This is a genomic window from Dictyoglomus sp. DH (genome assembly GCF_055181375.1).
The window spans coordinates 1498874-1556249 of the sequence record NZ_CM143706.1 but is presented as its reverse complement, the minus strand read 5'-3'; the positions used below and the strand labels follow the sequence as shown (position 1 = coordinate 1556249).

The 57376-nt window shown below is 31.6% G+C and carries 61 protein-coding genes and 1 pseudogene (2 of these 62 cut by a window edge); 44 read left to right on the top strand and 18 right to left on the bottom strand.

Going from position 1 to position 57376, the window contains the following annotated elements:
* The 9 genes in view from ilvA to argS are tightly spaced (at most 26 nt apart) and all read right to left on the bottom strand, a layout consistent with a single transcriptional unit that may run on beyond the window.
* Window positions 1-1015, bottom strand: partial view of a threonine ammonia-lyase gene (gene ilvA, locus ACY3JJ_RS07815; RefSeq protein ID WP_463091494.1) — the 5' portion only. The gene continues 212 nt to the left of window position 1, outside the view; 1015 of the gene's 1227 nt are visible here — the first part of the coding sequence; its start codon is at window positions 1013-1015; the stop codon falls past the left edge of the window.
* 14 nt (window positions 1016-1029) lie between these two features.
* Window positions 1030-1890 (bottom strand): 4-(cytidine 5'-diphospho)-2-C-methyl-D-erythritol kinase, encoded by an 861-nt coding sequence (gene ispE, locus ACY3JJ_RS07810; protein WP_463091493.1) that lies wholly within the window; start codon window positions 1888-1890, stop codon window positions 1030-1032.
* Window positions 1880-2713 carry a 16S rRNA (adenine(1518)-N(6)/adenine(1519)-N(6))-dimethyltransferase RsmA gene (gene rsmA / locus ACY3JJ_RS07805; RefSeq protein WP_463091492.1) on the bottom strand — a complete coding sequence of 278 codons (834 nt, stop codon included), beginning with the start codon at window positions 2711-2713 and terminating at the stop codon, window positions 1880-1882. The genes ispE and rsmA overlap by 11 nt, the downstream gene beginning before the upstream one ends.
* The gene (locus ACY3JJ_RS07800; RefSeq protein ID WP_463091491.1) at window positions 2713-3561 is read right to left on the bottom strand and encodes a 3D domain-containing protein; all 849 of its coding nucleotides are present in this window, start codon (window positions 3559-3561) and stop codon (window positions 2713-2715) included. Before ACY3JJ_RS07800 ends, rsmA begins: the two co-directional genes overlap by 1 nt.
* Complete coding sequence (gene tyrS, locus ACY3JJ_RS07795; protein ID WP_463091490.1) at window positions 3558-4772, bottom strand: tyrosine--tRNA ligase; 1215 nt, start codon at window positions 4770-4772, stop codon at window positions 3558-3560. Before tyrS ends, ACY3JJ_RS07800 begins: the two co-directional genes overlap by 4 nt.
* A 12-nt stretch (window positions 4773-4784) precedes the next feature.
* Complete coding sequence (locus ACY3JJ_RS07790) at window positions 4785-5252, bottom strand: QueT transporter family protein (protein ID WP_463091489.1); 468 nt, start codon at window positions 5250-5252, stop codon at window positions 4785-4787.
* Between the two features lie 16 nt (window positions 5253-5268).
* A complete protein-coding gene (locus ACY3JJ_RS07785; RefSeq protein WP_463083624.1) occupies window positions 5269-5820 on the bottom strand; it encodes an HD domain-containing protein in 552 nt (183 codons plus the stop codon).
* A gap of 26 nt (window positions 5821-5846) precedes the next feature.
* Window positions 5847-6485 (bottom strand): MBL fold metallo-hydrolase, encoded by a 639-nt coding sequence (locus ACY3JJ_RS07780; protein ID WP_463091488.1) that lies wholly within the window; start codon window positions 6483-6485, stop codon window positions 5847-5849.
* Window positions 6486-6497: 12 nt separating this feature from the next.
* On the bottom strand, window positions 6498-8150 hold the full coding sequence (argS, locus tag ACY3JJ_RS07775) for an arginine--tRNA ligase (protein ID WP_463083552.1): 1653 nt from the start codon (window positions 8148-8150) through the stop codon (window positions 6498-6500).
* 132 nt (window positions 8151-8282) lie between these two features.
* Here argS and uvrC point away from each other — a divergent pair, with 132 nt between their 5' ends.
* The 31 genes and pseudogenes from uvrC (at window position 8283) to ACY3JJ_RS07620 (ending at window position 36004) form a co-directional block, all read left to right on the top strand.
* Window positions 8283-10061, top strand: a complete 1779-nt coding sequence (gene uvrC, locus ACY3JJ_RS07770; protein ID WP_463091487.1) for an excinuclease ABC subunit UvrC — start codon at window positions 8283-8285, stop codon at window positions 10059-10061.
* A 100-nt stretch (window positions 10062-10161) separates the two neighbouring features.
* Entirely contained in the window at window positions 10162-11049 is an 888-nt protein-coding gene (pdxS, locus tag ACY3JJ_RS07765) for a pyridoxal 5'-phosphate synthase lyase subunit PdxS (RefSeq protein WP_463091486.1), read from the top strand.
* Between the two features lies 1 nt (window position 11050).
* Window positions 11051-11635: a pyridoxal 5'-phosphate synthase glutaminase subunit PdxT gene (pdxT, locus tag ACY3JJ_RS07760; RefSeq protein ID WP_463091485.1), complete on the top strand. Its 585-nt coding sequence runs from the start codon at window positions 11051-11053 to the stop codon at window positions 11633-11635.
* Window positions 11625-12059, top strand: a complete 435-nt coding sequence (locus ACY3JJ_RS07755) for a UvrB/UvrC motif-containing protein (protein ID WP_463091484.1) — start codon at window positions 11625-11627, stop codon at window positions 12057-12059. The genes pdxT and ACY3JJ_RS07755 overlap by 11 nt, the downstream gene beginning before the upstream one ends.
* A complete protein-coding gene (locus ACY3JJ_RS07750; protein WP_463091483.1) occupies window positions 12056-13111 on the top strand; it encodes an ATP--guanido phosphotransferase in 1056 nt (351 codons plus the stop codon). Before ACY3JJ_RS07755 ends, ACY3JJ_RS07750 begins: the two co-directional genes overlap by 4 nt.
* 31 nt (window positions 13112-13142) lie before the next feature.
* Window positions 13143-15608 carry an ATP-dependent Clp protease ATP-binding subunit gene (locus ACY3JJ_RS07745; RefSeq protein ID WP_463091482.1) on the top strand — a complete coding sequence of 822 codons (2466 nt, stop codon included), beginning with the start codon at window positions 13143-13145 and terminating at the stop codon, window positions 15606-15608.
* 8 nt (window positions 15609-15616) lie between these two features.
* Window positions 15617-16966: a DNA repair protein RadA gene (gene radA, locus ACY3JJ_RS07740; protein WP_463083559.1), complete on the top strand. Its 1350-nt coding sequence runs from the start codon at window positions 15617-15619 to the stop codon at window positions 16964-16966.
* A 1-nt stretch (window position 16967) separates the two neighbouring features.
* Window positions 16968-18026, top strand: a complete 1059-nt coding sequence (gene disA / locus ACY3JJ_RS07735; RefSeq protein ID WP_463091481.1) for a DNA integrity scanning diadenylate cyclase DisA — start codon at window positions 16968-16970, stop codon at window positions 18024-18026.
* Window positions 18027-18288: 262 nt separating this feature from the next.
* Window positions 18289-18894: pseudogene (locus tag ACY3JJ_RS07730) on the top strand (TRAM domain-containing protein); the annotation flags it as partial.
* The gene (gene ispD / locus ACY3JJ_RS07725) at window positions 18882-19574 is read left to right on the top strand and encodes a 2-C-methyl-D-erythritol 4-phosphate cytidylyltransferase (protein WP_463091480.1); all 693 of its coding nucleotides are present in this window, start codon (window positions 18882-18884) and stop codon (window positions 19572-19574) included. The pseudogene ACY3JJ_RS07730 and the gene ispD, both read left to right, overlap by 13 nt.
* Window positions 19535-20029 carry a 2-C-methyl-D-erythritol 2,4-cyclodiphosphate synthase gene (gene ispF / locus ACY3JJ_RS07720; protein WP_463091479.1) on the top strand — a complete coding sequence of 165 codons (495 nt, stop codon included), beginning with the start codon at window positions 19535-19537 and terminating at the stop codon, window positions 20027-20029. The genes ispD and ispF overlap by 40 nt, the downstream gene beginning before the upstream one ends.
* A gap of 17 nt (window positions 20030-20046) precedes the next feature.
* On the top strand, window positions 20047-20766 hold the full coding sequence (gene rlmB, locus ACY3JJ_RS07715) for a 23S rRNA (guanosine(2251)-2'-O)-methyltransferase RlmB (protein WP_463091478.1): 720 nt from the start codon (window positions 20047-20049) through the stop codon (window positions 20764-20766).
* On the top strand, window positions 20763-21653 hold the full coding sequence (xerD, locus tag ACY3JJ_RS07710; protein ID WP_463091477.1) for a site-specific tyrosine recombinase XerD: 891 nt from the start codon (window positions 20763-20765) through the stop codon (window positions 21651-21653). The genes rlmB and xerD overlap by 4 nt, the downstream gene beginning before the upstream one ends.
* Entirely contained in the window at window positions 21650-22834 is a 1185-nt protein-coding gene (locus tag ACY3JJ_RS07705) for a phosphopentomutase (protein ID WP_463091476.1), read from the top strand. The genes xerD and ACY3JJ_RS07705 overlap by 4 nt, the downstream gene beginning before the upstream one ends.
* Complete coding sequence (locus ACY3JJ_RS07700) at window positions 22831-24135, top strand: pyrimidine-nucleoside phosphorylase (protein WP_463091475.1); 1305 nt, start codon at window positions 22831-22833, stop codon at window positions 24133-24135. Before ACY3JJ_RS07705 ends, ACY3JJ_RS07700 begins: the two co-directional genes overlap by 4 nt.
* A 9-nt stretch (window positions 24136-24144) precedes the next feature.
* Window positions 24145-24756 (top strand): site-2 protease family protein, encoded by a 612-nt coding sequence (locus tag ACY3JJ_RS07695; protein ID WP_463091474.1) that lies wholly within the window; start codon window positions 24145-24147, stop codon window positions 24754-24756.
* Window positions 24757-24798: 42 nt separating this feature from the next.
* On the top strand, window positions 24799-25791 hold the full coding sequence (gene trpS / locus ACY3JJ_RS07690; protein ID WP_463091473.1) for a tryptophan--tRNA ligase: 993 nt from the start codon (window positions 24799-24801) through the stop codon (window positions 25789-25791).
* A complete protein-coding gene (locus ACY3JJ_RS07685; protein WP_463083569.1) occupies window positions 25785-26459 on the top strand; it encodes a segregation/condensation protein A in 675 nt (224 codons plus the stop codon). Before trpS ends, ACY3JJ_RS07685 begins: the two co-directional genes overlap by 7 nt.
* A complete protein-coding gene (scpB, locus tag ACY3JJ_RS07680) occupies window positions 26434-26943 on the top strand; it encodes an SMC-Scp complex subunit ScpB (RefSeq protein ID WP_463083570.1) in 510 nt (169 codons plus the stop codon). Before ACY3JJ_RS07685 ends, scpB begins: the two co-directional genes overlap by 26 nt.
* Before the next feature lie 2 nt (window positions 26944-26945).
* Window positions 26946-27665 (top strand): pseudouridine synthase, encoded by a 720-nt coding sequence (locus tag ACY3JJ_RS07675; RefSeq protein WP_463091472.1) that lies wholly within the window; start codon window positions 26946-26948, stop codon window positions 27663-27665.
* Window positions 27641-28384 carry a helix-turn-helix domain-containing protein gene (locus tag ACY3JJ_RS07670; RefSeq protein ID WP_463091471.1) on the top strand — a complete coding sequence of 248 codons (744 nt, stop codon included), beginning with the start codon at window positions 27641-27643 and terminating at the stop codon, window positions 28382-28384. The genes ACY3JJ_RS07675 and ACY3JJ_RS07670 overlap by 25 nt, the downstream gene beginning before the upstream one ends.
* The gene (gene rimO, locus ACY3JJ_RS07665; protein WP_463091470.1) at window positions 28381-29700 is read left to right on the top strand and encodes a 30S ribosomal protein S12 methylthiotransferase RimO; all 1320 of its coding nucleotides are present in this window, start codon (window positions 28381-28383) and stop codon (window positions 29698-29700) included. The genes ACY3JJ_RS07670 and rimO overlap by 4 nt, the downstream gene beginning before the upstream one ends.
* On the top strand, window positions 29697-30194 hold the full coding sequence (gene pgsA, locus ACY3JJ_RS07660; RefSeq protein ID WP_463091469.1) for a CDP-diacylglycerol--glycerol-3-phosphate 3-phosphatidyltransferase: 498 nt from the start codon (window positions 29697-29699) through the stop codon (window positions 30192-30194). Before rimO ends, pgsA begins: the two co-directional genes overlap by 4 nt.
* Entirely contained in the window at window positions 30175-30756 is a 582-nt protein-coding gene (thpR, locus tag ACY3JJ_RS07655) for an RNA 2',3'-cyclic phosphodiesterase (protein ID WP_463083575.1), read from the top strand. Before pgsA ends, thpR begins: the two co-directional genes overlap by 20 nt.
* A 163-nt stretch (window positions 30757-30919) precedes the next feature.
* Entirely contained in the window at window positions 30920-31348 is a 429-nt protein-coding gene (gene speD / locus ACY3JJ_RS07650; protein WP_463083576.1) for an adenosylmethionine decarboxylase, read from the top strand.
* 35 nt (window positions 31349-31383) lie between these two features.
* Window positions 31384-32298 (top strand): polyamine aminopropyltransferase, encoded by a 915-nt coding sequence (gene speE, locus ACY3JJ_RS07645; protein ID WP_463091468.1) that lies wholly within the window; start codon window positions 31384-31386, stop codon window positions 32296-32298.
* A gap of 144 nt (window positions 32299-32442) precedes the next feature.
* Window positions 32443-32571: a hypothetical protein gene (locus ACY3JJ_RS07640; protein ID WP_463091467.1), complete on the top strand. Its 129-nt coding sequence runs from the start codon at window positions 32443-32445 to the stop codon at window positions 32569-32571.
* Window positions 32568-33098: a shikimate kinase gene (locus ACY3JJ_RS07635; protein ID WP_463091466.1), complete on the top strand. Its 531-nt coding sequence runs from the start codon at window positions 32568-32570 to the stop codon at window positions 33096-33098. The genes ACY3JJ_RS07640 and ACY3JJ_RS07635 overlap by 4 nt, the downstream gene beginning before the upstream one ends.
* Window positions 33085-33528, top strand: a complete 444-nt coding sequence (aroQ, locus tag ACY3JJ_RS07630) for a type II 3-dehydroquinate dehydratase (RefSeq protein WP_463091465.1) — start codon at window positions 33085-33087, stop codon at window positions 33526-33528. Before ACY3JJ_RS07635 ends, aroQ begins: the two co-directional genes overlap by 14 nt.
* Window positions 33529-33746: 218 nt before the next feature.
* Entirely contained in the window at window positions 33747-34985 is a 1239-nt protein-coding gene (locus ACY3JJ_RS07625) for a glycosyltransferase family 4 protein (RefSeq protein WP_463091464.1), read from the top strand.
* Complete coding sequence (locus ACY3JJ_RS07620; RefSeq protein ID WP_463091463.1) at window positions 34943-36004, top strand: glycosyltransferase; 1062 nt, start codon at window positions 34943-34945, stop codon at window positions 36002-36004. The genes ACY3JJ_RS07625 and ACY3JJ_RS07620 overlap by 43 nt, the downstream gene beginning before the upstream one ends.
* On the opposite strand, the gene ACY3JJ_RS07615 is transcribed toward ACY3JJ_RS07620, so the two are convergent.
* The 3 genes from ACY3JJ_RS07615 to rsmI are packed head-to-tail and all read right to left on the bottom strand — an operon-like array spanning window position 36001 to window position 38980.
* On the bottom strand, window positions 36001-37086 hold the full coding sequence (locus ACY3JJ_RS07615) for a type IV pilus twitching motility protein PilT (protein WP_463084442.1): 1086 nt from the start codon (window positions 37084-37086) through the stop codon (window positions 36001-36003). The genes ACY3JJ_RS07620 and ACY3JJ_RS07615 overlap by 4 nt on opposite strands.
* On the bottom strand, window positions 37083-38090 hold the full coding sequence (gene plsX, locus ACY3JJ_RS07610; protein ID WP_463091462.1) for a phosphate acyltransferase PlsX: 1008 nt from the start codon (window positions 38088-38090) through the stop codon (window positions 37083-37085). The genes ACY3JJ_RS07615 and plsX overlap by 4 nt, the downstream gene beginning before the upstream one ends.
* Before the next feature lie 26 nt (window positions 38091-38116).
* Window positions 38117-38980, bottom strand: a complete 864-nt coding sequence (gene rsmI, locus ACY3JJ_RS07605; RefSeq protein ID WP_463091461.1) for a 16S rRNA (cytidine(1402)-2'-O)-methyltransferase — start codon at window positions 38978-38980, stop codon at window positions 38117-38119.
* A gap of 70 nt (window positions 38981-39050) precedes the next feature.
* On the opposite strand from rsmI, the gene ACY3JJ_RS07600 reads away from it, so the two are divergent.
* From ACY3JJ_RS07600 to ACY3JJ_RS07540, 13 genes are read left to right on the top strand one after another with little or no spacing between them, the layout of a single operon-like run.
* Window positions 39051-39908, top strand: a complete 858-nt coding sequence (locus tag ACY3JJ_RS07600; protein WP_463091460.1) for a YicC family protein — start codon at window positions 39051-39053, stop codon at window positions 39906-39908.
* 18 nt (window positions 39909-39926) lie between these two features.
* Window positions 39927-40187, top strand: a complete 261-nt coding sequence (locus ACY3JJ_RS07595; RefSeq protein WP_463083587.1) for a DUF370 domain-containing protein — start codon at window positions 39927-39929, stop codon at window positions 40185-40187.
* Window positions 40184-40813, top strand: coding sequence for a guanylate kinase (gmk, locus tag ACY3JJ_RS07590; RefSeq protein WP_463091459.1), 630 nt, complete (start codon window positions 40184-40186; stop codon window positions 40811-40813). Before ACY3JJ_RS07595 ends, gmk begins: the two co-directional genes overlap by 4 nt.
* Window positions 40800-41003 carry a DNA-directed RNA polymerase subunit omega gene (gene rpoZ, locus ACY3JJ_RS07585; protein ID WP_463084437.1) on the top strand — a complete coding sequence of 68 codons (204 nt, stop codon included), beginning with the start codon at window positions 40800-40802 and terminating at the stop codon, window positions 41001-41003. Before gmk ends, rpoZ begins: the two co-directional genes overlap by 14 nt.
* Window positions 41004-41012: 9 nt before the next feature.
* Window positions 41013-43127, top strand: coding sequence for a replication restart helicase PriA (priA, locus tag ACY3JJ_RS07580; protein ID WP_463091458.1), 2115 nt, complete (start codon window positions 41013-41015; stop codon window positions 43125-43127).
* Between the two features lie 12 nt (window positions 43128-43139).
* Complete coding sequence (gene def / locus ACY3JJ_RS07575) at window positions 43140-43598, top strand: peptide deformylase (protein ID WP_463091457.1); 459 nt, start codon at window positions 43140-43142, stop codon at window positions 43596-43598.
* Entirely contained in the window at window positions 43595-44536 is a 942-nt protein-coding gene (fmt, locus tag ACY3JJ_RS07570) for a methionyl-tRNA formyltransferase (RefSeq protein ID WP_463091456.1), read from the top strand. The genes def and fmt overlap by 4 nt, the downstream gene beginning before the upstream one ends.
* A gap of 29 nt (window positions 44537-44565) precedes the next feature.
* Complete coding sequence (locus tag ACY3JJ_RS07565; RefSeq protein ID WP_463091455.1) at window positions 44566-45255, top strand: zinc metallopeptidase; 690 nt, start codon at window positions 44566-44568, stop codon at window positions 45253-45255.
* The gene (gene rsmB / locus ACY3JJ_RS07560) at window positions 45255-46550 is read left to right on the top strand and encodes a 16S rRNA (cytosine(967)-C(5))-methyltransferase RsmB (RefSeq protein WP_463091454.1); all 1296 of its coding nucleotides are present in this window, start codon (window positions 45255-45257) and stop codon (window positions 46548-46550) included. The genes ACY3JJ_RS07565 and rsmB overlap by 1 nt, the downstream gene beginning before the upstream one ends.
* Entirely contained in the window at window positions 46540-47607 is a 1068-nt protein-coding gene (rlmN, locus tag ACY3JJ_RS07555; RefSeq protein ID WP_463091453.1) for a dual-specificity RNA methyltransferase RlmN, read from the top strand. The genes rsmB and rlmN overlap by 11 nt, the downstream gene beginning before the upstream one ends.
* Window positions 47588-48133: a PASTA domain-containing protein gene (locus ACY3JJ_RS07550; protein WP_463091452.1), complete on the top strand. Its 546-nt coding sequence runs from the start codon at window positions 47588-47590 to the stop codon at window positions 48131-48133. Before rlmN ends, ACY3JJ_RS07550 begins: the two co-directional genes overlap by 20 nt.
* 1 nt (window position 48134) lies before the next feature.
* The gene (gene rpe, locus ACY3JJ_RS07545) at window positions 48135-48797 is read left to right on the top strand and encodes a ribulose-phosphate 3-epimerase (RefSeq protein ID WP_463091451.1); all 663 of its coding nucleotides are present in this window, start codon (window positions 48135-48137) and stop codon (window positions 48795-48797) included.
* 3 nt (window positions 48798-48800) lie between these two features.
* The gene (locus tag ACY3JJ_RS07540; RefSeq protein WP_463091450.1) at window positions 48801-49391 is read left to right on the top strand and encodes a hypothetical protein; all 591 of its coding nucleotides are present in this window, start codon (window positions 48801-48803) and stop codon (window positions 49389-49391) included.
* On the opposite strand, the gene ACY3JJ_RS07535 is transcribed toward ACY3JJ_RS07540, so the two are convergent.
* The 6 genes from ACY3JJ_RS07535 to ACY3JJ_RS07510 form a co-directional block, all read right to left on the bottom strand.
* Window positions 49366-50151: an ABC transporter ATP-binding protein gene (locus tag ACY3JJ_RS07535; protein ID WP_463083599.1), complete on the bottom strand. Its 786-nt coding sequence runs from the start codon at window positions 50149-50151 to the stop codon at window positions 49366-49368. The two genes, ACY3JJ_RS07540 and ACY3JJ_RS07535, sit on opposite strands and share 26 nt — an antisense overlap.
* Window positions 50148-51083 (bottom strand): FecCD family ABC transporter permease, encoded by a 936-nt coding sequence (locus tag ACY3JJ_RS07530; protein ID WP_463091449.1) that lies wholly within the window; start codon window positions 51081-51083, stop codon window positions 50148-50150. Before ACY3JJ_RS07530 ends, ACY3JJ_RS07535 begins: the two co-directional genes overlap by 4 nt.
* Window positions 51073-51966, bottom strand: a complete 894-nt coding sequence (locus ACY3JJ_RS07525) for an ABC transporter substrate-binding protein (RefSeq protein ID WP_463091448.1) — start codon at window positions 51964-51966, stop codon at window positions 51073-51075. Before ACY3JJ_RS07525 ends, ACY3JJ_RS07530 begins: the two co-directional genes overlap by 11 nt.
* Before the next feature lie 16 nt (window positions 51967-51982).
* Complete coding sequence (gene ileS / locus ACY3JJ_RS07520) at window positions 51983-54907, bottom strand: isoleucine--tRNA ligase (RefSeq protein WP_463091447.1); 2925 nt, start codon at window positions 54905-54907, stop codon at window positions 51983-51985.
* Window positions 54908-55033: 126 nt separating this feature from the next.
* Window positions 55034-57025 carry a sodium-translocating pyrophosphatase gene (locus ACY3JJ_RS07515; RefSeq protein WP_463091446.1) on the bottom strand — a complete coding sequence of 664 codons (1992 nt, stop codon included), beginning with the start codon at window positions 57023-57025 and terminating at the stop codon, window positions 55034-55036.
* Window positions 57026-57097: 72 nt separating this feature from the next.
* Window positions 57098-57376, bottom strand: partial view of a sugar phosphate nucleotidyltransferase gene (locus tag ACY3JJ_RS07510; RefSeq protein WP_463091445.1) — the end only. 2205 nt of this gene lie beyond the right edge of the window; only the last 279 of its 2484 coding nucleotides appear in the window; the start codon falls outside the window, past its right edge; it ends in the stop codon at window positions 57098-57100.

Sequence of the window (57376 nt, the reverse complement as noted above, 5' to 3'; positions counted from 1 at the left end):
TTGAAAGATGTCCTGGTAAATCAGGCAATTTTACTATCATATGTACCAGTCTTCCAGTTTCGATAAGTCCGTATTCGATTATTTTTGAGAGGAGGGTTACATCAATGTTTCCTCCACTTAATATGAGTACTATTTTCTTTTCAGGAATAAAATTCCCATATTCTAATAAAACAGCAAGAGTGGTTGCTCCAGCTCCTTCAACCAGTGTTTTTGCTCTTTCCAGAAAGAGTAATATAGCTTGAGCAATTTTTTCTTCATCAACGACAAAGACATCATCTAAATATTTTTCCAATATAGAATAAGTAACTTCACCAGTTTTTTTGACTGCTATCCCTTCTGCTATGGTTTGAGAAGGTTTATTTTCTATTTTTGTATTTTTAAATTTCTCATAAAAATAAGGAAAAGCTATAGATTGTACTCCATAAACTTTTATTTTTGGATTTTTTTCTTTTATAGCTATGCAAATGCCTGCAGAAAGGCCACCTCCTCCAACAGGTACTATTACTGCGTCTATATCTTCAAGATCTTCTAAAATTTCTAAACCAATAGTTCCTTGTCCTGCTATTATTTTTTCATCATCAAAGGCTGGAATAAATTCCAATTTTTCAGCTTCTGCAATACTTTTGGCATAGGAATAAGACTCGTCATATATTTTCCCATGAAGAATAACATAAGCCCCATAACTTTTCGTGGTTATAATCTTAATTAGTGGTGTATTTTCAGGCATTACGATAATAGTTTTAATGTTAAAAAGTTTTCCAGCATATGCCACTCCCTGGGCATGATTTCCAGCGGAAGCGGTAACTATACCGTTTATTTTTTTGTCTTTTAATTGGGATATGTAGTTCATAGCTCCTCTTATTTTAAAGGAACCTGTTTTTTGAAGATTTTCAAACTTTAAATAGATATCTTTACCTGTAAGATCACTGAAACTTTGGGAGTAGGTTAGGGGGGTTTTGTGGATATAGGGCAAAATCCTCATCCTTGAGGTCTCAACATCTTTTAATCCTATCATTTAAAACACTCCTTTTATCTTAAGATTTTGATTCCTTGTTCTGCTGAATCTACCAATTTTATTTTATACCCTTTTTCTATATATTTGTTTAGTCTTTCCAAGATTTTTTTTACCTCTTCTTTATCTTTTAACATTACAAAAATGGTTGAACCTGATCCTGTCATGGAAACATATTCAGTGACTTTCTCTATTTCTTTCTTAATCATAGCAAGTTCTGGATACATATTAAAGGTTATTTTTTCTAAAAAATTATATGGTTTAATGTAGATTCCATTGGTATATTCTGAAACCTTTTGTTCAAAATCTATATGATTTCCTAATAGATATTTAGAGATTTTTGAGTATACCTCTTTAGTGCTTATTCCAAAAGGTGGAAAGATTAAAAGGAATTTTAATCTTTGATGTTTAATTTTATTAATTATTTCACCTCTTCCCTCAGCAACAGAGGATCCCCCATAAAAGAAGAAAGGTATATCTGATCCCAAAAATTTTCCTATATTGGCCATTTCTTCTAAGGAAAGATTTGCTTTGGTAAGTATATTTAATCCGTATATTATACCTGCTGCATTAGAACTTCCACCTCCAAGCCCTGCTTCTTTTGGTATTCTTTTATGAAGAAAGATTTTGCATCCGATTTTTATTCCTGTCTCTTTTATAAAGGCTTTATAACCCTTATATATTAAATTTTCTCTTGGGGGTATATGGAGATTAGTTTCTAAAATAAAATAGGGATATGGAATTAAATTGATACTCATAAAATCACTCAGATTTATGTTATGTAGGAGTATTTTAACATTATGATATCCGTCAGTCCTTTTATCAATTACATCAAGAATAAGGGTAAGCTTGGCAAAAGTTAACAGTTTAATCTTCATAGTTTTTCACCATATTAGCAAGTTCGATAAACATTTCTGGTGGTATCTCTTCTGCTCTTGCTTTTAAATCTATGTTTAAATCTTTAAATAAAGCTTTCCATTCAATCTGAGGTAAATACCTTTGTAGATTTTTAATAAGATATTTTCTTCTTTGGGTAAAGCCTATCCTTAATATGTTATAAAAAAGATCCTTATCTAAAATATTATAAGGTGTAGGAGAATATATGAGTTTTATGACTACTGATTCGATTTCTGGTGGTGGAAAAAATGAATCAGGGGAGACTTTTGTTATCAATTCATATTTGTAGTTTAAACTTAAAAGGATAGATAAAGGACTATATTTTTTAGAGCCTGCTTTCGAAGTTATTCTTTCAAACATTTCTTTTTGAAGCATGAGTACCATTATCTGGGCATAAGGTCCTTTTTTCAAGTATTCTCCTAAAAAAGATCCTGAGATATAATAGGGGAGATTTCCGGTTAGTTTATAGGGTTGCGTTATAATCTTTTTAAGATCTACTTTTAACACATCCTCAAAGATAAGTTTGATGTTATAATCTTTTAAAAGTTCCTCTAATATGGGTTTAAATCTTTTATCTACTTCAATTCCAATAACTTCTTTTGCTCTTTTTGCAAGTTCTAAAGTAAGAGTACCTACTCCGCATCCTATCTCTAAAATAGTGTCTTCCTTTGTTATACCTAATTGATCTACTATTTTTTTTAAAACATAAGGGTTTATTAAAAAATTTTGACCAAGGCTTTTTTTTAAAAATATATTATGTTTCTTTAATAGTGATAATAATGTGCTTTTATCGGTTAATTCCATTAAGATATTCTTTTTAAAAGATATATTTTGATTTTTCTTCTTCCAAAATTGGTAACCTCTCTTACTGTTGGATAACAAAGGTCCACTTTCCAACCTTTTATTAAGCCTCCTGTATCACCTGCGATGGCAAAACCGTAATTAGGAATATAAAAAGTACTTCGTAAGGGAATATATCTTGGGTCTACTGCTATTATTCCTTTTATGGCCTTCCATCCAAGAGCTGTTATATTATTTCCATCTCCACCTGTCCAAGGCTCATAAGCTGTAGCAGTTACAGTAATTGGTTTTATTACCTCATATTCTGCTGATTTTAGATTTAAATATTTGAGTACTGGAGAGATTATATTTATTACTTTAGGGGTCATTTTTTGGATTTCTTTTGAAGATAGTTTTTTTTCTTCTGCAAGTTTTCCATTAATATATTTTCTTTTATATGTTTCTTGGATTTTTCCAATCTTTCCTGGTTGAAGAATTTCTTCTTTATAAATATTTCCAGCTTTAACTTTTAAGATAATCTTGGGTTCTATGATTCTAATTTTTTGGACTGTTTCTTCTTTTACCCTTGTGATGCGAATTTCCTTTATTCTGGCTGTAAGAGGAGTACGAGCGGGTGGACTAACAATATCATATTTCGATACTTTAATATTTTTTTCTTCTAAAACTTCCCAAACAAAACCAGCATTTGTTCTTACTTTTATAGGTCTTTTATTTCCATCAACAATAATGATTTCTTTTATAGGTCTTAAATGCAAATTTTTATTCCAAAGATTAGTTTCAATAATTTTTGCTGTTGTTATTACTACGAGGCTTCCTAAAAATACAGTTATGGTGATTATTTTTCTTTTCACTCTCTTTTAATCCTCCTAAAAAAGTGTTTTCCAACCCTCAAGATAAAGGGTTTATCAATTTCTATATCTGTATTTATATCTTCAATTCTTGTGCCATTAATTTCTACAGCGCCTTGAGATATTAATCTTTTTGCCTCACTATTACTTTTTGCTGCACCTACTAAGGTCAATAATTTTACTATCCAGATTTTAGGTTCATTAATTATTACTTCTTGTACTTCCTCAGGGAGTTCTTTGTTACGGAATATTCTATTAAATTCTTCTTCTGCTCTTATACTTGCTTCTTCTCCATGATAAATCTTCACAATTTCTCTTGCTAATCTTGCTTTTGCATCTCTTGGATTTAATATTCCTTCTTTCATTTTTCTATCTATTTCTCTGATCTCCTCCTTAGATAGTTCTGTGGCAAGTTCAAAATATCTTATTATTAATTCATCGGGTATTGACATTACCTTACCATACATCTGATTTGGAGGTTCTGTAAGACCTATATAATTTCCAAGACTTTTGCTCATTTTCTGTCTGCCGTCTAAACCCTCTAATATAGGCATAAGCATAGCTACTTGAGGCTCTAAACCATACTCTCTTTGTATTTCTCTTCCTACTATTAGATTAAATTTTTGATCAGTTCCTCCCAATTCTATATCTGCTTTTATAGCTACAGAATCATAGGCTTGAAGGAGAGGATACATGATCTCATGTAAAAATATAGGTCTTTGTTCTTTGAATCTTTGAGCAAAATCATCCCTTTCTAACATTCTGGCAAGGGTATATTTAGATGTAAGGACTAAAACATCTTCTAACTTCATTCCCCCAAACCATTCTTCTTGGTATCTTATCTCAGCTTTTGATATATCCAGAATTTTTCCAACCTGCTCTTGATAAGTTAAAGCATTTTTCTTTACTTGTTCAGGTGTTAAAGGTTTTCTTGCTTCTGATCTTCCTGATGGGTCACCTATTCTTGCGGTAAAATCACCAATGATGAATACGACCTTATGTCCCAGATCTTGAAATTGTTTCAATTTTCTAAGCACTACAGCATGTCCTAAATGGAGATCTGGAGCAGATGGGTCTGCTCCAAGTTTAACTCTTAAAGGTCTGTCCTCTTCTCTTGCTTTTTTTAGCTTTTCTTCTAATCCATTTTCGGGTATTATTTCAACTACGTTAGAGGTTAATATCTCTAATTCTTCCTCTATTCTTACTCTTTTCATTTTGCTACCCCTTTACTCAAAATATTTTTTTAATTGTGGGCTTTTAAGTATATATAAGACAATTGGAAGTCCTATTACATAAGTAGCAATAGCTTCACCAATTCCTATATAAAGAACATTTAGAAAATATGGAAGGTTAAAGAATAAATGTAAATAAAGGCTAACCCCAAAAGCATTTACTAAAATTGGTGGTAAAGGAGCAAGATATATATTGGGCATCTTTCTTGTTAAATATGCAGCTGCTAAAGTGCACAAACTACCAAAGATCATATCTATCCAAACAACGGGACTAAATATATTAGCAATAAAACATCCTAAAAAAAGCCCTGGAATTGCAAGATAATCTAAAAAAGGAAATAAAGTTAAGAATTCAGAAATTCTAACTTGAATAGGTCCATAGCTAATAGGAGAAAACACTATTGTTAGAACACTGTATATGACTGTATAAAAAGCAATTCTTGTGATCTTTTTTGTGTTCATAGAAACACCTCTTTCCTTATAGGTCTAAATCGTTAGATACAGATTTCATTGCTTCTAAGCCTAAGGATATAAATTCTTCTAAGGATAATCCTATTTCTTCACATGATTTTATTTGTTCTCTATTTGCTCCTCTGGCAAAACTTTTCTCTTTAAATCTATTTAGAATAAAGTTTGTATCTAATGGTGCAAGTTTTTTTTCAGGATGTATAAGGGCTGCAGCCACAATTAGACCTGTTAAAGGATCCACAGCATATAGTGATTTAGCTAAAAGGGTTTCTCTTGGTAAGCCATGTATTTCATTGTGAGCTTTGATAGCATCAATTATATCTGAAGGAAGAGATACATCTTTTAAAATTTCTTCTGCTAAGAGACTATGTTTTTCAGGTTCTTTTTCTGTTAATTCATAATCAATATCATGTAAAAGTCCTGTGATTCCCCATTTCTCTTCATCTTCTCCAAATTTTCTTGCTAAAGTTCTCATTATAGCTTCTGTTGCTATCATATGCTTTATTAGATTTTTATTTTTCACATATATTGTTAGTTTATTAAAAGCTTCTTCTCTTGATATCATCTATGAACCTCCCTTAAAAGATGTTAATATGGAAGGACCCAAACTTCAGTATTTGTTGGTAATTTATTTTTTGTAATTTCTATCTCTTTTTCATCAAATTTTTTAATTGGATATTTTACCTTATTTAAGAATTCGTCAACTCTAGCAAGATCAAATTTAAGATGTGGGGTCTTGTAATGCATTGGTATTGCAATTTTAGGCTTTATTATTTCTAAGGTCTTTATAGCCTTATCAGCATCAATAGTATAGATCCCACCTACTGGTATAAAGAGTATATCCACATCTCCAATTCTTTCTTTATGCTCATCCGTTAAAGGATGTCCTAAATCACCTAAATGAAGTATCTTTATTCCATCTGTTTCTATTAGATAAATAGTATTGATACCTCTTTTTTGTCCCTTTTCCTCATCATGATATGTATTAAAGCCTTTTATCTTAACATTATGGATAGTAGTTTCTCCTTCTCCTTCTACAACAATAGGATTCCCTTTTAATAGATGTACTGCATTGTGGTCAAAGTGAGAATGACTTACTGTTACAATATCTACTTCTTCTTTAGGAATCTCATATCCTACAGAGGTATCAAAAGGATCGGTAAGGATTTTCTTACCTTCTGAATTTGTGAATACAAAACATGAATGTCCATACCATATTATCTTCATAAGTTTCACCCCCTACATTTTTTCTGGAGCTGAAACTCCTAATATATTTAAAGCATCTTTTATTATTATTCTGATACAATCAATTAGGGCTAATCTTGCTAAGGCAAGATCTTTATCTTCCACCAATACTTTATAGGAATCATAATAACCATGGAAGAGAGAGCTTAAATTAAGTAGATAAAATGGTAACTGATGAATTTCCAATGTTCTTGTTATATCTTCTAATTTTTCTGGATATCTCAAAAGAGTAAGTATAAGCTCTTTCTCTTTTTCTTCCTTTAACAATGAGAGATCTGCATTATCAAGGTCTGATAGGTTATGACCTTGAGATTCGGCATTTTTCAAAATACTACAACATCTTGCATGAGCATATTGAACATAATATACTGGATTTTCTAAGGATTGTTTCTTAGCAAGTTCCAAATCAAAATCCAATTGACTTTCAGGACTTCTTAAAAGAAAGAAAAATCTTATAGGATCTCTTCCAACTTCCTCTTGTACTTCGTCAAGAGTTATAAAATCACCTGTTCTTTTTGACATTTTTATTTCTTCGTTGCCTTTCATAAGTTTAACTACTTGTACTAAAATTATCTCTAAGATATCTTTGGAATAGCCTAAGGCTTGTATAGCTCCTTTTAGCCTTGTTACGTGGCCGTGATGATCTGCTCCCCAAACATCTATTATCCAATCAAAGCCTCGTTCAATCTTATTTAAGTGATAGGCTATGTCTGCAAGAAAGTAAGTAGGTTTTCCATCACTTTTTACTAAAACTCTATCTTTCTCATCTCCAAATTTTGTAGATGCAAACCATATAGCCCCATCTTTATAATAAGAAAAACCTCTTTTTTCAAGAATATCAAGTATCTCTTTAATTTTTCCGTTTTCGTGAAGAGTCTTTTCACTAAACCATACATCATATTCGACCCCAAAATTTAACAGGGTATTCTTTATATTCTCTAACATTCTTTTTAGTGCATAATTTTTAAAGAATTCTTTCTTTTCATTAACAGATAATTTTTCAATTTCTTCCTTTTTATTGAGAAGTTCTTTTGCTAAGTCAATAAGGTATATTCCATGATATCCTTCTTCTGGTAACTCATAATCCTTGCCTTGAAGTTGCATATACCGTGCATATAAAGATTCTCCTAAAAGATCAATTTGTGTGCCTGCATCGTTTATATAAAATTCTTTTTCTATATTCCAGCCTATTCTTCTAAATAGATTAGCTAATGAATCACCTATAGTAACTCCTCTTGCATGAGCAATATGCATAGGTCCTGTAGGATTTATACTACCAAATTCCAACTGTATTTTTTTCTTTTTAGGGGGTATTTTTACTAACTTATCTATGTTTTTTCTTATATCTTTAATGGTTTCCCATAGAGCCTTCTCATTTAGGAAAAAGTTTATAAAGCCAGGTCCTGCAACTTCAACTTTTTCAATAAAAGGAGAACCATCTAAAAATGTAACTAATTTTTCTGCTATTAATCTTGGGGGTTTTTTATTTTTTTGAGCTATTTGAAGGGCTACAGCTGTTGCATAATCCCCATATTCTTTCTGTTTTGGGACTTCTATAATAATTTCAATTCCATCAGTACTTATATTCTCAGTCTCTTCATATTTTTTTATGGCTTTTTCTACTAAATTTTGTATATGTTTTCTCATGCTTTTTTACTCCCTATAATTTATTTTGTAAAACTATTTTAATAATATAACCTATAACTTCTCAGGATGCAACTTTTAGTAAAAATTGAACTTTTATCTACACTGATTTAAAATTTATTTATGATGGAGGAAATGTATAAGAGAATAAAAGAAAAGATTGAGAATCTTCCAGATTCACCTGGGGTATATCTTTTTAATGATTATAATGGAAAAGTAATTTATGTGGGCAAGGCAAAAAATCTAAGAAAGAGGGTAATGTCCTATTTAACTGACGATTCTCCAAAAGTGAAATATATATTAAGAAAATCTAAGGATGTTAACTACTATGTTACCGATTCGGAAACTGAAGCTTTAATTCTTGAATCCGTTTTGATTAAAAAGTATAAACCTATAATGAATGTACAGCTAAGGGATGATAAACAGTATCCATTGTTAAAACTTACCATAAATGAGGAATATCCAAGACTGATTAAAGCAAGAAGATTTGAAGATGATGAGGCTAAATATTTTGGCCCATATCCTCAAAGTAGTACTGTAAGAGAAACCATATCTCTCGTTAAGAAAATATTTAATCTGAGATCTTGTAATTGGAACTTACCAAAAAGCAAGCCTAAAAGGCCTTGTCTTAATTATTACATAAGTAACTGTAAGGCTCCATGTCAAGGATATGTGAGTAAGGAAGAGTATTGGGATATGGTAAAAGATGTGCTTTCTTTTTTGGAAGGTAAATATGAAAGGATAATTGAAAAATTGTTTGTAGAGATGAAGAATTATTCAGATAATTTAGAGTTTGAGAAAGCAGCAAAAGTGAGAGATAAGATAAAGACTCTTCAGAATTTAGGTGAAAGACAAAAGATTATTTCTTTTAATAATGAAAACAAAGATCTTATTCAATTATATATAGAGGATCATAAGGCCAAAATTTTAGTATATCTTGTAAGAGAAGGTAAATTAATAGAGAAAAGAATATTTGTCTTAAATCTTTCTTATGATTTTGTTAAAGATGAAGTAATTAGAGCTTTTATTCTTCAGTATTATCTTAATAGGGAAATTCCAGATATTATTATAATTCCTCAAGAAATATCTTATGAAGATTTTGATATTATTAAGTATCTTTCTGAGAAGAAAGGAGCACCTGTTAATTTAAGACTACCTGCAAATGAAGATGAAAGTAAACTTTTAGAAATGGCTTTAAAGGATTTGAGTATTGAAAGCTTAAAATCAGAGAAGGTGTGGGGAGCCCTTGTAGAATTACAAAAATTGTTTGGGCTTGATGATATACCATTGTCCATAGAAGGTTTCGATATTTCAAATCTTCAAGGCAAGGAGGCTGTAGGATCTAAAGTTTTCTTTTTTAAAGGTTTTCCTGATAAGGGTAGGTATAGACGATATAAGATAAAGTACATAGAAGAACTTCCAAATGATTTCTTAATGCTTCAAGAGGTATTAAGAAGAAGATTAAAAAGGATAGATGTAGATCCCTTGGCAGATATTGTACTCATTGATGGGGGAAAAGGACAATTAAGCTCTGCCATGGAAGTATTTAATGAGATAGGTATAAAGCCTAAATTAATTATAGCTCTTGCTAAGGAAAATGAAGAGATTTTTCTTCCAAATAGATCAAAACCAATTATTCTTCCAAAGGATTCCCATGCTCTTCATTTATTACAACATGTAAGAGACGAGGCTCATAGGTTTGCAATCTCTTATCATAGAAAGCTTTATAGAAAAAAGATATTAGAGCCTTCCTTAATGAAAATTTCAGGGGTTGGCCGGAAGAGGTGGAAAATACTTATGGAACATTTTTCTTCTATAGAAGACATAAAAAAGGCTTCTTTAGAAGAACTAAAAAACATACCAGGAATTCCTGAAAAGGTTGCTGAAAAGATATATATGTATTTTAATGGGTAACTTTAAAGTATTTTTAATACTTTAACTTTTGACAATTTTTTATAAAAGGAGTATACATTTTAAAAAATATATTCCTTTTCCTTAAAGGAGGTTGTGAAATATGGAAATATTTACAGGAACAGATAAAGTAAAAAGAGGTCTTGCTCAGATGTTAAAAGGTGGAGTTATCATGGATGTTACTAATGCTGAGCAAGCTGAAATAGCAGAGGAAGCTGGGGCTGTTGCTGTGATGGCTTTGGAGAGGGTACCTGCTGATATTAGAGCCCAGGGTGGAGTGGCGAGAATGGCTGATCCAAAGAAGATAAAAGAGATAATGTCTGCTGTTAGTATACCTGTTATGGCTAAGGTAAGGATTGGGCATTTTGTAGAAGCTCAGATTCTTGAAGCCTTAGGTGTAGATTTTATTGATGAGAGTGAAGTTTTGACACCTGCCGATGAAAAGTATCATATAAATAAGCATGCTTTTAAAGTTCCTTTTGTTTGTGGTGCCAGAGATTTAGGAGAAGCTTTAAGAAGAATTGCGGAAGGCGCAGCTATGATACGTACTAAGGGTGAGGCTGGAACAGGAAACGTGGTAGAAGCAGTAAGACATATGAGACAAATTATGGATGAAGTAAGATCTTTAGTGTTACTACCTGATGATGAGTTGGTAACAAAAGCTAAAGAGTTAGGTGCTCCTTTAGAGGTGTTAATGGAAACAAAAAGGCTTGGAAGACTCCCAGTAGTAAATTTTGCTGCTGGAGGAATAGCTACACCTGCTGATGCAGCTTTAATGATGCATCTCGGTGCAGATGGTGTATTTGTTGGATCTGGAATCTTTAAGTCTAAGGATCCAAGGAAAAGAGCAAGGGCAATTGTTCTTGCGGTAACCTACTATGATGATCCTTATGTTTTATCTGAAATTTCTGAGGATTTAGGAGAACCTATGCCTGGTATTGACATAAGGAAGTTGAATGAGACTGAATTACTCCAGACAAGAGGTTGGTAAAATGAGAATAGGTATACTTTCTATTCAAGGTTCCATAATTGAACATAAAAATATGCTTAAAAAATTGGATGTAGATACTATTCTTATAAAGAAGCCTGAGGATTTGGATAAGATTGATGGAATCATCATTCCTGGTGGAGAAAGTACTACCTTTTTAACTGTCCTTGAAAATACAGGATTATTTAAAAAACTCCAGGATGCACTAAAGGCTGGCCTTCCTGCAATGGGAACTTGTGCAGGTTTAATTCTTCTTGCAAAAAGAATAGAAAATCACCCTCATCAGAAAACTTTGGGAGTTTTAGATATTACAGTTTCAAGAAATGCATACGGTAGGCAAAGAGAAAGTTTTTCCACTTATTTAGATATTCCAGCTATAGGAGATAAACCTTTTGAGGCCGTTTTTATAAGGGCACCTCAGATATTAGATGTAGGAAAAGATGTCAAAGTACTTGGAGTATTTATGGAAAAGCCTGTTTTTGTAGAAGAAAAAAGTATTTTAGGATTGACCTTTCATCCAGAGCTAACAGATGACACGAGAATACACGAATATTTTATACAGAGGTGTATTGGAAGGAATGAAATGTGATTTCTGCCATAAAAATTCAGCCATATATCTTTTGGAGATAAAGGATGAGAAAGGATTAAGAAAATATTCCCTTTGTAGGGAATGTTTGTATGAATATATTAAGAAGCTTTTCCAAATTGCCTTTCCTCATGATGAGGAAGAAAAGAGATGTCCTAATTGCGGAAGAACCTGGAAGAAGATAGAAGAAACAGTTATGGTTGGTTGCTATTATTGCTATTATGTTTTTAAGGATGAATTAGGAGAAATAATAAAGAGTTATCATGGAAACAAAGAACATAGGGGAAAAATTCCTAAGAATACTTCTAAAAAAGAAGATATACTTAGGTATAAAATAGAATTGTCGAAAGCAGTAGAAGAAGAGGATTATGAAAAAGCAGCAAAGTTAAGAGATTTCTTGAATAAATTGAATGAGAGGAGTGGATGAGAGAATTCTATTATAAGTATCTTAAGTGGATTGGAGAAGGCAATTTACATAAAGATATAGTATTAAGTACTCGGATAAGATTAGCGAGGAATGTTAGAGAATTTCCATTTCCAAATCAAGCTTCTGAACCGCAAAGAAAAAGGTTTATAAATAAGGTTGAATGGGTATTTAAAAATGACACTAAATTTAAAAAAGATTACGATTTTTTAAGATTGGAGAAATTACCTAAATTAGTATCTGAAGTTTTAATAGAAAAACACCTAATAAGTGAGGATCAGTTTAATAATCTATCTGGTACAGGTCTTATTGTAAGAAAAGATGGTAAATTGAGTATTAGGTTAAATGAAGAAGATCATTTCAGAATTCAGGTTTTAAGTGGCGGATTAGAAATTAATGAGAGTTGGAAAATGCTTCAATCTTTGGAAAACCACATTTCGGAATATTTTGATTTTGCCTTTGATAATAGTATGGGTTATCTTACCTCTTGTATAACAAATTTAGGATGTGGCCTAAGAATATCTTTATTGGTACATCTACCGGGTCTAACTTTTACTGGGAAAATTAAAACTCTTTTTAGGAGGTTGAGATCTTCTAAGGTTTTGATTAGGGGTTTTTATGGTGAGAATACTAAGGCTATAGCTAGTTTTTATCAAATTGCAAGTAAATCCTCTCTGGGTTGTAGCGAAGAAGAGTTAATAAAAAAAATGGAAGAAATAGCTTTAAAAATCGTCAATGAAGAAATAAAGGCTCGAGAATTACTTTTTGAAGAAAGGAGAAGATGGATAGAAGATATTTTTGGAAGAGCATGGGGTATTATAAATTATGCTAAATATTTAGAAAGTTTGGAGGCTATCTCTTTACTTTCTAATATTAGATTTGGTATTTTTTATAAAATAATAAATTTACCAATCAAATTATTAGATTTGTTATTGATATTAACGTTGCCTGCTCATTTACAAGTTAAATTAGGTAGAGAAATGGATTCTGAAGAAAGGGATAGGGTGAGGGCAGATTTATTGCATGATGTTTTCAAAAATTATAAAATAGATTAGGGAGGTGTCATGTTAAGGAGGTGTATAGAAAATGATGGATAAGTTGACGCAAAGAGCTTACAGAGTACTACTCTTAGCACAGGAGGAGGCAAGAAGGCTTAATTATTCTACTGTTGGTACAGAACATATTCTCCTGGGGTTACTCCGTGAGGATGGAGGCATAGCTGCTCAAGTTTTGATAAACTTGGGTCTTGATCTTAATTACCTCAGGAGTGAGATAGAGAGACTAATAGGTCGTGGTGATGGTACCTCCTATGGAGCACTTCCTTTTACTTCAAGGGCCAAGAAGGTCTTAGAGTATGCTTCTGAATCTGCGCAAGAATTGAATCATAATTATATTGGTACAGAGCATTTACTTCTTGGGTTGTTGAAGGAAGGAGAAGGTGTGGCAGCTCACGTGTTAGAGGGAATGGGAGTAAGGATAGAGGATGTTACAGTAGAAATACTTAAGTTATTAGGAGAACCAATTGATCCCGCAAAGGTAAAGGGAAGACAAATTGCTTCCCAGAATACAAATAAGAAGAAGAGAGCTATAACAGCCACCTTGGATGAATTTGGTAGAGATTTAACTCAGCTTGCAAGACAGGGCAAACTTGATCCTGTTATTGGGAGAGAAAAGGAATTAGAAAGAATAATTCAAATATTGAGTAGAAGAACTAAGAATAACCCAGTACTTGTTGGAGAACCTGGAGTAGGGAAGACAGCTATTGTGGAAGGATTAGCCCAAAAAATTGTGGAAGGAGATGTACCAGAAACATTGTTAAATAAAAGAATTGTAGCTATAGATATGGGTAGCATAGTAGCTGGTACAAAGTATAGGGGTGAGTTTGAGGAAAGAATGCAGAGAATAATAGAAGAAGTAAAGATGGCAAAGGATGTAGTTTTGTTTATAGATGAGATTCATACCTTAGTTGGAGCTGGAGCTGCTGAAGGAGCTGTAGATGCAGCTAATATTTTAAAACCTTCTTTAGCAAAAGGAGAAATTCAAGTTATTGGAGCAACAACTCCCCAAGAATATAGAAAATATATAGAAAAAGATGGAGCTTTAGAAAGGAGATTCCAACCTGTTATAGTTAATGAGCCAACTCCAGAAGAGACATTGGAAATTCTTAAGGGATTGAGAGAAAAATATGAGATTCATCATAGGGTTAAAATTTCTGATGAAACATTAGAAGAGGCTGTTAAACTTTCTGTAAGGTATATCACTGATAGATTTCTTCCTGACAAAGCTATAGATGTAATAGATGAGGCAGCTGCAAGGGTCAGACTGAAAAGACAGAAATCTACCGCTCATAGTAATTTAGAATTGGAACTTGCAAGAATAAGAGAACAAAAAGAAATAGCTATCAGAAATCAAGCTTTTGAAAGGGCTGCTCAACTCAGAGATGAGGAAAGAAGAATTGAAGAATATCTTAAGAATTTCTTAGCTACCACGTCTATTGAGAATGAAGGAGTGGTAACTCCAGAGGATGTAGCTCAGGTAGTGGCAAGCTGGACTAGTATACCTGTAGCACAACTTCTTATGGAAGAAAGAGAAAGATTACTCAGAATGGAAGAAGAACTTCATAAGAGAATTATTTCTCAAGATGAGGCTGTAAGTGTTGTGTCAAGGGCTATAAGAAGATCAAGATCTGGTTTGAAAGATCCAAGAAGACCTATAGGTGCATTTATGTTCTTAGGTCCAACAGGTGTTGGAAAGACTGAGCTAGCAAGAGCTTTAGCTGAGTACCTTTTTGGAAATGAAAATGCTTTAATTAGATTAGATATGTCTGAATATATGGAGAAACATACTGTATCAAGACTTATTGGTGCTCCTCCTGGATATGTAGGATATGAGGAGGGTGGTCAGTTAACGGAAAAGGTTCATAGAAGACCTTATTCTGTTATCCTATTTGATGAAATAGAAAAAGCCCATAGTGATGTTTTTAATATATTGCTGCAAATAATGGATGAAGGACAGCTTACAGATGGACATGGAAGAAGAGTTAATTTTAGAAATACCATATTAATAATGACATCTAATTTTGGCGCTGAATACTTCAAACAAGAAGCTACAATAGGGTTTGCCTCAAAAGAGGATCGAGAAAAATCCTTTGATAAGATAAAGGAAACTATCCTTTCGGAAATGAAGAAATATTTCAGACCTGAATTCTTGAATAGATTGGACGAGATTGTCTTCTTTAGACCATTAACAAGGGAAGATCTTAGAAAAATATTAGATCTTCTTTTGAAACCAGTTAGAGAAAGATTGAGAGAAAAGAAATTAGATATAGAACTTTCTGATGATGTAAAAGAATTCTTATTAGAAAAAGGGTATGATCCTCAATATGGTGCAAGACCATTAAAGAGAACTATTCAATATTATATTGAAGATCCACTTGCTGAGTTTATCCTTCAGGGTGATTTTAATGAAGGAGATATTATAAAGGCAGAACTTAGTAAAGATGGTAATATTGTTTTCAGAAAAGTCACTTTAGCAAAGGAGCCATCTAAATAAAAATGTAAATGACGAAAATCAAAACTAAATTTGTATGTCAAGTATGTGGATACGAAAGTATAAGATGGTTTGGCAGATGTCCTAACTGTCAAAGTTGGAATTCCTTTATAGAAATTTCTGAAAAGGAAAGTAAGACATTAAAAGGTGAAGAAAATTTAAAAGTTGTAAGATTAGATTCTATATCACAACTAGAAGAGAAAAGACTACAAAGTGGGTTAAGAGGATTTGATTTTATATTGGGAGGGGGGATTGTTGAGGGAGCTGTAATTTTATTAAGTGGAGAACCAGGGATAGGAAAATCTACTCTACTTTTACAAATTGCTGTTGCTATTCAGAGTAAAAATGCAAAGGTTTTATATTTATCGGCAGAAGAGACTCTTTCGCAAGTAGGAATTAGGCTTAAGAGAGTTTCAAAAAATAGTTCAAATCTTCAAATAGATTTTGTATGTGAAAGGGATATTGAGGCGATTTTACCCTTTATAGAAAAATCTGATTATTCTTTGGTAATTGTGGATTCTATTCAAACTGTTTATTCCTCTGAATTTCCTACATCTCCTGGTAATGTAGTTCAAGTAAGGGAATGTACTAATAAGATGGTAAATTTTGCAAAAAAAACAAAGATCCCTGTAATTTTAGTAGGCCATGTAACAAAGGAAGGAGATATAGCAGGTCCAAAATTATTAGAACATTTAGTGGATGTGGTCTTGTATCTGGAAGGGGAAAGATATAGTGATTTGAGAGTACTTAGGGTTGTAAAAAATAGGTTTGGACCAACTAATGACTTTCTGCTTTATGAGATGAAGGATGAGGGTTTAATTGAAGTTGAAGATATTTCTCAAAGATTACTTGAGAATAGGAATTTAGCTATATCAGGATCAATAGTTATACCAATAATGGAAGGTACAAAGCCTTTATTAGTTGAAGTACAAGCATTGGTTAGTAAAACCAATACAACGTATCCAAGAAGAATTACATCAGGAATAGATTTGAATAAGGTAATACTTCTTTTAGCTGTTTTAGAGAAAAAACTTAGAATTAATTTTTCTGATAAAGATGTTTTTCTCAATGTAGTAGGAGGCTTAAAAATTGAAGAGCCTGCAATTGATTTAGGGATAGTGTTGGCCATACTCTCTGCTCTAAAGGATAAACCTCTTCCCCATGATTTGATAGCAATAGGTGAGATAGGATTAGGAGGAGAAGTAAGAAGTATACCACATTTAGAAAAGAGAATTTTGGAAGCAAAGAAATTTGGTTTTATAAAAGCAATAATTCCTTCTAAAAGTAAAATTATAGATCAAGAGGATTTTTATTTCATTCCTGTTTCTAATATTTTAGAAATAGAGAAGGTGTGGGGTTAAAATGGCAGAGCCAAAAAAATTTGTTGTACAAGCATTGAAGTTTGTGGCTCCAGGTACACCCTTAAGGGAAAGCTTAGAGCAGATTGTAAAAGCAAAAACCGGAGCATTAATAGTAATAGGAGAGTCAGAGAAACTTAAACCAATTATGAATGGTGGATTTCCATTAGATATAGAATTTACCCCCAATAGGCTTTATGAGCTTTCAAAGATGGATGGAGCAATAATACTGAGTAAAGAAGCAAAGAAAATTCTTTATGCAAATGTGATATTATTACCTGATCCCAATATTCCTTCTTCTGAAACAGGAGCAAGACATGCTACAGCAGAAAGAGTGGCAAGGCAGATAGGATGTTTAGTTATTAGTGTTTCTCAAAGAAAGGATACGATTACTCTTTTTCAGAATGATTGGAAGTATGTTCTAAGAGATGTAGGAGAAATATTAACTAAAGCCTCTCAAGCGCTTCAAACTATGGAAAGATACAGGAATATATATGATGATCTTTTGAATAGGTTAAATTCTTTAGAATTGGAAAATCAAGTCAACCTTTATGATGTGCTTATATTTTTGCATAGGGCATGTATGCTATTCACAATTCATAAAGAAGTAGAGAATTATCTTATAGAACTTGGCATAGAAGGAAGGTTAATTGAAATACAGTTAGAAGCTTTACTTGCAGGTGTTAAGGAAGAGACAATTTTGGTTATAAAAGATTACAAGAGGAAGCCTACTGAAGCAGATGAAATTTTGAAGGAGCTTTTAGATAATTTCAAAGGAAATTTTCAAGAGTTTGCTATAGTTGCAGGTGAGATATTGGGATACAAGAAAGAAGAGATAGAAATAAGTATATTAGTAACACCAAGAGGTTATAGAATTCTAAATCGAATAACATCTATTCCGTCTGCTATTATTGATAATATTGTAGAATATTTTGGTAGTTTGCCTAAAATTATAGAAAGTAGTTTCGAGGATCTTGATAATATAGAAGGGGTTGGGGAGGTGAGAGCTAAAAAAATAAGAGAGGCTTTAAGCAGGTTACAAAGAATTTCTTCAGTTTTTTAATATTTATTTTTTTAGGGGATTTATTTAAATATTTTATTTTTTGGGGGACTGAGATTTTATGAAAAAACTTTGGAAATTATGGTTTATAATAGTTTCTTTGTTATTTGTAGGTCTCTTAGTTTTTTCATTCATGTCTTTTTTTTATAACAAATGCAATACTCTTTATATATTAAATTTTATTTTTGCCTTTTTAGTCTTTGCTATATATATTTATTTTATTTTCAGAATGAGGTTTTTTGATTTTAATAATTTCCCGTATGTAAAAATACTTGATACAAGTGTAATTATAGATGGAAGAATAGTAGATATATTGAAGACAAATTTTATAGAAGGGAAAATAATTATTCCCCGCTTTATTTTAAAGGAATTGCAACAACTCGCTGATTCTTCAGAATCTTTAAAAAAGAATAGGGGAAGATTTGGACTTGATAATCTAAATCAAATAAGAAAAGAATTGGGAGATCAAGTAGTAATTGTAGATATGGACTTTCCTAAAATTCAAAGTGTGGATTCTAAATTGGTAAAGTTAGCGAAACTTTTGAAAGGTAAAATAGTAACTAATGATTATGGATTAAATAAACTTGCTAAAATAGAAGGTATAACGGTGTTAAATATAAATGAGTTATCGAATGCTGTAAAACCAATATATTTACCAGGAGAAGAGCTTACTCTAAATATTGTTAAAGAAGGAAAAGAGGCTGGACAAGGGGTTGCCTATTTAGAGGATGGAACTATGGTGGTAGTGGAAAATGGAAGAAAATATATAGGACAAACTGTAAAAGTTGTTGTTACAAGTGTATTTCAAACTGCTGCAGGAAGACTTATCTTTGGTAGGGTAAGGGAGGATAAGGATCATTGGAAAAAATAGTAGGTATAATTGTGGCTGGAGGAAAGAGTGTAAGATTTGGGGATGATAAACTTCTTGTGGGAATTAAAGATAAGCCTCTGATTTACTATTCTTTGAGGACTTTTGATAGGGTCAAAAGAATATCAGAGTTAATATTAGTAGTTAGAGAGGATAAGATAAATTTTTATCAAGAAAAGATTAAAGAATGGAATTTATCAAAAAAAATAAAATTAGTAGTAGGGGGCAAAGAAAGGCAACATTCTGTCTGTAATGGGATTAGGAGTATCGAGGAACCATGTGAATATGTAATAATACATGATGCAGCAAGACCCTTTGTAAAGATAGAGAATATAGAGAAATTAATAGATTTTTGTATTGAAAGAAAAACTTCTGGTATTTTAGGTATCCCTTCAAAAGATACAGTAAAGTTAGTAGATGAAAAAGGAAGGGTAGAGGCTACCTTAGAAAGAAAAAAGATATGGCTTATTCAAACACCCCAAATGTTTCCATATAATTTATTATTAGAAGCTCATAATAAGGCTCTTCAAGATGGATTTTTAGGCACTGATGATGCTGTATTATTAGAAAGATTGGGTTATCCAGTATACATAGTGGAAGGAGATCCTTTTAACATAAAAATTACTACAAAGGAAGATTTAATATGGATAGATTACATTTCCAAAATATTAGAGTTGGTTTAGGTTATGACGTACATCCTTTTGAAGAAGGAAAAGATTTATATATAGGTGGGGTAAAGATTCCTTATCCAAAGGGATTAAAGGGACATTCTGATGGAGATGTACTTATTCATGCTATCTCGGATGCTCTTCTTGGTGCCTCTGGACTTTATGATATTGGATATTATTTTCCAAATACGGATATAAATTATAAAGGCATATCAAGTATACTCATACTGGAAAAAGTAAGAAGTCTTTTAGAGGAAAGAAAGATAAAAATTATTAATATTGATGGTATGATTATTGCAGAAGAGCCAAAGGTTTTATCTTATAGAGAAGCTATTATTGAGAAAATATCTTTTACTTTAGGAATAGATAAATCAGCTGTTAATATAAAGGCTACTACTAACGAAGGATTGGGTTTTATTGGGAGAAAAGAGGGAATTGCAGCCCTTGCAGTAGTTTTAATTGCATATTGAATAAAAGGAGAGTTTTTATGGAAGAGAAAATATATGGAAAAAATTCTGTTTTAGAGGCTTTAAAAGGAGATTTGAATATAAACAAGATTTATATTGCAAAGGGTATTCATTTTGATAAAAAATTTAAGGAGATAATAAACCTTGCTAAAGAGAAAAATATACCTATTCAATATGTGGATAGAAATTTTATTGATAATGAAGTAAAAGATAATTCTCAAGGTATATTAGCTATTGTCTCATCTGTTCCATATGTTTCTTGGGAAGACTTAAAAACAAAGTTGGATAATAATAGCATAATCGTAATTTTAGATCATATTCAAGATCCGAGAAACTTAGGTGCGATTGCTCGAACCTGTGAGTTTTTAGGGGCATCTGCTATTGTAATCCCTAAATATAGAAGTGTTGGATTAACTCCTACTGTTTTTAAGGCTTCAGCTGGTGCTTTATCTTTTATACCTGTTGTTAGAGTATCTAATGTGGCAAATTTTTTAAGGGATCTTAAAGAGGAGAATTTCTTTATAGTAGGCGCGGATTTGGATACTGATATTGAATTCGATAAAGTAAAATACAGATTTCCTTTGGCTTTAGTAATAGGGAGTGAAGGTGAGGGTCTTCACAGGCTTGTTAAAGAATCTTGTGATCTTTTAGTGAAGATATCACCCTATGGAAAAGTGAACTCATTGAATGTATCAGTTGCTCTTGGAATTATTTTGTATAAGATAAGAGAAAGTCTATGAGGGATAAATTAGAAGATTTTCTTTTTTATTTGAAATTCGAAAAAAATTTATCCTCTAATACTTTAGAAGCATATAAAAGGGATTTAGAACATTTTATTTCATTCTTAAAAGAAGAGAAGAAGAATTTAAAGGATTTTAATAGAGAAGATTGGCAGAAATATCTATCTACCTTATATAAGGAGTATAAGATAAAATCTATTGCCCGAAAGATTTCAGCTATAAGAACTTTTTTGAGATTTCTCATAAGAGAAGGCTATCTTTCTAAAAATTATGGAAGTATAATACTGACTCCTAAAATACCTATTTATCTTCCTGAGGTTTTAGATAAAAAAGAGATAGATAGTATTTTAGATCTTCCTGATCCTTCCTCTCCTTTAGGTATTAGGAATCAGGCTATTTTGGAAACCCTATACGGTACAGGTATAAGGGTTTCTGAGTTAGTTAATCTAAATTTATATAATGTTAACTTGAAAGAAAAATATATAAGGTGTTTTGGAAAAGGAGAAAAGGAAAGAATTGTTCCAATAGGAGAGTACGCTTCAGAGAGTATTGAGAAATATCTTAAAGTAAGGGAATATTTTAAGCCTGTAGATAGCGATGCTTTATTTTTAAATAAAAAAGGATATAGGATTACAAGACAAGGTGTTTGGTATATCATAAAAGTATATTCTAAGGTCTTAGGTTTATCTAAAAAAGTATCTCCACATACTTTTAGACATACCTTTGCTACTCATTTATTAATCAATGGTGCTGATATCCGTATTGTTCAGGAGCTTCTTGGTCACTCTGATATATCTACGACGCAAATATATACTCATGTAGTTTCTAGTAAATTACATGAAGTTTATAGAAGAGCACATCCTTTGGGGCGGAGGCAAGAAAAATGAAACGTGTAATATTAATAGTATTAGATGGAGTGGGAATTGGTGAACTTCCTGATGCTTCTAAGTATGGAGATGAAGGAAGTAACACATTAGCAAATACAGCAGAAGCAGTGGGAGGATTAAATTTACCTAATATGGGTAAATTAGGTTTATCTAATATATATCCTATAAAAGGAATTCCTTACGAAGAAAAGCCTTTGGCATTTTATGGAAAGATGGCTGAAGCTTCTCCAGGAAAAGATACTACTACTGGTCATTGGGAAATATCAGGTATAATTTTGGATAAACCCTTTCCTACTTACCCAAATGGATTTCCAAAAGAGATAATAGAAAAATTTGAAAAAGCTATTGGGAGGAAAGTTTTAGGGAATAAGCCTGCTTCAGGAACAGAGATAATTAAGGAATTGGGAGAAGAACATATTAAAACTGGTTATCCTATTGTTTACACATCAGCAGATAGTGTGTTTCAGATTGCAGCTCATGAGGATATTATCCCTGTAGAAGAGTTATATAGAATGTGTGAAATAGCTCGTTGTATTTTACATGGTGAACATGCGGTTGCAAGGGTTATTGCGAGACCTTTTGCAGGAACCTCTGGTAATTTTTATCGTACTCCTAAGAGAAAAGATTTTTCATTACCTCCGCCCCGTAATACTCTTTTAGATCTTTTAAAAAATAATGATTATGATGTAATTGGGGTAGGAAAGATAGAAGATATTTTTGCAGGAAGAGGATTAACATATTCTCTTCATCAAAAAAATAATGCAGAGGGTATAGAAAACATTTTTCTTGCTTGGAACAAATTAAAAGAGGGTCTCATTTTTGTAAATTTAGTAGATTTTGATACCCTTTACGGTCATAGAAATGATCCTTTGGGTATGGCTAAAGCTTTGGAAGAGTTTGATAAAGCCTTACCAATGATTTTGAAATTATTATCTGATAAAGATCTTTTAATAATAACCGCAGATCATGGATGTGATCCTACAACTCCAAGTACGGATCATTCAAGAGAGTATGTTCCTCTGCTTATCTATTCTCCAGATTTTAAAAACAACTATTCTTTAGGGATACAAAGGACATTTGCTAATTTAGGAAAGACGATAGCAGATTACTTTAAGGTTGAAAATAATCTTGATGGGGAGAGTTTCTTAAGTATTATTCAGAAAGGGTGGAATATATTATGAATATGGTAGATCTTATTATTAAAAAGAGAGATGGACATCCATTAACTTACGATGAAATATCATATATAGTTAATGGTTATGTAAAGGGAGATATACCAGATTATCAAATGTCGGCTTTGCTTATGGCAATTTATTTTAGAGGTATGAATATTCAAGAGATTGTTTCTTTAACAAAGGAAATGGCTTTTTCAGGTAAGGTTTTAGATTTATCAAATATTCCAGGAACAAAAATAGATAAACATAGTACAGGGGGTGTAGGTGATAAAACAACATTAGTTTTTGCCCCTCTTATTGCATCCTTAGGGTATCCTGTAGCAAAAATGTCAGGAAGGAGTCTGGGACATACAGGAGGTACTATTGATAAATTAGAGTCAATCCCAGGTTTTAGAACTTATTTATCCGATGAAGAATTTATTAAGCAAGTTAAAGAAATAGGAATAGCTATAGTAGGTCAAACAGAGAATTTAGTACCAGCTGATAAAAAAATATATGCTTTAAGAGATGTAACAGGAACTGTTGATTCTATTCCTCTTATCGCAAGTAGCGTAATGAGTAAAAAGATAGCAGGGGGTTCGGATGTAATTGTATTGGATGTTAAGGTAGGTAAAGGAGCATTTATGAAAGATATAAATTCAGCTAAGGAGTTGGCTAAAATCATGGTTGAAATTGGGAAAAATATGGGTAGAAAAATGGCTGCTGTAATATCTCAAATGGACCAGCCCTTAGGGAACGCTGTTGGTAATTCTTTAGAAGTTTTAGAGGCAATAGAGGTATTAAAGGGTAGAGGTCCTTCAGATCTAATAGAGTTAGTAACGGTTTTATCAATTGTTGCCCTTAAAGTTGCTGGAGAGAAAGAAGATGACGAGATTTTGAGAGAAAAAGTTAAGAGTGCTTTACTAAGTGGAAAGGCCTTGAATAAACTTAGAGATTTAATAATTTATCAAGGAGGAGATCACAAGATTATTGATGATTACTCTCCTCTTTTAAATGCCAAAGTACAAAAAGAGATATATACCTTAGAAGAGGGGTATATTGAAGAGTTAGATGCATACAGGGTAGCTCAAACGGTGATGACCTTAGGTGCAGGAAGGGCTAAAAAGGATGATATGATTGATCTTTTCGTGGGTTTAAAATTGCATAAGAAGATAGGAGATAAAGTTACTAAAAATGAACCTATAGTAACTTTTTATGCTAATGATGCTGAAAAATTAAGAAAAGCTCAAGAGATATTTAAAGAAGCGATAAAAATAGGTCCCTATAAAAGGGAGCCATTACCATTAATATTGGATATAATTATGTAGGAGGTATTTATGGGATTTAATAACTTAGTGTTGTATTTGTGGAGAATATTAGCTATATTGATAGCAATAACAGTTCATGAATATGCTCATGGAAAGATGGCTGAAATAGAAGGTGATCCTACTCCTCGTCTTTTAGGCAGGTTAAGCTTGAATCCTTTAGCTCATATAGATCCTATTGGTTTTTTAATGCTACTCTTTTTTAGGTTTGGTTGGGCAAAGCCTGTTCCAGTTAATTTTGATAATTTAAGAAGAGGTGAAAAAAGTGTAGTTTTGGTATCTTTAGCAGGCCCTTTTGCTAATTTCGCCTTAGCTTTTTTAGTAAGTATATTTTGGAGAATAGAAGGATTATATATTCCAATTGGTTTTATCAGATTCTGTATAGAGCTTGCTATTCTTAATGTTTTTTTAGGGGTTTTTAATTTAATACCTATTCCTCCTTTAGATGGCTCTCATGTATTAGAAGCAATTCTTCCTTATAAGTATAGAAGGTATTATCGATCTTTAGGAATTTATGGTATATTTATCCTAATGATTCTTATTTTGACTAATGTTCTTTATATAATTATGAGTCCCCTTTTAAGTTTCTTCCTTTATCTTTTAGGACTAAAATTTTTGATATAATCCTATCTTGAAAAGATACTGAATTATCTGGGAGGGTTTTGAATGAAGGCTGGGAGAATATTAAGCGGTATGAGACCAACGGGAAAGTTGCATTTGGGACATCTTTTGGGAGTTTTAAAGAATTGGGTAGAACTTCAAGATTCCTATGAATGCTTTTTTGAAATTGCTGACTGGCATGCCTTAACCACACATTATAGGGAGACAGAAGAGGTGAAAGATAATGTTTTTAATATGATATGTGATTGGTTAGCAGTAGGAATAGATCCTAACAAAGCAGTGATATTTAGGCAATCAGATATAACTGAGCATGCTGAACTTTTTCTGTTATTTTCTATGTTTGTACCTTTACCATGGTTAGAAAGGAATCCTACCTATAAAGAGCAGTTAAGAGAGATGGAAGGAAGAGACCTTTTTACATATGGATTCTTAGGTTATCCTGTTCTCCAAGCTGCAGATATTTTAATTTATAGAGCTGATACTGTCCCTGTTGGAGAGGATCAGTTACCTCATTTAGAACTTACTCGAGAGATAGCAAGAAGATTTAATTATTTTTATTCTCCCATATTTCCAGAACCTCAAGCTAAACTTTCTGATGTCCCAGAACTTGTAGGGACAGATGGGAGAAAAATGTCAAAAAGTTATGGCAATACAATTCCTTTAGATACAGAGGAGGAAGAACTTAAAAAGATAATAAGAGGGATGGTAACTGATCCTGCACGTATAAGGAGAAATGACCCAGGACATCCAGAAGTTTGTACTGTTTTTGCTTATCATAAAATCTTTAATAAAGAGGAAACTGAAGAGATTGCAGAGGCCTGTAGAAGGGCTGAGATTGGATGTGTGGAGTGTAAAATGAAACTTTCAGAAAAATTAAATAGTTTTTTGACACCTATTAGGGAAAAACGTAAGGTTTATTTTAATGATGAAAAGACTACTTGGGATATTCTATTTGAAGGAAATAAAAAGGCTCGAGAAGAAGCCCAAAAAACCATGGATATTGTTAGAGAAGCTATGGGATTAAAGATAAAATGGTAATTAATCCATTTCTCACAATAAAAGAATTTTTGCAAAAGGAGATTGATATATCTATTTTTCCTCTTAAGGATTTGATTGATCAGTATTACTCATTGGGAGAAAATAAGTGGAATGATCTTGAGCTTACGACATCTTTTTTAGATGTAACAGTAGAAATATTAGAGAGTAAAATTAAAAGATTATTCGGTTTAAGAAAGAAGGATATATCTGACGGAGAGAAAAAGGAAGATGAATTTTTGCTTTTTTCTGATGATTGGAGAGAATTGGTTCCTTATCTAAAGGAAAAAGAGGAAAGGAGCCTTCTCATATTTAGACGAGATTTTAGCAAAAAGGAAGACGTATTAATTTTGAATCAAAATGAAAAAATAAATTTGACAGAAATTTATCTTCTCTTTCTGGAAAGAAAAAAAAGCTTAATACAGAATTTAAATTATTTAGAGGATCATTTTACAATAGATATTGAAAATAAAGCTTTGGATATTATGGCTAAAAAAGAAGGAAAATTTTCGGAGATAGTGAAGGGGAAAAATAAAATAGATAAAATCTGTTATTTTCTTGCTTTATGTGATTTAGCAAATAAAGGAAAGGTTGTGGTTTTCCAAAATGAATATTTAGGAGAGATAATTTTTAAAGTGGTGGAAGATGAGAGAGTTGAGACAAAAGTATAAAAAACAGATAGAAGCTATTCTTTTTGTTTCTGAGAAACCTATTTCTTCTAAGGAGATAGCTAAAATCTTGGATATAGATGATAAAGAGGTAGAGGAATTATTAGAAGAACTTAAAAAAGAGTATGAAGAAAGAGGTATTAATATTTATAAAATAAATGATGGATATGAATTTGCAACCTCTCCAGATGCTGCAGAAGCTGTATGGAGATATACATCTAAGGGTACTGAGAGATTATCAAGATCAGCTTTAGAGGTGCTTGCTATAATCTATTATCATCAACCTATAACAAAGACTGAGATAGAAGCTATAAAGGGAACAAAAGTTGATGGAATTCTTTCTAATTTATTAGAGCGAAGGCTTATAAGGATTATAGGAAGAAAAGAGACTATTGGAAGACCATTTATATATGGAATTGGAGAAGAATTCTTTAGATATTTTATTATAGAAGATAAAAAAGAATTAGAGGAAAGAGTTAAAAAATAGGTATGGAAAGACTTCAAAAATATATTGCAAAATGCGGTTTTGCTTCTCGTAGAAAAGCAGAGGAACTTATTATTCAAGGTAAGGTAAAAGTAAATGGAAATGTAATAACTACCTTAGGTTATAAAATAGATCCAGAGAAAGATAGAGTAGAAGTAGAAGGAAAAATTTTAATTCCAGAAAAAAAGATCTATTTGGCTTTATATAAGCCTGTGGGCTATATATCAAGCTTATATGATCCCTTTGGAAGAAAAACAGTAAAAGATCTTTTATTAATCAAAAATATATCCTATAGGGTATATCCTGTAGGAAGATTAGATCAAGATAGCGAAGGTCTTTTACTTTGTACTAATGATGGGGAGATTGCTAATTATATTATTCATCCGAAATATAAAATACCTAAGGTTTATGAAGTAATAGTAAAAGGAATTCCGAAAGAGGAAGAGTTGAAAAAACTGAGAGAAGGTGTTATTTTAGAAGAAGGAAAAACATTACCAGCTGAATTTGTAATACTTTGGGCTAAAGGAAATATAAGCATGCTTAGAGTGGTTTTATATCAAGGGTGGAAAAGACAGATAAGGAGAATGTTATCCTTGTTTAATTATGAAGTGTTAAAATTGAAAAGGATACAAATAGGAGAAATAAAGCTTGGAAATTTAAAACCAGGAGATATTAGGTTTTTGAGTAAAAGAGAGTTGACATGGTTAGAGAGACTAAAGGCTTAGGAGAGATATTTAGAGAAGAGAGAGAGAAGAAAGGATTAGATTTAAAAGAGGTTTCTTCTCTTTTAAAGATAAGTTATAGATATTTAGAAGCTATAGAGAATGATACTTTTGATAAGGTTAATCTATCTGATTTTTATAAAAAGGCAATCATTAAGAAATATGCAAATATTATTGGCCTAAATGAAAGTAATATCATAGATTTATACTACTCACAGTATGGGAGAAAGGAAGATAAAATAGAGATACCTTTACAAAATAAGGATAGAAGTAGTTGTGAGTGGAAATATGGAGTATATATCTTGGTTGTTGTTATACTCTTAACAACTATTTTTATATCATCATATTTTCAATCAAGATCAATAACTCAAAAAGAACCTACATATACTCTTTATTCTATAAGTAATCAGCAAGAAAGTTCATATACATATTCCCTTGGAAGCTTTACTTATACTTCTACTGAGACGATCTTTCCCCAGGGTGAAAATACATTAAATTCTACTATAAAGGTAGTTGCCAATGAAAGAACTTGGATTAGGGTTTTCAATGATGAAAAAATTATTTATGAGGGAATTTTAAATAAGGGAGATACATTAACTTGGACTTATACATCTTTATATTTTCATATAGGAAATGCAGGGGGTATAGAAATATTTTATAATGAACAAAGCATGGGAGTTTTAGGAAAAAGAGGAGAAGTAATAAAAGTAAAGGTACCATGAAAAAGGCAGGTATAATACATTTAGGTTGCGCTAAAAATCAAGTGGATACAGAAATAATTTTAGGATTTTTGAAAGAATTAGGATATACTCTTACATCCTCAGAAGAAGAGGCAGATATTCTATTAGTTAATACTTGCGCTTTTATAAAACCTGCTTTAGAGGAATCGGAAAGTAATATACGTTCATTAGAAAAATATAAGAAATTAGGTAAAAAGATAGTAGTTACAGGTTGCCTTGTGGAAAGATTTAAAAAGGATTTGGAGAGTAAATTCCCATTTGTAGATTTATTTATAGGTCCTGGTGAATATATGAATTTCAAAAATTTGTTGAATAAGGATAACGGATTTACGGAAAAAGTTATTACCTCTCCAGCTTCTAACTTTCTTTATACTTCTGCAATGACCCGATTACTTTTTACTCCTTATAGTGCATATGTGAAAATATCAGAAGGATGTAATAATTTTTGTAGTTATTGTACTATTCCGTATATAAGGGGTAGGATGCGAAGTAGAGAGATAGAAGATATTTTAAATGAGGTAGAGAAATTAATAAGAAATGGTGTAAAAGAGATTAATATGATATCTCAAGATACCACAAGATATGGTGAAGATTTATATGGAAAACCTTCCTTAGCAAGACTTCTTAGTAAGCTTGAAAAAATTGAAGGAGATTTTTATATAAGATTGCTATATTTGTATCCAAGTAGATTAGGTAATGAAATTATCCAACTTATAAAGAATTCTGAGAAGATTGTGCCTTATTTTGATATTCCCTTACAACATGTTAATGATGAGATCCTTAAAAATATGAATAGAAGTTATGGAAAAAATGAAATAATTAATATTTGGAATAAGATTCGTGAAAATTTTCCTGATGCTGTAATTAGAACTACATTTATTGTTGGATTTCCAGGAGAATCAGAAAAAAAGTTTGAGGAATTATATAATTTCATACAAGAATACTATTTTGATAGACTTGGAGTTTTTCCATATTATCCGGAGGATGGTACCAAAGCCCAAAATCTTCCAGAGCAAATAGATGAAGAAGAAAAGAAAAAAAGGGTAGATATTATTATGAGTACACAAAAGGAAATATCTAAGGATTTAAATAAAAAGATGGTAAATAAAGAGTTAGAAGTTATAGTAGAAGGTTTTGATGGGCGATATTTTTACGGAAGAAGTTGGAGAGAAGCTCCAGAAGTAGATGGTCTTATCTACATAGTAGGGGCAGAAAAAAAGAAAATTAAAATGGGCGAAAAAGTAAAGGTTAGAATTAAAAAATACAAATCTTATGATTTATTAGGAGAGATAGTATGAATATTCCTAATTTCCTAACTATTTTCCGTATTTTCTTAACTTTACCTATCCTTTTACTTTTTCCGAAGAGTCCTTTTTTATCTTTTGCTTTATTCTTATTAGCTATTCTGACTGATTATTTAGATGGAGAAATTGCTCGAAGGTATAACAAAATTTCTAATTTAGGTAAATTTTTGGATCCGTTAGCTGATAAGATCTTGGTTATAAGTGTTTTAATATATTTTGTTAGTATGAATTTGATTTCGCCTTGGATTGTAATATTTATTCTTTTCCGAGAATTTATGGTTACGGGATTGAGAATGGCATTACTACAAAAAAATATAATTCTCCCTGCATTAAGATCAGGCAAGATAAAAACAGTTTTTCAAGATATGGCTATAATTTTTTTTATTCTAAACCTACCTTTAAAAGAGTATTTGATAGGAATTGCTTTAATTTTGACTTTATATTCTGGAGCTTATTATTTTTACAAATATGGCAAAGAAATCTTCTAAAGACATAAGTTATAAAAGATTATTTATAGCCATAGATTTTCCAGAAGATCTAAAGGAAAAGATTTTTGTTTTTCAGAAAAGTGTAAGAAATTCCATAATTGGTAATGTAAAATGGGTCGAAAAAGAGAATTTTCATCTTACTTTAAGGTTTATAGGAGAAGTTTCTGAAAAGTATGTTGATGAAATTAAAGAGGTTTTGGATGAGGTAAGTCACTATGTAGAGTCTTTTTCTATAACTTTAGAGGGTTTTGGGGGATTTCCGTCTCTTAGTTCTCCAAGAGTATTATGGATAGGAATTAAAGATGGATTAGGAAATTTGGAAAAGATCTTTGATCTTATTGAACGACGTTTGGTAAAAAAAGGAATACCAAAAGAGAAAAAGCCTTTTTCTCCTCATCTAACTCTTGGAAGGGTTAAAGAGAATATTAGAATTTTACAGGATTTTGATTTTAAAAAGGAAGAGATTTTAGTTGAAGAAATTGTACTTTTTGAAAGTACTCTTACTCCTCAAGGACCTATATATCAACCAATTTATAAAGTAACTCTTAAAAAACATATATAAATAGAAAAAAATCTTAAAATAATGCAAAAAATAGGATAAAGAAGAATAAATTTTCAAAAAACTCCTATTTTTAGTTATTTTTCCTAGAAAATCTCTTGATAAATAATGGTGTTAGTGATAAAATTGCTTTCGTAAAATTTTTGAGAAAGGAGGCGGGACCGAGGTGAATATCACTGGGAAATCCTTAGGAAGACATATTTTAGCTGAGATGTACAATTGCAACCGTGAAATATTAAATGATGTGGAAAAGATTAAGGAAATAATGGTAAATGCAGCTGTTGTTGCTGGAGCAGAAGTGGTTGAGGTTGTATTTCACAAATTTAGTCCATACGGTGTAAGCGGGGTAGTAGTTATATCTGAATCTCATCTTGCTATACATACATGGCCAGAATATGGATTTGCTGCTTGTGATCTTTTTACTTGTGGAGATCATGTTAATCCATGGAAGGCTTTTGAATATTTAAATAATTATTTGCAGGCAGAACAAGTAATAACTTTTGAGGCCAAGCGCGGTATTCTCCCAATAGAGGAAGGTAATTTTAATTATAAACCGAAGGAGGAGAAGGAAAAGGAAAAAGAGACTGTAGGTTGACTGGTAAAAAATAATATTGGAAAGGTGGACAATGTATGGATGCTTATTGGATAATTGAAAAAAATCATCCCAGTGAGATTCACTGGCATGGTATAAGTAGGTTTTATTATACAGGGCAATCACCTTTTCAAAAGATTGAGATTATAGAAAGTAGTTTTTATGGAAAGTGTTTAGTTTTGGATGGAAGAATTCAATCTAGTGAAAAGGATGAATTTATATATCACGAAGCAATAGTACATCCTGCGCTTATTTTAAATCCATCCAAAGAAAAGAAAGTTTTGATTATGGGTGGAGCTGAAGGTGCCACTCTGCGTGAAGTTTTAAGACATAAAGATGTAAAGGAAGCGGTAATGGTGGATATAGATGGAGAAGTAGTTAGGGTTTCAAAAGAGTTTTTGCCAGAGTGGCATCAAGGTTCTTTTGAAGACCATAGAACAAAACTTGTTATAGATGATGCAAGGGTCTACTTGGAAAGAACAGAGGATCAATTTGATGTAATTATAAGTGATTTATCTGAACCTATGGAAGGAAGTCCAGCTGTTAAATTGTTTACTTATGAATTTTATAATATTGTTAAACAACATTTAAAGGAAGATGGAATTTTTGTAATGCAGGCGGGTACTACACATCATTTAAAGATATATTTCCATGCAGTGATGAATTCAACATTAAGAGCTATTTTTAAAAAGGTTAGATCTTATCAAGCTTATGTACCTGCTTATGATTTCATATGGAGTTTTATATTTGCAAGTGATAAAATAGATCCAAAAGAATATTCAGAAAAAGAAATTGATGATATATTGAAAGATAAAGGCTTAGAGGGGCTGAAGTTTTATGATGGGGAAACCCATAAAATGATGTTTTCATTACCTAAAAATCTAAGAAATATAATTGAAAAGGAAGATAGAGTAGCATATGATAATGCTCCTCTATATGCGGTAGAGGATTAAAAGGGAGGTATTTAATGTTTTGTTGTGAAGATTGTCCATATTATAATGAGTGTTTGAATCACAAGATAGGATGTTGTCAGAAGTGTCCCCATTATAATAACTGTTATGATGTGAGAGAAGGGTATAATTCGGAGGGATAGTTTTATGGCAAAGAAAGTAAAAACCAAAAAAGAAAAGAAAATGCATGTTATCAGGATAGTTGCGCTGATTGTGTCGGTATTTTTTTTGGCGAGCATATTCATACTTTGGGGAATGTATTTTATTGGTAGATGAATATAAATAGGATAGCCCTTATAGGTTTCATGGGTAGTGGGAAAACCACAGTAGGTTTATTTTTGTCAAAAGAGTTGAGTTATCCTTTTATTGATTTGGATTGTTATATAGAAGAAAAAGAGGGGGAAAAAATAACTAAAATTTTCTCCGATAAGGGTGAGGATTATTTTAGGGAAATGGAGTCATTTTATCTTAATGAAGTGATAGAGGATTATGAAAAAGTTATAATCTCAACAGGAGGAGGAATTATATTAAGGGAGAAGAATAGAAAATTATTAAAAGAAAAATCCTTTGTTATTTATCTGTATGGTGATTTTGATACTTTGATAAATAGGTTGCAAAAATACGAAGAGTTTAAAAAAAGACCGATTCTTAGAAGAGATATAAAAGAAGTTAAAGAGATATATGAAATGAGGGAAAAGTATTATAGAGAGACCGCTCATATGATTTTAGATACTGAAGGGAAAGATCCTAATTTAATTGTTAAAGAGATAATTAAAGGTCTGCATGCATATGGAGAAATGTAAAATATTATTAGTACATGGTCCAAATCTTAATCTTTTGGGTATTAGAGAACCCCATATCTATGGAGATATAGATTTTAAAACTCTTAATGATATAATTACAAAAAAAGCAAAAGAGAAAGGGTTTGAGATAACTATTTTGCAATCCAATTATGAAGGTCAGATTATAGATTGGATTCAGGATTTAGGTAGTAAAGTAGACTTTATTATTATTAATGCGGGGGCTTTAACCCATTATAGTTATGCAATAAGAGATGCTATAACAGCAGTAAAAAAGCCCACTGTAGAAGTTCATTTAAGTAATATTTATGCAAGAGAAGATTTTCGACATAAGTCAGTCATTGCTCCAGTATGTATAGGTCAAATATCAGGATTTGGAATTTATAGTTATCTTCTTGCCTTAGATTATATTTCCTATATTTGTAACTCTTGATTAGAAATCTTTTATTCATACTATTATCATCTCAAGTATACAACTTGACTATTTTTCTGTTATTATATATAATTTTTACAGATAGATATATAATGTAAATATATAAAAAAGTAACTATTTTTGGTACCACAAAAATCAGTAAACTACAATCTGATCTAAAGTTTCATCTAAAAACAAATCTTTCCTTATTCTCACTCTTATAAAGGAGGTGGGGACTTATGGTAAAAGATAAAGTAGCTATAAATGTGGCTTTTTTGAGTACTTATCCTCCAAGAGTATGTGGTATAGCAACTTTTACTGAAGATTTGGTATCTGAAATAGATAAAATTGCTCCTTTATATAATCCTTTTGTTAATACAAATGTTATTGCTATAAGTGATGATTTTTATCTTTATGATGAGAAAGTTATTAAAGAATTAAAACAATTTGAAGAGGAAAGTTATTTTGAAGTTGCACAATTTATCAATGAATCAGATATAGATCTTTTGGTAATACAACATGAGTATGGTATATATGGTGGGGAATATGGAGAATATCTTCTTCATTTAGTTGATAATACTAAGAAACCATTTATATTTGTTTTGCATACAGTCCTATTAAATCCAATCGACAAACAAAAGTACATTGTAAGTTATATCGGGTCAAAAGCAGTAAAAGTGGTAACAATGGCTAGAAATACAATTGAATTATTGGTGAATATTTACAATATACCTGAGGACAAGATTTTACATATTCCTCATGGTGTTCCAATAAATACTAAAGTAGACAGGGAAAAACTTAAGAGAGAGCTTGGTTTAGAAGGAAGATTTGTAGTAAGCACATTCGGACTTATTGGACCGGGAAAGGGAATTGAATATGCTATTGAAGCTATTGCTAAAGTAAAAGATAAGATTCCCAGTATCATATATTTAATTCTTGGCAGAACTCATCCTGGTGTAATTAAGCATTCTGGAGAAAGTTATAGAGATAAATTGATGAATATGGTTAAGGAGTATAATTTAGAGGATCATGTAATGTTCGTAAATAGATATTTAACATTAGATGAGATTTTGAAATATTTACAATTGTCAGATATCTATGTGACGCCATATTTAAGTAAAGAACAAGCAGTAAGTGGCACATTGAGTTATGCTCTTGCTTCTGGAAAAGTTATCATATCAACGGCTTATAGATATGCAGAGGAACTTCTTTCAGATGGAAGAGGAATATTAGTTGATTTTAGAGATTCTAATGCTATTGCTGAAGCTATTAAAGAAGTTTACTACAATAAAGATCTTAGAGAAAGTATTGAGAAAAAAGCCTTTGAATACGGCAAAAGTATGTGGTGGAATGTAGTGGCAGAGAAATATATAAAGTTGTTTGACGAAGTTGTAAATAAAAAGATAGAGACATTTAGTGGAAGGAGGTGGAAAAAATGGAACTTATTCGCCCCAGAGATGAACATTTATTCAGATTAACTGATGATACTGGAATTATTCAACACTCAAAGTTTGGAGTTCCAGATCCCCGTTTTGGGTATACTACCGATGATAATTCAAGAGCCTTAATTGTTGCTACTATGTTCTATAGAAATTATAGAGAGGAAAAATATTTGGATCTTATATATAGATATTCATCTTTTATATTAAATGCTCAAACCCCAAAAGGTAACTTTAGAAATTTTATGAGTTATGATAGAAGATTTTTAGAAGATGAAGGTTCTGAAGATAGTTTTGGAAGAACAATATGGGCTCTTGGTTACTGTGTTTCTGAGAATATACTACCTTTAAATGTAAGAATGCTTTATAAAGAACTTTTGCATAATGCTTTGAAATATATTGAATATATAAAATCTCCAAGAGCTAAAGCATATGTTATATTAGGGTTATACTATTCTTTAAAAGAAAGCACCTTAGATAGAGCTCAAATTAAGGAATATGTTTCTCACCTTTCCAAATCCTTGGTAAGGCAATTTAGAGAAAATATGGATGAATCATGGAAATGGTTTGAAGATATAATGGCGTATAGTAATGCGATTCTTCCTCTCTCTCTTTTTGTGTCTTATAAGGTGTTAAGAGAAAAAGATATCTGGGATGTAGCATTAGATAGTATGGAGTTTTTAGAGAAAATTGTATTTAGATATGGATATTTTAAACCCATAGGTTGTAATGGTTGGTATATAAGAGGTGGAACTATAGCGGAATATGATGAACAACCACTAGAAGCAGGAGAAATGATATTGCTTTACAAAGAGGCTTATGAAGTTCTAAAAGATGTAAGTTATATTGGTAAAGCTAAAGATGTCTTTATGTGGTTTCATGGAAAAAACTCAAGGAAAGTGTCTCTTATAGATAATGAGACATATGGATGCTACGATGCTATAACTCCTGATGGAGTTAACCTGAATCAAGGGTCTGAAAGCTTGCTTTCCTATCTATTAGCATATTTTACAATGATGGATTTGCTAAGTGTTAGAAAAGAATTAACTGCAGTTTAGCCTGCTGTGATGCCTTTGATGGCAAGTTCTAAGTCTGAAGGATTAGGACTTGCCATCAAAGCTTCACTTGCTTCTATTATGTTTTTTCTATAGAGCTCTAATAAGTGTTGATTGAAGGATTGCATTCCTTCTAATTGACCTTCTTGAATAATCTTTGGAATCTCTGTTAGTTTATTCTCTCTTATCCATTTTCTTACAGTAGAATTCCCTATTAGAACTTCGCATGCAGGAACTAAGCCCATTTTATCTTTTCGTTTAAGAAGCCTTTGGGAAATAATTCCTACTAAGGTACTTGCAAGCTGAAATCTAACTTGATTTTGCTGGTGGGGAGGAAACATATCTACGATTCTACTTATTGTAGAAACGGCATCTATAGTATGCAAGGTGCTTAGTACCAAATGTCCAGTTTCGGCCGCCTGCAGGGTTACAGAAACGCTTTCAAGATCTCTTAACTCTCCTACCATAATTACGTTTGGGTCTTCCCTTAAAGCCATTTTAAGAGCTGAAGAAAAAGAAGCAGTGTCAATACCTATTTCTCTTTGAGAGATGAGAGATAATTTGTCTGTAAAGACATATTCAATAGGGTCTTCAATAGTGATGATATTTAGGTTCTCATTTTGATTTAAATATTCGATCATTGCTGCCAATGTGGTAGACTTCCCAGAACCAGATGGGCCAGTAACCAATATGAGACCCGCTCTCTTCATTACAAGACTTTTTATTATTTGAGGGAGACCTAATTCCTCTATTGATGGTATATTAATTTTTATTAATCTCATGGAAATGGCTATGGTTTGTCTTTGGGTATAGACGTTTACTCTAAATCTTGCTAATCCTTTTTTTTCAAAAGGAAAATCTACTTCTTTGTTCTTTTGAAATATTTCTCTTGCTGTTGGAGGCATTATACTGAAGGCTAAGTTTTCTACCTCCTCTGAAGTTAAAGGATCCTCTTTTAATAAGACTATATCTTTCATGATTCTTACTGCAGGAGGTGTTCCCACTTTAAGATGGATATCTGAAGCATCAAGATTTATTGCAAGATTGATAATTTTTTCAAATTTATCAGGTCTAATTTTCCTCACCCCTCTATGGAAAGTTTTTCTAATCCTTCCATAATTTTATCATTAATTCTTAAGTTTATCACCTTTTCTGCTAATTTTAGTGCATTTTTAATAGCTTTGGACTTTGATCTTCCATGGGAGATGATAACATTACCATTTATCCCAAGAAGAGGAGCTCCACCAAATTCGCTATAATCCATACTTTTTTTCACATTTCTGAATTTTGATTTTAGGAGTAAAGCGAGAATAATACTCCACCATGAACTCTTTAATTCTTTTGATATTAATTCAAGTAAGGTTTCTGCTACACCTTCCGCTGTTTTTATGGCAATATTTCCTACAAAGCCGTCGCATACAATTATATTAACTATTCCTTTAAATAAATCTTTTCCTTCCACATTTCCATAAAAATTGAAATAAGGCGTATTCTTTAATAAAGAATAAGTTTCTTGAACCAACTGATTACCTTTTCCCTCTTCTTCACCTATATTTAGTAATGCTATTTTAGGATTTTCTACATTAAAAATTGATTCCATATATATTTTACCCATTAAGGCAAATTGTACTAAATACTCCTTTTTACAATCTACATTTGCCCCTATATCTAACATAATAGTGGGTATATTGTTTATAGTAGGAAGAACTGTAGTTATAGCTGGTCTTTTAATTCCCTTTAGCCTTCCTAAATAGAGTAATGCACTACTCATTACTGCTCCAGTGTTACCTGCAGATACCATTCCATCTACACTTTTTTCCTTTATTAATTTAATAGATTTTACAATTGAGGAATTTTCTTTTTCTTTTACTGCAAAAGCTGGATGTTCGTGCATTTCTATTACTTCTTCTGCGTGGACTATTTCAATTCTATGTTTCTCAAATTTATATTTATTTAACTCGTATTCAATTAACGTTTTATTCCCTACAAGTACAATTGTCGATTTTATTTCAGGTAGTGCTTCAATGGTTCCTTTTACAATCTCTATAGGAGCATAATCTCCCCCCATTGCGTCAAGAGCTATTTTCATGAAACAAAATTCCTCCTTTCTAAATGTTATAATATTCTCTTAATTTTCTCTTTTAGGTTTATTGATGCCTTATAAACTTCCTTTTTAGGTATATTTAATTTTTTAGATACTTTCTCAATTGCGTCTTTTAAAGATAGGTCTTGTTTAATAACTTCATCAAAAAGTATAGCTTCAATAGAAATATCTTTTTTAAAGTCTTTTTTAGCCTTTCCTTCCCAGTGCACTATAATAGTATATTCCCCTTTTTCTTTATTTGGATCTTTATTAACTTCCTCTATTACCTTTTCTATATTACCATAATATACCTTTTCGAAGGTTTTTGTAAGTTCTCTACATACGCATAATATAGAATTGGGAAATATTTTTAATATATCTTGCAAAAGTTCATCAATTCTCTTGGGAGATTCATATATAACAAAAGTTTCTATCTCTTTTTCTTCTATCTTTTTTAAATACTCTGTTCTTTTTGATGATTTAGGCAAAAAACCTGCAAAGTAGAAGGTGTTAAGAGGGAGTCCTGATATGGAAAGAGCTGCTATTAGTGATGAGGGGCCAGGAATTGGAATTACATCTATATTATTTTCTCTAGCAGTTTTTACTATTTGATAACCAGGATCAGATATACATGGTGTTCCAGCATCTGAAACCAAAGCAATATCTAAATTTTTTTTAATAAGTAAATCTAAAAATAATTTTACCCTTTTTTCCTCGTTATATTTGTGATAAGAGATGATAGTTTTATTTTCAATCTCGTATTTTTTTAATAAAATCTTAGTATGATTAGTATCCTCAGCAGCAATTATTGGACAGCTTTTTAGAACCTCTATAGCTCTAAAAGTAATATCTTTTAAATTTCCTATTGGTGTTGCTACTACATATAATTTTCCCATACTTACCTTAAATTATAAATATATTTTTCCACTTGGCAAATGTAAAGTGGTGAAGTAAAATTATAGTAAAATGAAAAGTATGACTTCTTCAGCATTTAGAGAATTTGTTATTGATAGCCTTACTTTTTTTTTAGAAATAAAAGGCTATAATCATCGTTTTTTAGAAATTAAGGTAAACCTACCTGATGCTCTTTCTTTTTTAGAAAGGGAAATAATTGCTGAGATAAAACGCTATGTAAAAAGGGGATATGTGGTTTTTTCCTTAAAGATTCATAAATCACCTGAAAATTATTCAAGGTTAAATATAGATCTTCTTAGTAATATCTTAAAAGATCTTGGTAAAATTACTGGAAATTCAGAGGCTATATATAATTGGAAAGAGATTCTTGCTAACCCTCAAGTATTCTTTACAGAAAATAGAATTTTTAGTGAAGAGGATTGTAAAAAAATAATTTCCGAGACAAAATTGTTAATAGAAGAGTTTGATAGATATAAAAGGGAAGAAGGAGAAAGCATTAAAAGGGCTATATTAGAAAGTTTAAATAAAATAGAAATACTCCTTTCTAATGTTAAAAGGGAAGAAGAGAATTGGCAAAAAGAGGCAAAACTTTTTTTAGAAAAGAAGTTAAAGGAATTTGAATTCAACATTATAAATGAGGATAGACTTTATCAAGAAATTGCTCTTCTTCTTATGAAAACTGATATCAATGAAGAGATAACTAGGATTGATGAATTTATAAGAAGATTTTATGAAGAGATAAAAAAGGATGGGTCTATAGGGAAAACATTGGAATTTATACTTCAAGAAATGAATAGAGAAATAAATACTTTATCAAGTAAAACTGCAAAAACGTCTATTATGTTTTATGCTATTGATCTAAAAAAAGAATTGGAAAAAATTAGAGAATTAACATTAAATATTGAATAGAGGGGAGTGGAACTAATTATGAAACTTATTAATATTGGGTTTGGTAATATGGTGGTGAGCTCGAGAGTTGTGGCTATTATAAGTCCTGATTCTGCACCCATAAAAAGGTTTTTATCTGATGCTAAAAATCGTAATGAACTTATAGATGCAACTTATGGGAGAAAGACAAGAGCTGTACTTGTATTAGATAGTGGTCATATAGTTTTGTCTGCTTTACATCCAGAAACTATTGCAGCAAGAATAGAGGGTGGAGAAAAATTAGAGGAGAATGAAAAATGATTTTTAAGGGGAATCTTTTTGTTCTTTCTGGCCCTTCTGGAGTTGGTAAGGATGCTATTTTAGAAAGACTTCTTGGATTGGTACCAAACTTAGTAAAATCTGTATCTTTTACCACAAGACCCAAAAGATTAGGAGAGGTAGAAGGTAAAAGTTACTATTTTACAGATGAAAAAACTTTTAAGGAAATGGTTGAAAAGGGAGAGTTCTTAGAATGGGCAGCGGTGCATGGATATCTATATGGTACTCCCAAGAGAATAATAGAGGAGTTTGTAAATAAAGGGGTTGATGTTATATTAAAAATTGATGTGCAAGGTGGAATAAATGTGAAAAAGATTTATGATAAAGCCATATTAATATTTGTTTTACCACCTGATTTTGAAGAATTAAAAAGAAGACTTATAGGCAGAGAAACAGAGGATCTAAGAGATTTAGAAATCCGTCTTAAGAATGCTCCTCTTGAAATTTCTAAAATTTCTTATTATGATTATGCTGTTATAAATGATGATCTAGAAAATGCAGTTGATAGAGTAAGAAGTATTATAATAGCAGAGAGGCATAAACTTTGTAGGGAGAAAATTGAATATTTTTTAAAATCATTTGGAGGTGAGTTTAATGAAAGAACTTAATATTGATGAACTTTTAGAAAAAATCTCAAATAAATATGTATTGACAGTAACAGTTTCAAAAAGGGCAAGACAAATTTTTGAGGAACTAAAGTTCTTAAAGACTGTGGCTAAGGATCCATTAATTCTTGCTATGGAAGAAATAGCTAAAGGAAAGGTTACCTTTAAAGAGGGAGAAGAGAGCGAACTATAAGAACTTTTGGTGAAGGTAGCAAAAGTAATTCTTTTTGAAACCTATATTCCAGAAAGAGATTTTTTATACTATTCAATTCCAGAGGAATTTTCATATATTGAAATAGGTAGTCCTGTTATTGTTCCTCTAAAAAAATCTAAAAAAATTGGTTATATTTGGGATATCTTAGAAGATAATAGCATAGAATATAATCTTCAGCCGATACATGCTCAGCTTACAGAGGTTCCATCTCTTGGAATACCTCTTATTAATTTAGTTAATTGGGTAAGTGATTACTATGGGAATTCTTTATATAGGACCGCAAATTATATATTTCCTACAGGAATTGATTTAGATGTTAAAAGATATTTAGTAGCTAAGGATGTGGCTGTAGATATGACAAAAAAGCAAGAAAAAGTTTTTATAAGCCTTTTTGAGGAAAAAACAGTGGAAGAACTAAAAAAAGAAGTAGGAAAGATTTCTGAATCTGTTATAAATGAGCTTATTAAAAAAGGGGCCATAGAGGAGAGATTTGAAATTGTAATAAAGGAGAAGGCACCAAGAAAAACTGTTTTTCAAAGTGAAAAGATCAGCGATAGTTGGGGAAACCTTGAAATAGATATGGATAATATACTTAAAATTGTTAATAAACCTCTTTTGCTTTTTGTTGAATCTCAGAAAAAAAGATGGAAAATGTATTTTGAGTTATTAAAATATTTTTATCAGAAAGGAAAAAGTGTCCTCTTGGTATTTCCAACTATAAAGACTTTAATTAAATTTGGTGAATTTTTATCAGATTTAGTTCCAGTCCCCTTTTACTTTTACCATGGACTTTTAACAGAGGCTCAGGCATATAGAGTATATAAAATTGCAGGAACTGAAAGGGCTATCATTCTTAGTACAACTAAAGGACTTTTTTTACCCTTTAATAATCTTGGGGTAATTATTGTTGATCAAGAAGAGAATGAGTTTTATGATATAAGAGAGAAAGAACCCAGATATGATGGTGTTAAAGTAGCTTTAAAAAGGGCAGAGTTTGAGGGAATTCCCATCATATTGGGATCTAGTTCTCCCTCTATAAGGGATTTTTATCAGGCTATTTCTAAAAAAATGTTTAATTTTGTCAGAATTCCCGATTTAATAAAGAAAAAAATTACGATAATTGATTTAAGAAGAATTAATAACGAAGATTTTTTAGATAGCTATTCCTTAAAGAGAATAAATGATAATATGAGGATAAAGAGGAAAGTTCTGATATTGTTAAATCGCTTAGGTTTTTCTACATATATTCAATGTGTAGATTGTGGATATATTTTTATGTGTCCTCATTGTAGATCACCGTTAGTTTTTCATCAAGATGAAGACAAAGTTTTAAAATGTCATTACTGTGGTTTTACTTCTCTTCCACCTACCATGTGCCCTGTATGTCAAGGATATAATTTTATTTTTGGTGGTATTGGTACTGAAAAACTTGAGAGATATTTGGTTAAAACTTTCAAGAATTATAAGGTTCTAAGAATAGATAGTGAGATAGAGCTTCAGGGTGAATCCTTAATAAAAGAGGCTGATATTATTGTAGGTACAAAAATGATAGAACCTTGGTTAGATCTTGAAGATGCAGGAGTTCTTATAATATATAATTTGGATAATTTCATTCATATCCCTGATTTTTCTATGCCTGAAAAAGCTTTCAATATGTTAAATAGAATTAAATCTTTCTTTAAAGGTGAAGAAATCATATTAAGAACTTATTCTCCTTCCCATTATGTGGTAAAAGCTATAAAAAGCAATTCTTATGGTACCTTTTTAAATTATGAGTTGAAATTAAGAAAATCACTTTTTTATCCTCCATTTTCTATTTTACATCAGATTATAGTAGAAGGTTCGGATGAAGACGAGGTTGTGGATGAGGGTAAAAAGATGGTAGCTATATTGGAGGAAAAATATGCTGATTTGGAGGTTTTAGGACCAGCTCCTTTTTATCCTTATCTTATAAAGGATAAGTTTAGATATCAGATATTGATAAAAGACAGAAAAGGAATTATAGAGAGTAGGATGCTAAAGAATATTTGTGAGGATAGTAAAACTCCTTTTTCTAATGTAAAATTTATAATAAATGTAGATATGAAGGAAACTAATTTATGAGGTGATATAAAAATGATACTTGAAATAAGAAAGATTGGAGATCCAGTGTTAAAGCAAAAAGCTCATAAAGTTGAGAGTGTAGATACAAAGATTAAGAGACTTGTAGAGGATATGATTGAGACGATGAAATTTGCAAATGGTGTAGGACTTGCTGCTCCTCAAGTAGGAGAATCTCTTAGAATTATAGTGGTCGATTATGAAAATAAACCTATTGCTTTTATTAACCCTGAAATATTGGAGGCGGAAGGAGAGGTTATTGATTTAGAGGGTTGTTTGAGTATTCCAGGTATAGAGTTAAAAATAAAAAGATATGAAAGAATTGTTTTTAGGGCTCAAGATTTAAGTGGAAAAGTGAAAAAATATAGAGCAAAGGGTCTTTTAGCAAGGGTTATTCAACATGAGATAGATCATTTAGATGGATTTTTAATTGTGGATAGAGGTATAGCAGAAGAGGTAGGAAACAATATATGATGAGGGTAATATTTTTTGGTACTCCAATTTTTGCAAAAATTATATTAGAAAAAATATACGAGAAATTAAATATATTGGCAGTAGTAACTCAACCTGATAAACCGCAAGGAAGAGGTAAAAAAATAATTCCATCTCCTGTTAAACTTTTTGCTAAGGAGAAAAATATTCCTCTATATCAGCCAGAGAGATTAAGGAATAATTTTGAAATAGATGAAATTATAAAAAATCTTAATCCTGATGCCTTTATAGTTGCAGCTTATGGAAAGATACTACCAGAAAACCTTTTGCTTATACCATCTTTTGGTGGTATTAATATCCATGCATCTTGTTTACCTAAGTATAGAGGTGCATCTCCTATCGAAAGAGCTCTAATGAATTGTGAAGATGAGACAGGAATTTCTATTATGCAAATGGAAAAAGGCTTAGATACAGGACCAGTTTATGCAATAAGGAAGATTCCTATTCTTCCTGAAGACAACAGGGAATCCTTAACTATAAAATTAGCTAATTTAGGGGCAGATTTACTTTTGGAGGTGCTTCCTAAAATAAAAGATGGTACTTTAAAACCTACACCTCAAAATGATAGTGAGGCAACTTATGCTCCTAAGATTTCTAAAGAAGAGGAGAGAATAGACTGGAATAATCATGTTAAAAAAATATGGTGTCAGATTAGAGCTTTGTCTCCAGAACCTGGTGCTTTTACCTTTTTTAGAGGTAAAATTCTTAAAGTTTACAAGGCAAATTACGAGATTACTAATAACTATTTAGAATATGAAAATGGTACTATTTCTGTTATAGATAGAAATAAAGGCATTGGTATTAAAGCTACAAATGGAATATTATATATATTGGAGCTTCAACCTGAAAATAAAAAAAAGATGACTTATAAAGAATTTTTAAATGGTTATCGTCTAAGTATAGGTGAAAAATTTGATTAATAATATATTAATTGGGAGGTGATATATAAATGTTTTTCTTTTGGGATCCTACATATATTATATTGCTACCTGCATTGTTATTGTCTATATATGCGAGCTTAAAAGTTAGATCGACCTTTACATATTATTCAGAGATACCTAACTCTAAGAGATTAACGGGAAGAGAAGCGGCTGAAATAATATTGAGAGCTTTTGGTTTAAATGATGTGAGAATAGAAATGGCTCCAGGAAGTCTCACAGATCATTATGATCCATCATCAAAGGTTTTGAGGCTTTCCGAACCTGTTTACTCTTCTTATTCTGTGGCAGCAGTAGGTGTAGCTGCTCATGAAATTGGACATGCTGTTCAACATGCTACAGGTTATTATGCTCTTGCTCTTAGATCTTCTCTTGTACCTATAGCTAATTTAGGGACTAATCTTGCTTTTCCACTTTTCTTCTTAGGATTTTTATTTGGTAGCCCCAGTCTCATGAATATCGGTATATTGGCCTTCTCTTTGGCTGTACTTTTCTATATTGTTACTCTTCCTGTGGAAATTAATGCAAGTAAAAGAGCTCGTGAGATTTTATTATCTTTGGGAATTGTTACACCTAAAGAAGCAGAGGGAGTAAAGCAAGTTTTAAATGCTGCAGCTCTTACTTATCTTGCTGCTGCTTTAACTGCATTATTGAACCTCTTCCGTCTTGTTTTACTTGCAAATATGAGAAATCGCGACTAATGGAGGTAAGAAAAAGGTCAGCTGAGATTTTATATGAATTAGAAAAGAAGGAAGCCTATTTAAATATTCTTCTGAGGAATAGGCTTCCTATTTATAATCTTTCTATCAATGAAAAACATCTTATTACCGAGTTAGTTTATGGAGTTACGAGGTGGAGAGATACATTAGATTTTATATGGAGAAAATATGTTAAAAAAAATAATCTTTCTTTATATGCAAGAATTCTTTTAAGATTAGTAGTATATCATGTATATTTTATTAGAAATACTATTCTTCCTATTGCAATAAATGAAATCGTTGAAGTAGCAAAAGAAAAAGCTCCTAGAGAAGTTAAATTAATAAACGCCGTTGCAAGAAGAATCATTGAAAATAAAAATAATGTTGATTTAAGATCTTTTCCTGAAAATTTAAAATATGCTATTCCAGATTTTATATTAGATGAATGGGACGATTATTTAGGCACAACTGAAAAGATTAAGATAGCGTCTTGGAGTAATAGACCTCAGAGATTTTCTTTAAGGGTGAATACATTGAAAACAAATAAAGAAGAATTGAAAAGAGAATTAACAAAAAGAAGTATTGATGTGGAAGATGGTTATTTGGTTGATCAAGCCTTAATAGTGAAAAATGGAGTTTTTTTAGAAAATTTGGACCTATTTAGAGAAGGTTATTTCATTGTACAGAGTGAAGCTTCTATGTTACCTGCTTTAATATTAAATCCAAAACCAGGAGAAAAAGTTATTGATCTTTGTTCTGCTCCAGGGCTTAAAAGTACACATATGGCTGAATTAATGAAAAATGAGGGAAAAATTGTATCTGTGGATATTAATAAAAATAGGATAGGTTTGGTAGAAGAGAATGCAAAAAGGCTAGGAGTTAAAATAATAGAGACTTTAAATATAGATGCTACATCTATTCCAGAATCTTTTAATGGTATTTTTGATAAAGTTCTTTTAGATGCTCCATGTACAGGTTTAGGGGTTTTAAGTCATAAACCCGAAATAAAGTGGAGGTTATCAAAGGATCAAATTTATGAAAATTCTAAATTACAATTAAAGATTTTAGAGAGAGCAGGAAAATTAGTTAAAAGAGGAGGAAAAATTCTTTATAGTACATGTACGCTTACTTGGAGTGAAAATGAAGGTGTGGTTTTATCTTTTCTCCAAAACAATCCCAATTTTATTTTAGAAAAATTCTCCTATAGATATGAGGAGTTTAATGGGATATTTAGAGTTTTACCCTATAAATATAAAACTGATGGTTTTTTTATTAGCTTGTTGAGCCGTGAGTACTAAAAATATATTTTCACTAAATAAAGAAAATCTTTTAGAGATATTGAAAGGATGGAATGAGCTATCCTATAGGGTAGATCAGATTTTGAATTGGATATATAAAAAAGGAAAATGGGATCCTGAGAAGATGAGTAATTTGCCCATGAATCTAAGAAATAAATTAAAAGAGTTTTTCTCTTTTGACCTTCCTCATGTTGTTGATAAGAAAGATGCAGGTAATACCTTCAAATATCTTTTACAATTATCAGATGGTGAAAATATAGAAACCGTTCTTATAAGACATCATAATAGAAATACCATATGTATATCAGTGCAGGTAGGTTGTTCTTTTTCTTGTAAATTTTGTGCTACAGGACTAATAGGTTTGAAAAGAAATTTAAAGATTGAAGAGATTATTGGGCAGGCATTGACAATTCAAAAAGAGTTATGGAAAGAAGGAGAAAGAATTTCCAATATTGTTTTTATGGGAATGGGTGAACCTTTAGCTAATTATGATGCAGTAATAAGATCTATAGAGATATTCAACAGTGATTGGGGGTTTGGAATAGGTAGTAAACATATAACTATTTCTACTGTTGGAATAGTTCCAAAGATATATAATCTTGCAAATGAAAAAGTTAAAGTAAGGCTTGCTATTTCTTTACATGCTCCTGACAATGAATTGAGAAATCAAATAATTCCCATTAATAAGAAATATCCCATAGAAGAGTTATTAGAAAGCGCTTGGTTTTATGCAAATGTTACAAAAAGAAGAATAACTTTTGAATATGTGCTTATAAAAGATTTTAATGATAGAATTGAACATGCAGATAAACTATCTATACTTCTTAAGGGTAAACCTGCTCATGTGAATTTAATTCCTTGGAATAAAGTAAAGGAATATCCATGGGAACCTTCTTATATTTATTCTATTAGGAAGTTTAAAGAGATTTTAGATAAGAATGGTATAAATAATACATTGAGAATTTCTTATGGAAGTAAAATTAGGGCTGGATGTGGGCAATTAAGAGCAACTTATTTAATTATGAGGGGGATGAATTATGAAAAAAATTCCAATTAAGGAACTTATACTTTATATCCTTATAGGAATAAATCTATTAATCTTTATCCTTTTTATAATCCTTTTTAAGAATACTGTATCTTCAAATGTAGAATCTGTTGTTCCTCCTGATGTAAGAGGAAAAAATATTATGGAAGCTTCTAAGATATTATCGGAAAAAAACTTTAAAATTGTGATTGGTGGTATATTAATGGATAGAAATAAAGATTTTTTATTGGTTTTAGATCAAAATCCATTGACTACTAAGGTTCCAATAGGAAGTAGTATAATTTTATGGATAAATATGCCTGCCTCTTTTGCTAAAGTTCCAGATGTTAGGTATAAAGATATGGGAGAGGCTTTGAATATTCTTGAGAGGGCAGGTTTTGTGGTTGATTTTGCTGGAAATAAGGAGGGATATGTGGTAAAACAAGTCCCTCAAGCTAATATATATATGGAAAAGGGTGGAACGGTTCTTTTATATACCTTTACCACGTCTTCTTATGGAAATACTCCTGAATCTACATATACTTCTGAGGAAGAGTAAAATGAAAGTCCAAGTATTTCCTTCAATTCTTTCAGCTGATCTTTTAAATATGGAAAAATCTATAAGACTTGTCGAGGAATATTCTGATGCATTACACGTTGATATTATGGATGGACATTTTGTCCCTAATCTAAGTTATGGTCCATCTTTAGTGAAGGCGATAAAAAAGAGATTTAATTTACCTCTTAATGTACATCTTATGGTTGAAAAGCCAGAACTTTTTGTAGATATGTTTATAGAATCTGGAGCTGATCATTTAGGATTTCATATTGAAAATACCTATCATCCTCAAAGATTATTAAAATATATAAGAGAACATAAAGTTCGTCCTTTTATAACCTTAAATCCAGCAACTCCTCTGTCTACTTTGGATTATCTTCTTGGAGAAGTGGATTTAGTTCTACTTATGACTGTAAATCCTGGTTATGGGGGGCAGGAATTTTTACCTTTTTGTCTTAAAAAAATAAGGGATCTAAGAGAAAGAGCTATTAAGGAGGGGATAAATTTAGATATAATGGTAGATGGGGGTATTGATTTAAGAACTGCTCCTTTGGTGGTTAGCGCTGGGGCAAACATATTGATTAGTGGGCAAGGAATTTTTGGTTCGGAAGATCCGAAAAATGTTATTTTAAGAATGAAGACTCTCACTTATAAGGAGGTATAATAAATGGGACTTATTTATGAACCATGGTTTATTCCTTTGGTAGTCTTATTTATGATTATATTTCATGATATACTGAAAAAAAGGGAAAGTATGTCTTATGAAGAGGATGCTAAGAAATATATAAAAGTAGAAGGAGTAGGAGAGATTGTCCTCCCTTGGAGAAAGGATGAGAAGAAAGAAAAAGAAACACCCAAAAAGAGAGGACTAATATTTTGGTTTCTTAATTTGTTTCTTATAATGTATGTACTTTTTGTATGGTATCTTACAACTCAAAAAGGTTTCAGTAAAGAGATCTATGAGGTTATTGTAGGATTTACTCTATCTTTATATTTCTTTTATTTAGATATTCCTGGATTTTTAAGTAATATTTGGATATACAGAGAATATCCAGGTAGTGTAAAGGGAGAGATTACTCTAAGTAAACATTTCATTTTTGCTTCAAAAAAAAATGAAACGAAGATTTTTTTAGTTATTCTTTTTTTCTTTTATCTTCTAACGTTCTCCCAAGTGATATTTGGGGGTATACTTGCCCTTATAATACGAATCTGGCTTATAGATAGAAGGCTTTCTAAGATTTCTCTTCCTGATTGGTAATGTGAAAAGGTAAAAATATTTTTTTATTTTTATAATTTATTTCTGTATATCTTATGTTAAAGAGTTGATTTAAAAGATTACAATTTAATACTTCTTTTGTCTTCCCGAAGGATAGAGCCATACCATTTCTTAAAGCTAAGATATAATCTGTATAAAAAGAGGCTAAGTTTATGTCATGTAGGTTAGCTATAATAAGTATTTCTTTGCTTAATTCTCTAATCTTATCTAAGATGCTTATTTGATAATATGGATCTAAGTTATTTGTAGGTTCATCTAGAAGGATAATTTGAGGGTCTTGGGCTAATATTCTTGCGATAATAACCCTTTGTAATTCTCCTCCCGAAAGTTGATGTAATTTTTTCTTTTTAAGCATTATGGTATCTGTTGATATCATGATTTCATTTACTCTTATAATATCTTTTTTACTTAATGGTCTCCATGAGGGATGATGAGGATACCTACCTAAGGATATATATTCTTCTACTGATAAAGAGGGTTCCCATATAGGCTTTTGAGGAAGAAGAGCTATAATTTTTGCTAAATTTTCCTGTGAATATTTTTTAATATTGATATTATTTAAATATATCTCACCTAAAGTAGGTACAATATACCTTATAATTAATCTAAAAATAGTACTTTTTCCAGCCCCATTAGGGCCAATTATTCCTATAAAACCCTTTTCGGGTGTTTCCCAGGTAAAATTCTTTAATACTATTTTCTTGGTTTCGTAGCCAGCACTTACATTTAAAAATTTTATCATTGCCTTTTGATAAGAAGATAGATAAAGAATGGTACGCCTAAGAAAGACGTTATTATACCTATTGGTATTTCTGTTGGATAAAAAAGAATTCTTGATAAAATGTCCGATGATAATAAAAGGATGGATCCTGCAAGGTAACTTGATGGTATTAGCCACTTGTAGTCTGCTGTTTCCCATACTCTCATTAGATGGGGAGAAATAAGGCCAACAAATCCTATCATTCCAGATACTGCAACTGATGGGGCTATTAAAATAGTTAAAAGTATTATTATTAATGGTTGGATCTTTTTTAAAGAAATTCCAAGACTATATATCTCTTCTTCACTTAGGAATAGAATATTAAATTTTTTTCTCCACAAGAAAGCCCATGGTATGCTTATTAATGAGTAATAAAGTAGAATATAAAAGTGATTCCATGATTTGCCATTAAAGCCTCCAAGAATCCAAAAATAAACACCTTGAAAAGTTTTTTGTTTTAAAAAAAGTAATAAAGAAGTAAAGGAAGATAATAAAGAATTTAATGATATACCTAAAAGTATTAAGGTATTTGAACTTTGAAATCTTTGATTAAAGATTAAAAGTAAAAATAGCACGAAAATCGAACCTAAAATAGCAAACCAAGGTGTAAAAAGGGGATCAATATCCCAAGTACTTCCAGCCATAAGAAAATATATGGTAGTACCTAATAGTGCTCCGGAAGATAAGCCTATAATATGAGGTTCTGCTAATGGATTGTGGAAAAGACTTTGAAGAATAGCTCCTGCAATACCAAGATTTCCACCGACAAAAATAGATAAAAGAGTCCGGGGCAACCTTATGTTATATATAATGACTCCCCGGACCTCATTATTTCCTTTTATATCTCCTATTTTTACAGAGATAATACTTAAAAAAAGTAAAAGTATTAATAAAAAAGAAAGCTTAATTTTCATATAAAGTTTTGTAGAGTGCTTTAAGTCCATCCACAAGTCTTGGGCCTGGTCTGAAAACTAAATCATCATTTACTGTAAAAACTTTTTTATTTTTTACTGCATTCGTATCTTTTAAGATTGGGTGACTCATTATGGATTCCTTTGATATACCTGACATTTCTCCAATAATTATAATATCAGGGTTTTTTGAGATAATATACTCTAAACTAAGAACAGGGTATTCTGGCTCATTATTTTCTACAATATTTTTGGCTTTTAGTTTTTTCAAAAGATCACCCAGAAAGGTGGAAGGTGATACAGATATAAATGGATCATTCCAAATTAAGAAAAGAACCTTTGGAGATTTCTTTATAGAAGCAACTCTTTTTTGTATCTCTAACCATCCATTAAGCATATTGTTGTAAACTTTCCTTGCTTCATTTTCTTTTCCTACGGTCTTACCTACTAATATGATATTTTTCATTACATCTTCATAAGTTTTTGGGGCAAGAACAATAAATGAAGTATTTGGAAGAGATTTTTCCAATTGGTTAAAAACTTCCTTTGGAAAACTTTTGTATAGAACAATTAAATCTGGTTTTAAGGAGATAATTTTTTCTATGTTTGGATTGCTAAAACCTCCTACTTTCTCTTTTGTTTGAGCTTCCTTTGGATAATTACAAAAATCAGTGACTCCAACCACTCTATCTCCAGCGCCTATTTCAAAAAGTATTTCAGTTGATGAAGGAGCAAGAGATATAATTCTCTTAGGATACTCTTTAATGGTTATTTCTCTTCCTATATCATCTTTTATAGATATGGGTAAGATTGAAGAAAAGGAAAAGATGGTATTTACTAAAATTAATATGATAAATATAATGGATAGTTTTTTAAATTTCATCATTTACCTAAACCCCCTTTTATACTTTTTCAAAACCTACTAATATCTCTTCATCATACACTTTTATATTCTTTTTATAAGCAGTATCTGGTATTTCTCCTTCATGTATTTCAATAGCCAAAATTTCTTCTGAGAGTTCTTCTTTGTTTTCTTCTATGATTTCCTTTATTTTAGGAGATCCTTGATAGTAGAATTTTATTCTATCTGCATAATCTAACTTTGCTTCTTTTCTTAGCATTTGAATTTTATGCTCTAACTCTCTCAATATTCCTTTCTTTAATAAATCTTCTGTTATTGTTATGTCCAATCCTACTTGGAGATTATCATCTTGATGAATTAATATATTGTCTTTTGCCTCTGGATTAGAGAAAATTACGTCATTGACATTAAGTTCTTGCTTTATGTATTTATAAAGTTTTTCAAGATTTTCTTTATTTCCTTTCGTGTTTATCCATATCTTTGATAACGGTTGTCTTATTTTTATGTTTGCTTGATTTCTAAGCATTCTTCCTATAGTAACAATATCTCTAACTATTTCCATATCTGCTTCTAATGCAGGATCTATATATTTAATTTCTCCTTGAGGATAATCACAAAGATGCACACTTTCGGGAGCTTCCTTTTCTGCTACCCTAACTATTTCTTGATATATTTTTTCTGTTGTAAATGGGATAAAAGGAGCTAAAAGCTTAGTAAGCTCTTTTATTACAGTATAAGTGGTTGTATAAGCTGACCATTTATCATTATCCTTTTCTGATTTCCAAAATCTTTCTCTATTTAATCTTATATACCAGTTACTTAGATCGTCTATGACAAAACTTTGTATTGATCTTGCTGCAGAAGTAGCATTGAATTTATCCATGTCTTCTCTTACTTTTAATATCAAGCTATTTAGTCTTGATATAATCCATCTATCAGAAATATCTTCAAGATTTTCTAAGGGGATATTATTTTTTTCCGGCTCAAAGCCATCTATTTCAGCATAAATTGAGAAAAAAGAGACGGTATTCCATAAGGTTAAAAGGAATTTTTTAAGGGCTTCATTTACAGCATCAGGAGAAAATCTTAGTGGTACCCATGGAGGACTTACAGTAAAGATATACCATCTTAAAGCATCTGCCCCGTATCTATTCAATATTAGCCAGGGATCAACTACATTACCTTTGTGTTTACTCATTTTTTCGCCTTTTTCATCTAACACTAATTCCGTCACGAGAACATTATTATAAGCAGGCTTGTTAAATACTAAGGTAGATATGGCAAGAAGACTATAGAACCATCCTCTTGTTTGATCAATAGCTTCACATATGAAATCTGCGGGGAAAGAAGCTTTAAATTCTTCCTCATTTTCAAAAGGATAATGCCATTGGGCTACTGGCATAGCTCCTGAATCAAACCAACAGTCAATAACTTCAGGTACTCTATACATTGTACCCCCGCATTTTGGACATTTTAATGTAATTTTGTCTATATAAGGTTTATGAGGATCAAAGTTTTTTGTATCAGTGATACCTAATTCTTTATAGCTTCCTATACATTCTTGGTGCCCACAAGACTCACATATCCATATGGGTAGTGGGGTACCCCAATATCTTTCTCTACTTAGCGACCAATCAATATTATTAGCTAGCCAATTACCAAATCTTCCTTCTTTAATATGTTCTGGATACCAATTTATTTTTTGATTATTTCTCAGTAAATCTTCTTTTACTGCGGTAGTTTTTATATACCATGAGGCTCTGGCATAATAAATTAGAGGAGTATCACATCTCCAACAGAATGGATATGAGTGTAGATATTTTTCTTCTTTAAATAATAAGCCCCTATCTTTTAGATTTTCAATGATTAAGGGATCAGCTTTTTTTATGAACATTCCTGCCCATGGTTCAACCTCTTTTATAAATTTGCCATTTTGATCTACAGGTTGTAAGAAGGGAAGATCATATTTTTTCCCTATTTGGAAGTCCTCATCTCCAAAGGCTGGTGCAATATGGACAATTCCTGTACCATCTTCTAAGGTTACAAAATCTCCAAGTACAACATAATGAGAATCTTTATCGATGGGTAAGAAATTGAATAGGGGTTCATAATAATTTTTTTCTAAATCTTTGCCTTTATACTTTTCTATTATTTCGTAGTTTCCTTCTGGAAATACATAAGTTAATCTTTTTTCTGCTAATATGTAGTATTCGTTATTATATTTCACTTTCACATAATCTTCATCAGGATGTACAGCTAATGCTATATTAGATATAAGGGTCCATGGAGTTGTAGTCCATGCAAGAAAATATGTATCATTTTGATTTTTTATCTTAAATTTTACAAAAATAGATGGATCTTCTGTTTCTTTATAACCTTGAGCTACCTCGTGATCTGATAGGGCTGTTTCGCATCTTGGACACCAAGGGACAATTTTATATCCTTTATAAAGTAAGCCTCTTTCCCAAATTTTTTTTAAAAGCCACCAGACTGATTCTATATAGTCATTGCTTAATGTAATATAGGGATTATCCATATCAATCCAGAAACCAATTCTCTCTGTAAATAGTCGCCATTCTCTTTCGTATCTAAATACACTTTCTCTACATTTTTTATTAAACTCTTCTATCCCGTATTTTTCTATTTCTTGTTTGCTGTTAATACCCAACTCTTTTTCTACCTCAAGCTCTACAGGAAGCCCATGGGTATCCCATCCTGCTTTTCTTGGCACGTAATATCCTTGCATGGTTTTATATCTTGGGAAAAGGTCCTTATATATTCTGGGTAGAACATGACCTGCGTGAGGTTTACCGTTGGCAGTGGGTGGTCCCTCATAGAAATTAAATCTAGGTGATCCCTTTCTTATTTCTAAGGATTTTTTGAATGTATCTCTATCTTTCCAAAATTTCATTATCTCTTCTTCCATCTTTGGGAAGTTTATTAGTGATGGTAGTTTCTTGAACAAGTTATCCCTCCTTCCAAAAATATATGTAAAGATTTAGGTTAGTATATTATATATGAGATTAATGTCAAGAATAAAAAAGGGGTGGAAGATTGTCTTCCACCCCTTAATGTTTTTATCTTTGTAGTTTTAGTGGAAGAATATTGGCAAGAATACAAGAGAAATTACAGCCATAAGTTTTATTAATATGTTAATTGAAGGTCCAGCTGTGTCTTTGAAAGGATCCCCCACTGTATCTCCTACTACAGCTGCCTTATGGGCATCAGAACCTTTACCCCCAAACTTACCATGTTCTATTAATTTTTTAGCATTATCCCAGGCCCCACCAGCATTTGCCATAAATATAGCTAATAATCCTCCAGAGATGGTTGCACCTGTAAGCATACCACCTAAGGCCTCTTTACCTAATAAGAATGCAATAATAAAAGGAGATAATATCATGATTAAGCTTGGAAGAATCATAGCTTTTAATGCACCGCGTGTACTTATATCTACACATCTTGCATAATCTGGCTCTGCTTTTCCTTCGAGAAGTCCTTTTATTTCTCTAAATTGTCTTCTAACTTCTTCTACCATATGAGTTGCTGCTTCACCTACTGCTCTCAAAGCTAAGGCTGAGAATAGGAATGGTAACATCCCACCTATAAGAGCACCTGCAAGAACTGGTGCTTTTGAAACATCGATATGTGATATTTGGGACCATTCTTTGAAAGCAGCAAATAAGGACAGAGCAGTTAATATGGCTGATCCGATAGCAAAGCCTTTACCCATAGCTGCAGTAGTGTTTCCATAAGCGTCAAGAGAGCTTGTTATTTCTCTGACTTTTTCTCCTTGGTGAGCCATTTCTGCTATTCCACTAGCATTATCAGCTATTGGTCCATAAGCATCAACAGAAAGGGTAATACCTAAGGTTGCAAGCATTCCAACACCAGCGATTGCTATACCCCACATGCCATTTGCTAAGTAGGAAAGGTACGTACCTATTGCAAGAACTACTATGGTAAGGAATGTACTTTCCATACCAACAGAAAGTCCTGTAATTATGTTTGTAGCGGGACCTGTAGTACTGGCATAAGCAATTCTTTCTATAGGTTTATTGGATGTATAATATTCACTTATCAGACCTACTAGTATACCTACTATTATTCCAATGGTTCCTGCCCAGAAAGGCCCTAAATTTCCTAATAGAGATTTAGCTAAAAAGAAAGATCCAATAATAGCAATGATAGAGGCAAGGAAGGTACCATTTCTTAAAGCATTAGCAGGATCAGCATTTTTTCTTGATGCGTATACTTTTGTAAAGATAATACCAATAATAGAGGAATAAAGACCTATAACTGCAAATAGGAAGGGGTAGAGTAAACCTTTCATATCGGCATATGCAAATCCTAATACTGCGCCAGCGTGGATAGCTCCTACGTAGGATTCATAGAGGTCTGCTCCCATTCCTGCTACATCTCCTACATTGTCTCCTACATTATCAGCTATAACAGCAGGATTTCTTGGATCATCTTCTGGTATTCCTGCCTCGACTTTACCAACAAGATCTGCCCCTACATCTGCAGCTTTTGTGTAAATACCACCACCTACACGAGCAAAAAGGGCTATGAAACTTGCTCCTAATGCATATCCACTGATAATTTCAAGCTTTAATCTTGGATCTGGCATAAAATTGCTAAGAATGAGGTAAATTAAACTTGCACCAAAGATTCCTAGACTTGCTTCCATAAGTCCCATAACTGCTCCACCAGAAAATGCAATATCCAAAGCTTTACCTACACCGTACTTTGAAGCAGCGTAAGTGGTTCTTCCATTTGCCCTTGTTGCTATCTTCATTCCTATATATCCAGAAAGCATAGAAAAGGCTGCACCAATGATGAAGGCTAATCCTAATAAAGGTTGTAAAACTAAAGCCATAAATATACCGAATATAATAACAAAAATTGCTACGGTTTTTATCTCGCGATTTAGAAAGGCATCTGCTCCTTGTTGTATAGCTTTCATGATTTTCTGAATTTCTGCAGGGCCTACTTCTTCTTTAAGAATACCCTTAGCAATAATATAAGCTACTAAAAGACCTATGGCACCTGAGATAGGCACAATCCAGAGTAGGTTTTGCATCTTTAAACCTCCTTTTTTTAATTTATGCCTTATTTTAAGATAGTTTGGGTATATATTAATGTCAAGTTAAAATTAGGTTAAAGCTATGTTTAAATCTTTAATCTTTTGGCTGAATTCCTCCAATAGTTCTTGAGCCTTCTTTAGAGTTGTAGATTCTGCATATATTATAAGGGCAGGCTCTTCTGGGTGTGGAATAATAAGTACCCAAGAATCATCTATATATACTTTTATTCCATCTATATATTCTATGTTTTTTTCAGCATTCTCTTCTATAAGCTTTCTCATGATTTTTCCTTTATTTTCTGCATAACAATCTACCGTAGCTTTTACTTTGAAATATTCTGGCAATTC

Excerpts from the sequence above, each read along its gene's own strand:
- ACY3JJ_RS07750 (WP_463091483.1), top strand. The coding sequence starts at position 12,056 with ATGAGAGAATTCTATTATAAGTATCTTAAGTGGATTGGAGAAGGCAAT.
- argS (WP_463083552.1), bottom strand. The coding sequence starts at position 8,150 with ATGAGAAAACATATACAAAATTTAGTAGAAAAAGCCATAAAAAAATAT.
- aroQ (WP_463091465.1), top strand. The coding sequence starts at position 33,085 with ATGGAGAAATGTAAAATATTATTAGTACATGGTCCAAATCTTAATCTT.
- ACY3JJ_RS07565 (WP_463091455.1), top strand. The coding sequence starts at position 44,566 with ATGTTTTTCTTTTGGGATCCTACATATATTATATTGCTACCTGCATTG.
- ACY3JJ_RS07535 (WP_463083599.1), bottom strand. The coding sequence starts at position 50,151 with ATGATAAAATTTTTAAATGTAAGTGCTGGCTACGAAACCAAGAAAATA.
- gmk (WP_463091459.1), top strand. The coding sequence starts at position 40,184 with ATGATTTTTAAGGGGAATCTTTTTGTTCTTTCTGGCCCTTCTGGAGTT.
- plsX (WP_463091462.1), bottom strand. The coding sequence starts at position 38,090 with ATGAAAATAGCTCTTGACGCAATGGGGGGAGATTATGCTCCTATAGAG.
- ACY3JJ_RS07670 (WP_463091471.1), top strand. The coding sequence starts at position 27,641 with ATGGTTAGAGAGACTAAAGGCTTAGGAGAGATATTTAGAGAAGAGAGA.
- ACY3JJ_RS07640 (WP_463091467.1), top strand. The coding sequence starts at position 32,443 with ATGGCAAAGAAAGTAAAAACCAAAAAAGAAAAGAAAATGCATGTTATC.
- ACY3JJ_RS07525 (WP_463091448.1), bottom strand. The coding sequence starts at position 51,966 with ATGATGAAATTTAAAAAACTATCCATTATATTTATCATATTAATTTTA.
- rsmA (WP_463091492.1), bottom strand. The coding sequence starts at position 2,713 with ATGGAATTAACCGATAAAAGCACATTATTATCACTATTAAAGAAACAT.
- ACY3JJ_RS07540 (WP_463091450.1), top strand. The coding sequence starts at position 48,801 with ATGGGACTTATTTATGAACCATGGTTTATTCCTTTGGTAGTCTTATTT.
- ACY3JJ_RS07695 (WP_463091474.1), top strand. The coding sequence starts at position 24,145 with ATGGGATTTAATAACTTAGTGTTGTATTTGTGGAGAATATTAGCTATA.
- ACY3JJ_RS07700 (WP_463091475.1), top strand. The coding sequence starts at position 22,831 with ATGAATATGGTAGATCTTATTATTAAAAAGAGAGATGGACATCCATTA.
- radA (WP_463083559.1), top strand. The coding sequence starts at position 15,617 with ATGACGAAAATCAAAACTAAATTTGTATGTCAAGTATGTGGATACGAA.
- scpB (WP_463083570.1), top strand. The coding sequence starts at position 26,434 with ATGAGAGAGTTGAGACAAAAGTATAAAAAACAGATAGAAGCTATTCTT.
- ACY3JJ_RS07790 (WP_463091489.1), bottom strand. The coding sequence starts at position 5,252 with ATGAACACAAAAAAGATCACAAGAATTGCTTTTTATACAGTCATATAC.
- rsmB (WP_463091454.1), top strand. The coding sequence starts at position 45,255 with ATGGAGGTAAGAAAAAGGTCAGCTGAGATTTTATATGAATTAGAAAAG.
- ACY3JJ_RS07625 (WP_463091464.1), top strand. The coding sequence starts at position 33,747 with ATGGTAAAAGATAAAGTAGCTATAAATGTGGCTTTTTTGAGTACTTAT.
- disA (WP_463091481.1), top strand. The coding sequence starts at position 16,968 with ATGGCAGAGCCAAAAAAATTTGTTGTACAAGCATTGAAGTTTGTGGCT.
- pgsA (WP_463091469.1), top strand. The coding sequence starts at position 29,697 with ATGAATATTCCTAATTTCCTAACTATTTTCCGTATTTTCTTAACTTTA.
- ACY3JJ_RS07515 (WP_463091446.1), bottom strand. The coding sequence starts at position 57,025 with ATGCAAAACCTACTCTGGATTGTGCCTATCTCAGGTGCCATAGGTCTT.
- ACY3JJ_RS07685 (WP_463083569.1), top strand. The coding sequence starts at position 25,785 with ATGGTAATTAATCCATTTCTCACAATAAAAGAATTTTTGCAAAAGGAG.
- xerD (WP_463091477.1), top strand. The coding sequence starts at position 20,763 with ATGAGGGATAAATTAGAAGATTTTCTTTTTTATTTGAAATTCGAAAAA.
- uvrC (WP_463091487.1), top strand. The coding sequence starts at position 8,283 with ATGTATAAGAGAATAAAAGAAAAGATTGAGAATCTTCCAGATTCACCT.
- pdxT (WP_463091485.1), top strand. The coding sequence starts at position 11,051 with ATGAGAATAGGTATACTTTCTATTCAAGGTTCCATAATTGAACATAAA.
- ACY3JJ_RS07705 (WP_463091476.1), top strand. The coding sequence starts at position 21,650 with ATGAAACGTGTAATATTAATAGTATTAGATGGAGTGGGAATTGGTGAA.
- speE (WP_463091468.1), top strand. The coding sequence starts at position 31,384 with ATGGATGCTTATTGGATAATTGAAAAAAATCATCCCAGTGAGATTCAC.
- ACY3JJ_RS07620 (WP_463091463.1), top strand. The coding sequence starts at position 34,943 with ATGGAACTTATTCGCCCCAGAGATGAACATTTATTCAGATTAACTGAT.
- ACY3JJ_RS07780 (WP_463091488.1), bottom strand. The coding sequence starts at position 6,485 with ATGAAGATAATATGGTATGGACATTCATGTTTTGTATTCACAAATTCA.
- thpR (WP_463083575.1), top strand. The coding sequence starts at position 30,175 with ATGGCAAAGAAATCTTCTAAAGACATAAGTTATAAAAGATTATTTATA.
- rpe (WP_463091451.1), top strand. The coding sequence starts at position 48,135 with ATGAAAGTCCAAGTATTTCCTTCAATTCTTTCAGCTGATCTTTTAAAT.
- def (WP_463091457.1), top strand. The coding sequence starts at position 43,140 with ATGATACTTGAAATAAGAAAGATTGGAGATCCAGTGTTAAAGCAAAAA.
- ACY3JJ_RS07530 (WP_463091449.1), bottom strand. The coding sequence starts at position 51,083 with ATGAAAATTAAGCTTTCTTTTTTATTAATACTTTTACTTTTTTTAAGT.
- rsmI (WP_463091461.1), bottom strand. The coding sequence starts at position 38,980 with ATGGGAAAATTATATGTAGTAGCAACACCAATAGGAAATTTAAAAGAT.
- rlmB (WP_463091478.1), top strand. The coding sequence starts at position 20,047 with ATGGAAGAGAAAATATATGGAAAAAATTCTGTTTTAGAGGCTTTAAAA.
- pdxS (WP_463091486.1), top strand. The coding sequence starts at position 10,162 with ATGGAAATATTTACAGGAACAGATAAAGTAAAAAGAGGTCTTGCTCAG.
- ACY3JJ_RS07675 (WP_463091472.1), top strand. The coding sequence starts at position 26,946 with ATGGAAAGACTTCAAAAATATATTGCAAAATGCGGTTTTGCTTCTCGT.
- ACY3JJ_RS07550 (WP_463091452.1), top strand. The coding sequence starts at position 47,588 with ATGAAAAAAATTCCAATTAAGGAACTTATACTTTATATCCTTATAGGA.
- rpoZ (WP_463084437.1), top strand. The coding sequence starts at position 40,800 with ATGAAAGAACTTAATATTGATGAACTTTTAGAAAAAATCTCAAATAAA.
- ACY3JJ_RS07600 (WP_463091460.1), top strand. The coding sequence starts at position 39,051 with ATGAAAAGTATGACTTCTTCAGCATTTAGAGAATTTGTTATTGATAGC.
- ispF (WP_463091479.1), top strand. The coding sequence starts at position 19,535 with ATGGATAGATTACATTTCCAAAATATTAGAGTTGGTTTAGGTTATGAC.
- trpS (WP_463091473.1), top strand. The coding sequence starts at position 24,799 with ATGAAGGCTGGGAGAATATTAAGCGGTATGAGACCAACGGGAAAGTTG.
- ACY3JJ_RS07635 (WP_463091466.1), top strand. The coding sequence starts at position 32,568 with ATGAATATAAATAGGATAGCCCTTATAGGTTTCATGGGTAGTGGGAAA.
- tyrS (WP_463091490.1), bottom strand. The coding sequence starts at position 4,772 with ATGAAAAGAGTAAGAATAGAGGAAGAATTAGAGATATTAACCTCTAAC.
- ACY3JJ_RS07755 (WP_463091484.1), top strand. The coding sequence starts at position 11,625 with ATGAAATGTGATTTCTGCCATAAAAATTCAGCCATATATCTTTTGGAG.
- ACY3JJ_RS07595 (WP_463083587.1), top strand. The coding sequence starts at position 39,927 with ATGAAACTTATTAATATTGGGTTTGGTAATATGGTGGTGAGCTCGAGA.
- ACY3JJ_RS07745 (WP_463091482.1), top strand. The coding sequence starts at position 13,143 with ATGATGGATAAGTTGACGCAAAGAGCTTACAGAGTACTACTCTTAGCA.
- ispE (WP_463091493.1), bottom strand. The coding sequence starts at position 1,890 with ATGAAGATTAAACTGTTAACTTTTGCCAAGCTTACCCTTATTCTTGAT.
- rimO (WP_463091470.1), top strand. The coding sequence starts at position 28,381 with ATGAAAAAGGCAGGTATAATACATTTAGGTTGCGCTAAAAATCAAGTG.
- fmt (WP_463091456.1), top strand. The coding sequence starts at position 43,595 with ATGATGAGGGTAATATTTTTTGGTACTCCAATTTTTGCAAAAATTATA.